Origin of the sequence: Streptomyces sp. NPDC093252 (assembly GCF_040683675.1) — a bacterium.
Classification (GTDB): domain Bacteria; phylum Actinomycetota; class Actinomycetes; order Streptomycetales; family Streptomycetaceae; genus Streptomyces.
Window position 1 is genome coordinate 747,704 of record NZ_JBFBEM010000001.1, and the last position, 55,975, is coordinate 803,678.

The 55,975-nt window shown below is 74.0% G+C and carries 48 protein-coding genes and 3 pseudogenes (2 of these 51 cut by a window edge); 28 read left to right on the forward strand and 23 right to left on the reverse strand.

Annotated features, from left to right (window positions below):
• A protein-coding gene (locus AB0O01_RS02940) for an AAA family ATPase (protein WP_365310343.1) crosses the window boundary here: on the forward strand, positions 1-1,207 show its 3' portion. Its footprint begins 29 nt before the window's first position; only the last 1,207 of its 1,236 coding nucleotides appear in the window; its start codon lies off the left edge, out of view; the stop codon is at positions 1,205-1,207.
• A 20-nt stretch (positions 1,208-1,227) separates the two neighbouring features.
• Positions 1,228-2,523 (forward strand): VWA-like domain-containing protein, encoded by a 1,296-nt coding sequence (locus AB0O01_RS02945; protein WP_365310346.1) that lies wholly within the window; start codon positions 1,228-1,230, stop codon positions 2,521-2,523.
• A gap of 46 nt (positions 2,524-2,569) precedes the next feature.
• Here the strand turns inward: AB0O01_RS02945 and AB0O01_RS02950 are convergent, their stop codons facing one another.
• Positions 2,570-3,103, reverse strand: coding sequence for a DUF2269 domain-containing protein (locus tag AB0O01_RS02950; protein ID WP_365310349.1), 534 nt, complete (start codon positions 3,101-3,103; stop codon positions 2,570-2,572).
• A gap of 351 nt (positions 3,104-3,454) precedes the next feature.
• Here AB0O01_RS02950 and AB0O01_RS02955 point away from each other — a divergent pair, with 351 nt between their 5' ends.
• From AB0O01_RS02955 to AB0O01_RS02965, 3 genes are all read left to right on the forward strand, one after another.
• Positions 3,455-3,874, forward strand: a complete 420-nt coding sequence (locus AB0O01_RS02955; protein ID WP_365310351.1) for a hypothetical protein — start codon at positions 3,455-3,457, stop codon at positions 3,872-3,874.
• Positions 3,875-3,964: 90 nt separating this feature from the next.
• On the forward strand, positions 3,965-4,651 hold the full coding sequence (locus AB0O01_RS02960; RefSeq protein ID WP_365310353.1) for a DUF3105 domain-containing protein: 687 nt from the start codon (positions 3,965-3,967) through the stop codon (positions 4,649-4,651).
• A gap of 183 nt (positions 4,652-4,834) precedes the next feature.
• The gene (locus AB0O01_RS02965; protein ID WP_365310355.1) at positions 4,835-5,710 is read left to right on the forward strand and encodes a F510_1955 family glycosylhydrolase; all 876 of its coding nucleotides are present in this window, start codon (positions 4,835-4,837) and stop codon (positions 5,708-5,710) included.
• Between the two features lie 158 nt (positions 5,711-5,868).
• On the opposite strand, the gene AB0O01_RS02970 is transcribed toward AB0O01_RS02965, so the two are convergent.
• On the reverse strand, positions 5,869-7,068 hold the full coding sequence (locus tag AB0O01_RS02970; protein WP_365310357.1) for a GDSL-type esterase/lipase family protein: 1,200 nt from the start codon (positions 7,066-7,068) through the stop codon (positions 5,869-5,871).
• Positions 7,065-7,661 carry a WHG domain-containing protein gene (locus AB0O01_RS02975; protein ID WP_365310493.1) on the reverse strand — a complete coding sequence of 199 codons (597 nt, stop codon included), beginning with the start codon at positions 7,659-7,661 and terminating at the stop codon, positions 7,065-7,067. The genes AB0O01_RS02970 and AB0O01_RS02975 overlap by 4 nt, the downstream gene beginning before the upstream one ends.
• 273 nt (positions 7,662-7,934) lie before the next feature.
• On the opposite strand from AB0O01_RS02975, the gene AB0O01_RS02980 reads away from it, so the two are divergent.
• Positions 7,935-9,290, forward strand: coding sequence for a hypothetical protein (locus AB0O01_RS02980; protein ID WP_365310359.1), 1,356 nt, complete (start codon positions 7,935-7,937; stop codon positions 9,288-9,290).
• A 7-nt stretch (positions 9,291-9,297) separates the two neighbouring features.
• Here AB0O01_RS02980 and AB0O01_RS02985 read toward each other — a convergent pair whose 3' ends face one another.
• From AB0O01_RS02985 to AB0O01_RS03005, 5 genes and pseudogenes are all read right to left on the reverse strand, one after another.
• Positions 9,298-9,516 carry a hypothetical protein gene (locus AB0O01_RS02985; protein WP_365310361.1) on the reverse strand — a complete coding sequence of 73 codons (219 nt, stop codon included), beginning with the start codon at positions 9,514-9,516 and terminating at the stop codon, positions 9,298-9,300.
• A gap of 41 nt (positions 9,517-9,557) precedes the next feature.
• A pseudogene (locus AB0O01_RS02990) lies at positions 9,558-10,046 on the reverse strand (MFS transporter); the annotation flags it as partial.
• Positions 9,997-11,439: a glyceraldehyde-3-phosphate dehydrogenase gene (locus AB0O01_RS02995; protein WP_365310495.1), complete on the reverse strand. Its 1,443-nt coding sequence runs from the start codon at positions 11,437-11,439 to the stop codon at positions 9,997-9,999. The pseudogene AB0O01_RS02990 and the gene AB0O01_RS02995, both read right to left, overlap by 50 nt.
• A 140-nt stretch (positions 11,440-11,579) precedes the next feature.
• Positions 11,580-12,725 carry an alpha/beta hydrolase gene (locus tag AB0O01_RS03000; RefSeq protein WP_365310363.1) on the reverse strand — a complete coding sequence of 382 codons (1,146 nt, stop codon included), beginning with the start codon at positions 12,723-12,725 and terminating at the stop codon, positions 11,580-11,582.
• A 127-nt stretch (positions 12,726-12,852) separates the two neighbouring features.
• Positions 12,853-13,266, reverse strand: coding sequence for a VOC family protein (locus AB0O01_RS03005; protein ID WP_365310365.1), 414 nt, complete (start codon positions 13,264-13,266; stop codon positions 12,853-12,855).
• Positions 13,267-13,384: 118 nt separating this feature from the next.
• Here AB0O01_RS03005 and AB0O01_RS03010 point away from each other — a divergent pair, with 118 nt between their 5' ends.
• Together AB0O01_RS03010 and AB0O01_RS03015 are read left to right on the forward strand one after the other, a co-directional pair.
• Positions 13,385-13,951 carry a TetR/AcrR family transcriptional regulator gene (locus AB0O01_RS03010; protein ID WP_365310367.1) on the forward strand — a complete coding sequence of 189 codons (567 nt, stop codon included), beginning with the start codon at positions 13,385-13,387 and terminating at the stop codon, positions 13,949-13,951.
• Between the two features lie 161 nt (positions 13,952-14,112).
• Positions 14,113-15,171 (forward strand): medium chain dehydrogenase/reductase family protein, encoded by a 1,059-nt coding sequence (locus AB0O01_RS03015; RefSeq protein WP_365310369.1) that lies wholly within the window; start codon positions 14,113-14,115, stop codon positions 15,169-15,171.
• Positions 15,172-15,407: 236 nt separating this feature from the next.
• On the opposite strand, the gene AB0O01_RS03020 is transcribed toward AB0O01_RS03015, so the two are convergent.
• The 3 genes from AB0O01_RS03020 to AB0O01_RS03030 form a co-directional block, all read right to left on the reverse strand.
• On the reverse strand, positions 15,408-16,673 hold the full coding sequence (locus AB0O01_RS03020; RefSeq protein WP_365310497.1) for a phytase: 1,266 nt from the start codon (positions 16,671-16,673) through the stop codon (positions 15,408-15,410).
• Positions 16,674-16,889: 216 nt separating this feature from the next.
• On the reverse strand, positions 16,890-18,461 hold the full coding sequence (locus AB0O01_RS03025; RefSeq protein ID WP_365310371.1) for an amidohydrolase: 1,572 nt from the start codon (positions 18,459-18,461) through the stop codon (positions 16,890-16,892).
• Between the two features lie 290 nt (positions 18,462-18,751).
• Positions 18,752-20,980, reverse strand: a complete 2,229-nt coding sequence (locus tag AB0O01_RS03030; RefSeq protein WP_365310373.1) for a discoidin domain-containing protein — start codon at positions 20,978-20,980, stop codon at positions 18,752-18,754.
• A gap of 518 nt (positions 20,981-21,498) precedes the next feature.
• On the opposite strand from AB0O01_RS03030, the gene AB0O01_RS03035 reads away from it, so the two are divergent.
• The 10 genes and pseudogenes from AB0O01_RS03035 (at position 21,499) to AB0O01_RS03080 (ending at position 34,587) form a co-directional block, all read left to right on the forward strand.
• Positions 21,499-22,365, forward strand: coding sequence for a fructosamine kinase family protein (locus AB0O01_RS03035; RefSeq protein WP_365310375.1), 867 nt, complete (start codon positions 21,499-21,501; stop codon positions 22,363-22,365).
• Between the two features lie 305 nt (positions 22,366-22,670).
• Positions 22,671-25,224: pseudogene (locus tag AB0O01_RS03040) on the forward strand (SpoIIE family protein phosphatase).
• Between the two features lie 332 nt (positions 25,225-25,556).
• Entirely contained in the window at positions 25,557-28,358 is a 2,802-nt protein-coding gene (locus AB0O01_RS03045; RefSeq protein ID WP_365310377.1) for a SpoIIE family protein phosphatase, read from the forward strand.
• A gap of 52 nt (positions 28,359-28,410) precedes the next feature.
• Positions 28,411-29,001 carry a TetR/AcrR family transcriptional regulator C-terminal domain-containing protein gene (locus AB0O01_RS03050; protein WP_365310379.1) on the forward strand — a complete coding sequence of 197 codons (591 nt, stop codon included), beginning with the start codon at positions 28,411-28,413 and terminating at the stop codon, positions 28,999-29,001.
• A gap of 303 nt (positions 29,002-29,304) precedes the next feature.
• Positions 29,305-30,747, forward strand: coding sequence for an ATP-binding protein (locus AB0O01_RS03055; RefSeq protein WP_365310381.1), 1,443 nt, complete (start codon positions 29,305-29,307; stop codon positions 30,745-30,747).
• Positions 30,744-31,166 carry a roadblock/LC7 domain-containing protein gene (locus tag AB0O01_RS03060; protein WP_355733891.1) on the forward strand — a complete coding sequence of 141 codons (423 nt, stop codon included), beginning with the start codon at positions 30,744-30,746 and terminating at the stop codon, positions 31,164-31,166. Before AB0O01_RS03055 ends, AB0O01_RS03060 begins: the two co-directional genes overlap by 4 nt.
• Positions 31,163-31,522 (forward strand): DUF742 domain-containing protein, encoded by a 360-nt coding sequence (locus AB0O01_RS03065; protein ID WP_365310383.1) that lies wholly within the window; start codon positions 31,163-31,165, stop codon positions 31,520-31,522. Before AB0O01_RS03060 ends, AB0O01_RS03065 begins: the two co-directional genes overlap by 4 nt.
• Entirely contained in the window at positions 31,497-32,120 is a 624-nt protein-coding gene (locus AB0O01_RS03070) for an ATP/GTP-binding protein (RefSeq protein ID WP_365310385.1), read from the forward strand. Before AB0O01_RS03065 ends, AB0O01_RS03070 begins: the two co-directional genes overlap by 26 nt.
• The gene (locus tag AB0O01_RS03075; protein ID WP_365310387.1) at positions 32,117-33,355 is read left to right on the forward strand and encodes a cytochrome P450; all 1,239 of its coding nucleotides are present in this window, start codon (positions 32,117-32,119) and stop codon (positions 33,353-33,355) included. Before AB0O01_RS03070 ends, AB0O01_RS03075 begins: the two co-directional genes overlap by 4 nt.
• On the forward strand, positions 33,352-34,587 hold the full coding sequence (locus AB0O01_RS03080) for a cytochrome P450 (RefSeq protein ID WP_365310389.1): 1,236 nt from the start codon (positions 33,352-33,354) through the stop codon (positions 34,585-34,587). Before AB0O01_RS03075 ends, AB0O01_RS03080 begins: the two co-directional genes overlap by 4 nt.
• 213 nt (positions 34,588-34,800) lie before the next feature.
• On the opposite strand, the gene AB0O01_RS03085 is transcribed toward AB0O01_RS03080, so the two are convergent.
• Positions 34,801-36,501, reverse strand: coding sequence for a helix-turn-helix domain-containing protein (locus AB0O01_RS03085; protein ID WP_365310391.1), 1,701 nt, complete (start codon positions 36,499-36,501; stop codon positions 34,801-34,803).
• Between the two features lie 172 nt (positions 36,502-36,673).
• Between AB0O01_RS03085 and AB0O01_RS03090 the strand changes: the two genes are divergently transcribed.
• The 5 genes from AB0O01_RS03090 (at position 36,674) to AB0O01_RS03110 (ending at position 41,693) form a co-directional block, all read left to right on the forward strand.
• Complete coding sequence (locus AB0O01_RS03090) at positions 36,674-37,294, forward strand: L-threonylcarbamoyladenylate synthase (protein WP_365310393.1); 621 nt, start codon at positions 36,674-36,676, stop codon at positions 37,292-37,294.
• Between the two features lie 95 nt (positions 37,295-37,389).
• Positions 37,390-38,145, forward strand: a complete 756-nt coding sequence (locus AB0O01_RS03095) for a dienelactone hydrolase family protein (RefSeq protein ID WP_365310395.1) — start codon at positions 37,390-37,392, stop codon at positions 38,143-38,145.
• A gap of 185 nt (positions 38,146-38,330) precedes the next feature.
• Positions 38,331-39,557, forward strand: a complete 1,227-nt coding sequence (locus tag AB0O01_RS03100) for a glycoside hydrolase family 64 protein (RefSeq protein WP_365310397.1) — start codon at positions 38,331-38,333, stop codon at positions 39,555-39,557.
• Positions 39,558-39,707: 150 nt separating this feature from the next.
• Complete coding sequence (locus tag AB0O01_RS03105) at positions 39,708-40,562, forward strand: MHYT domain-containing protein (RefSeq protein WP_365310399.1); 855 nt, start codon at positions 39,708-39,710, stop codon at positions 40,560-40,562.
• 84 nt (positions 40,563-40,646) lie between these two features.
• The gene (locus AB0O01_RS03110) at positions 40,647-41,693 is read left to right on the forward strand and encodes an LLM class flavin-dependent oxidoreductase (RefSeq protein ID WP_365310402.1); all 1,047 of its coding nucleotides are present in this window, start codon (positions 40,647-40,649) and stop codon (positions 41,691-41,693) included.
• A gap of 6 nt (positions 41,694-41,699) precedes the next feature.
• On the opposite strand, the gene AB0O01_RS03115 is transcribed toward AB0O01_RS03110, so the two are convergent.
• The 4 genes from AB0O01_RS03115 to AB0O01_RS03130 form a co-directional block, all read right to left on the reverse strand.
• On the reverse strand, positions 41,700-42,650 hold the full coding sequence (locus AB0O01_RS03115) for a TauD/TfdA family dioxygenase (protein WP_365310404.1): 951 nt from the start codon (positions 42,648-42,650) through the stop codon (positions 41,700-41,702).
• A gap of 105 nt (positions 42,651-42,755) precedes the next feature.
• Positions 42,756-43,790 carry a prolyl oligopeptidase family serine peptidase gene (locus AB0O01_RS03120; protein WP_365310407.1) on the reverse strand — a complete coding sequence of 345 codons (1,035 nt, stop codon included), beginning with the start codon at positions 43,788-43,790 and terminating at the stop codon, positions 42,756-42,758.
• Positions 43,791-43,899: 109 nt separating this feature from the next.
• On the reverse strand, positions 43,900-44,367 hold the full coding sequence (locus tag AB0O01_RS03125; RefSeq protein ID WP_365310410.1) for a peroxiredoxin: 468 nt from the start codon (positions 44,365-44,367) through the stop codon (positions 43,900-43,902).
• A 46-nt stretch (positions 44,368-44,413) separates the two neighbouring features.
• Positions 44,414-45,226: a helix-turn-helix transcriptional regulator gene (locus AB0O01_RS03130; protein ID WP_365310412.1), complete on the reverse strand. Its 813-nt coding sequence runs from the start codon at positions 45,224-45,226 to the stop codon at positions 44,414-44,416.
• A gap of 132 nt (positions 45,227-45,358) precedes the next feature.
• Between AB0O01_RS03130 and AB0O01_RS03135 the strand changes: the two genes are divergently transcribed.
• A complete protein-coding gene (locus AB0O01_RS03135; protein ID WP_365310499.1) occupies positions 45,359-46,504 on the forward strand; it encodes an MFS transporter in 1,146 nt (381 codons plus the stop codon).
• A gap of 113 nt (positions 46,505-46,617) precedes the next feature.
• Here the strand turns inward: AB0O01_RS03135 and AB0O01_RS03140 are convergent, their stop codons facing one another.
• The gene (locus AB0O01_RS03140; RefSeq protein WP_365310415.1) at positions 46,618-47,145 is read right to left on the reverse strand and encodes a MarR family transcriptional regulator; all 528 of its coding nucleotides are present in this window, start codon (positions 47,143-47,145) and stop codon (positions 46,618-46,620) included.
• A gap of 124 nt (positions 47,146-47,269) precedes the next feature.
• Between AB0O01_RS03140 and AB0O01_RS03145 the strand changes: the two genes are divergently transcribed.
• Entirely contained in the window at positions 47,270-48,535 is a 1,266-nt protein-coding gene (locus AB0O01_RS03145; RefSeq protein WP_365310417.1) for an alpha/beta hydrolase-fold protein, read from the forward strand.
• Here the strand turns inward: AB0O01_RS03145 and AB0O01_RS03150 are convergent.
• The 3 genes from AB0O01_RS03150 to AB0O01_RS03160 form a co-directional block, all read right to left on the reverse strand.
• On the reverse strand, positions 48,519-48,713 hold the full coding sequence (locus AB0O01_RS03150; protein ID WP_365310419.1) for a ferredoxin: 195 nt from the start codon (positions 48,711-48,713) through the stop codon (positions 48,519-48,521). The two genes, AB0O01_RS03145 and AB0O01_RS03150, sit on opposite strands and share 17 nt — an antisense overlap.
• A gap of 26 nt (positions 48,714-48,739) precedes the next feature.
• Entirely contained in the window at positions 48,740-49,972 is a 1,233-nt protein-coding gene (locus AB0O01_RS03155; RefSeq protein WP_365310421.1) for a cytochrome P450, read from the reverse strand.
• Between the two features lie 134 nt (positions 49,973-50,106).
• Positions 50,107-50,787 (reverse strand): response regulator transcription factor, encoded by a 681-nt coding sequence (locus tag AB0O01_RS03160; protein WP_365310423.1) that lies wholly within the window; start codon positions 50,785-50,787, stop codon positions 50,107-50,109.
• Between the two features lie 510 nt (positions 50,788-51,297).
• On the opposite strand from AB0O01_RS03160, the gene AB0O01_RS03165 reads away from it, so the two are divergent.
• The 3 genes and pseudogenes from AB0O01_RS03165 (at position 51,298) to hemC (ending at position 53,646) form a co-directional block, all read left to right on the forward strand.
• Complete coding sequence (locus AB0O01_RS03165) at positions 51,298-52,257, forward strand: ATP-dependent DNA ligase (RefSeq protein ID WP_365310501.1); 960 nt, start codon at positions 51,298-51,300, stop codon at positions 52,255-52,257.
• Positions 52,258-52,416: 159 nt separating this feature from the next.
• A pseudogene (locus AB0O01_RS03170) lies at positions 52,417-52,614 on the forward strand (NPP1 family protein); the annotation flags it as partial.
• A 96-nt stretch (positions 52,615-52,710) separates the two neighbouring features.
• Positions 52,711-53,646: a hydroxymethylbilane synthase gene (gene hemC, locus AB0O01_RS03175; protein WP_365310425.1), complete on the forward strand. Its 936-nt coding sequence runs from the start codon at positions 52,711-52,713 to the stop codon at positions 53,644-53,646.
• A gap of 16 nt (positions 53,647-53,662) precedes the next feature.
• Here the strand turns inward: hemC and AB0O01_RS03180 are convergent, their stop codons facing one another.
• From AB0O01_RS03180 to AB0O01_RS03190, 3 genes are all read right to left on the reverse strand, one after another.
• The gene (locus AB0O01_RS03180) at positions 53,663-54,178 is read right to left on the reverse strand and encodes a hypothetical protein (protein WP_365310427.1); all 516 of its coding nucleotides are present in this window, start codon (positions 54,176-54,178) and stop codon (positions 53,663-53,665) included.
• Between the two features lie 188 nt (positions 54,179-54,366).
• Positions 54,367-55,227, reverse strand: coding sequence for an ABC transporter permease (locus AB0O01_RS03185; RefSeq protein WP_365310429.1), 861 nt, complete (start codon positions 55,225-55,227; stop codon positions 54,367-54,369).
• Positions 55,187-55,975, reverse strand: partial view of an ATP-binding cassette domain-containing protein gene (locus AB0O01_RS03190; RefSeq protein ID WP_365310432.1) — the 3' portion only. It continues 45 nt past the right edge of the window; 789 of the gene's 834 nt are visible here — the last part of the coding sequence; the start codon falls outside the window, past its right edge; the stop codon is at positions 55,187-55,189. The genes AB0O01_RS03185 and AB0O01_RS03190 overlap by 41 nt, the downstream gene beginning before the upstream one ends.

The following is a 55,975-nucleotide window of genomic DNA, read 5'->3' on the forward strand; positions in this document are numbered from 1 at the left end:
CTCCACCGTCGCCCGGCTCGACGTGGCCCGCGACCTGCTGGCCCTGCTCGGCGCCACCACCACCGAACCCCGCCCCGATCTCCAACTGGAGGCCCTCACCCTGGCCGTGGCCGCCGATCTGCCGGTCCTGCTGTGGGGGGAGCCGGGGATCGGGAAGACCGCCGCCCTGCATCAGCTCGCCGCCTCCCTGGAGCTGCCCCTGACCAGCGTGATCGCGAGTGTGCACGAGCCGTCGGACTTCTCCGGGCTGCCCGTCGTCGGGGACGACCCGGCGGTGCAGGGGGTGCCGATGGCCCCGCCGGACTGGGCGGTCCGGCTGGTCCGGGAGGGCCGGGGGCTGCTCTTCCTGGACGAGCTGTCCACCGCGCCGCCCGCCGTGCAGGCCGCGCTGCTGCGCCTGGTGCTGGAACGGCGGGTGGGCGCGCTGCGGCTGCCGCCCGGCATCCGGATCGTGGCCGCCGCCAACCCGCGCGCCTCGGCCGCCGACGGCTGGGAACTGAGCCCCCCGCTGGCCAACCGGTTCGTGCACCTGCCCTGGGTCCACGACCACGAGGTCGTCGTCCGGGGCCTGGGCGGTGTCTGGCCCCGCGCGACCCTGCCCCGGCTCGATCCCGAACGGCTCTCCGACGCCGTCGGCTTCGCCCGGCGCGCGGTGTGCGGGCTGCTCGCCGCGCGGCCCGCGCTGGTGCACCGGCTGCCCGGCACCGAGACCCGCCGGGGCGGCGCCTGGCCCTCGCCGCGGAGCTGGGACATGACCGTGCGGCTGATCGCCTTCGCCACCGCCGCCGGTTCCTCCCGCGAGGTGCTCTCCCTGCTGGTCCGGGGCACGGTCGGGGACGGCCCCGGACTGGAACTGCTCGCCGCCGTCGACCGGATGGACCTCCCCGACCCCGAGACCCTCCTCGCCGACCCGGCCGGCGCCGACCTGCCCGAACGCGGCGATCTGCGGCAGGCCGCGCTGGACGCCGTCGTCCAGGCCGTGCGCAACCGGCCGACGCGCGAACGCTGGGACGCCGCCTGGGCGCTGCTGCTGCGCGCCCTGGAGACCGGCGCCCCGGACCTGCTGGTCGTACCGGCCTCCACGCTCGCCTCGCTGCGGGAGCAGGACTGGGACGTGCCACCGGAGATCGACCGCCTGGCGGGCGTGGTCACCCTGTCCCGCCGCGCGGACGAGGTCCGGGCACGGACCGGGGCGGCGGGGCGATGACGGGGGCCGCACCACACCCCATGGACCGCCAAGAAGCCGACGCCGATCCCGATCCCGAAGCCGCTGCCGATCCCCCTGCCGCCGGGATCGCGCTCGATCTCGACAAGCTCTACACCGCCCGGCTCCACGCCGCCCGTGTCCGCCCCTATCTCGCCACCGCGCTCTTCGCCCTGCACGTGGTCCCCTCCTGGGACGTGCCGACGATGGGCGTCGACCGCCACTGGCGCTGCTATGTGTCCCCGCGGTTCGTGGACCGGACGCCGGTGGAGGAGCTGGCCGGGGTGTGGGTGCACGAGGTGGCCCATCTGCTGCGCGACCACCACGGCCGCAGTGACCGCTGTGCCCGGCAGCGGGGGCTGACCGGTGACGGCGAGCGGCTGCGGATGAACATCGCGGCGGATCTGGAGATCAACGACGACATCTACGGCGACGGCCTGGCCGCTCCCGAGGGGGCCGTCCTGCCGAGGTCGCTGGCGCTCACCGAGGATCTGCTGATGGAGGACTATCTGCGGCTGTTCCAACTGGGTCCGATGGCGCGGGACTTCGTCTGGCTGGACTGCGGCAGCGGGGCCGACGGCCGGGTCCGGGACTGGGAACTCGGACCGGACGGGGCGCACGGGCTGAGCGCCCAGGAGCGGGACGCGGTGCGGTTCCGGGTGGCGCAGGGCATCACCGGCCGCCCCGGGCACGCCCCGAAGTCCTGGCGGCGCTGGGCCGAGGAGGCGTTCCAGCCGCCACAGCCCTGGCGGGAGTTGCTGGGAGCGGCGATCCGGTCGGCGTCCTCCGGCGGCGGCGCCGGGCACGACTACTCCTACGGGCGTCCCTCGCGGCGGTCGGCCGGGCTGCCCGGGGTGGTGCTGCCGAGTCTGCGGCGCACGCCGCCCCGGGTGTCCGTGGTGATCGACACCTCCGGGTCGGTCAGTGACGGCGAACTCGGCAGCGCGCTGCGCGAGGTGGCGGAGATCTGCCGGGCGGTGGGGGGCCGCCGGGACCTGGTGAGTGTGGTGCCGTGCGACGCGGCGGCGCGGGCGGTGCACCCGATGTGCGCGGCGGAGGGGATTGCGCTGGTGGGCGGCGGGGGGACCGATCTGCGGGCGGGGTTCGGCAGGGCGTTGCGGGCGCGGCCCCGACCGGAGGTGGTGGTGGTGCTGACCGACGGTCAGACCCGCTGGCCCGAGGTGCGCCCGCCGTGCCGCACGGTCGTCGGTCTGTTCCCCCGGCCCCGGCGGCGGCCCGTGGACGAGTCCGACCCGGACTATGTGCCGACGGGGCCGCCGGAGTGGGCGCGGGTGGTGGAGATCGCCTCGGCGGAGTAGCGGGGTTTCCGCCGACGGGGGCGGCACCGCTGCTTCCCGAGGGGCGTCACACCTTCTGCCCCGTCCGCCCCGCCGCGCGGCCCCCCGCCGCCGCCCGGAGTCGGCGCCCCCTGCGGGTCGGGCCCCAGGGCTTGAGGATCGAGACGCCGGTCATGAAGAGGTAGGCGGACAGGGAGACGACCGGCCCGATGAGGATCTCGCCGGTGTCGGGGAGGGCGTGCCCGGCCGCCACGGCGGCGACCGCGTCGTCCACACCGGGACGCAGCGCGAACGCGGTCGCCGTGAGGGTGGCGAGGGTCAGCCAGAACTTGGTGAGGACCCAGCGGTGCCGGGCCAGACCCCAGGGCGTGCCGAGCGCCAGCAGCAGTCCGCTGGACAGGGTGAGGAACGCGACGGGCAGCAGAAGCCGGTCGGCGAACAGCTTCATGGCCCGGACGGACGCCTCCACCATCGCCGCGTTCCCGCTGGTGGCCGCGGTGACGCCGAGGGCGAGCAGCCCGAGCGAGAGCCCGAGCCAGCCCGCGGAGGCGACGACATGGACGACGAGGGAGGCCCGGCGTGCGGGGCGGCTGAGTTTCACGGGCCCACCGTGCCCGCCGCCGGGGGCGCGGGGCATCCGACAGCGGGAGTAAGCGCCGGTACTGGCGTCGGCGTACCCGGCGGCGCGGGAGGAGACGGACCCGGCGGCACGGGAGGCGGCGTGGACACCGGCGGCGCGGGAGGCCGACCCGGAGTCGGACCCGGCCCCGAACCCGGAGGCGGACCCGGTCGCCCACCACGCGCCGCCGCCGCGCCGCCGCTTCGCCCGATCCGTCCACCCACAGCACAGTTGTTCCCCCAGCGGGTAACCACCAGCCCCCGCCTGCTCCTATGATGCCTGGGTGGTCAACCGTTCCTTCCGTCACTCCCGCCCCCGAGGGGCCGCCCGGCCATGAGCGCGCGGCGGCGATCCGGATCCGTGGTACTGGGCCTGCTCGTGGCCCTCGCCACGCTCTTCGGCGTGGCCTGTCTGTGCGCCAGCACGAGTGCCCCGAAGGGACCGCACGCCGGTACCGCCCAGATCCGGTCCGCCGACTTCACCGCCGTCACCGGCGGTCAGGGCCCGCAGGGTTTCGTGCTCGGGGCGAACGGCCAGGTGCTCGACCTGGCCTGTCTCTCCCCGGGGCACCAGCAGTGTGACGGAACGCCGGTGGCGGACACCCCGACCACGGGCCCGGTCCCCCAGCCGCAGCCGCTGGGGCTGCCCGCGCGCCCGGCGCCCGGCGAGGCCGGGGCGGCCCCGCCCGCCACCCGGTACGCGCCCCCGCCGCGCCCGCCCGATCTCCATGTCCTGCAAGTGCTGCGCACCTGATACCGGACACCGTCCTTCCACGGTTCCGACTGTTCGACCGGATCCCGCTCCGGCATCCGTCACCTTCCGCTGCACACAAAGGACTTCACCATGGCCTCGGCCAAATCCAAGAACACGAACGACGGCAGGAACCCGGGCCAGGGCAAGCCCGGCAGCAAGGCGGCCAAGGCCGCGTCGCGGCGCGCCCGAATAGAGGAGCAGCGCCGCGCCGAGAAGGCCCGCGAGCGGCGCGGACGCATCATCACCATCGCCGTGTCCACGGTGATCGTGCTGAGCCTGATCGGGGGTGGCTGGTATCTGCTGGACACCGCCAACCAGCAGGAGCAGGAGCAGGCCGCCCCGGTCGAGGGCGAGCGGACCTGGGACGACCTGAGCCAGAACCATGTGGAGAACGAGGTCGACTACGCGATGACCCCGCCGGTCGGCGGCGACCACAACGCGGTCTGGCAGAACTGCAACAGCGACGTCTACACCGAGGCCATCGCCGACGAGAACGCGGTGCACTCCCTGGAGCACGGCGCGGTCTGGATCACGTACAACGCCGATGTGGCGGACGCCGACGTGGAGTCGCTGACCGAGACGGTGCAGAACACCCCGTACACCATGATCAGCCCGTACGAGGGCACCGAGTCGCCGATCACGCTGTCCGCCTGGGGCATTCAGCTCGGGGTGACGGAGGCGTCGGACCCGCGGATTGACGAGTTCCTGGAGAAGTACGTCCAGGGCGCCCAGACCCCGGAGCCGGGCGCCGCCTGCACGGGCGGCATCGGCGCCTGATCCCGACGCCGGAGGCACCCCGTCAGGCCCCGGCAGCCAGGCCCCGCGCCCGGCTGCCGGGGCCTGCCCCGTCCACCCCGGCCCCTCCTTTCGCGCATACCCCCACCCCCCACCCCATCTCCTAATCAGCTTAGGACATACGATGTCGGGGTCCGGCCCGCCGTCCAGCGAAAGAACGCCCCCATGCGCACCCCGCTCCGCTCCCTCGCCGCCGCTGCCGCCACCGGGGTCGCCCTCGCGGTCACCCTCACCGCCTGCTCGTCCGGCTCCGGCACCGGCGCGGACGCGGACCCCGCCGAGGTCACCGTCAGCCATGTGCACGGCCTGGGCATCGACCCGGCCGACGGGCTGCTGTACGTGGCGACGCACGAGGGCGTGGTGGCCGTCGACGAGGGCGGCGAGGCCCGCCGGGTCAGCGACAAGGCCGACTACATGGGCTTCACGGTCGCCGGGCCCGGCACCTTCCTGGGCAGCGGCCATCCGGCGCCGGACGGCGACGGTCCCGCCAACCGGGGCCTGATCGAGTCCACCGACTCCGGCGAGACCTGGCGCACCCGCTCCCTCGCCGGCACCACCGACTTCCACGCCCTCGAATACGCCCACGACACCGTGTACGGCTACGACAGCACCAACGGTGTCCTGCGGGTCAGCGTCGACCGCACCACCTGGGACACCCGGGCCGAACTCACCGCCCTCGACATCGCGGTCAGCCCCGCCGACCCGGAACTCGTCCTGGCCACCACGGAGTCCGGGATCGCCCGCAGCACCGACGGCGGACGCACCTTCACCGGGGGCTCCGCCCCGGTCATGGGCTTCCTCTCCTGGCCCGACGACACCGTCCTGTACGGCCTCGACCAGTCCGGCGCCCTGCACCGCAGCACCGACGGCGGCGCGAACTGGACCGCGTCCGGCACGGTCCCCGGCGGCGCCCCGCAGGCACTGACCGCCGTGGACCCCGAACGGATCCTGGCCGCCACCCAGGACGGTGTCTACGAGTCGCGCGACGGCGGCCGGACCTTCACCGCCCGCCTCCCCATCTCCGGCACCACGGCCCACTGACCCGGCCACCTGCCACCCGGCCACCCGGCCCGCACAACCTCCCGCCACCCCACGCGTCCTGACTTCCCGGGAGAGGCCCCGGCGGGCAGCGCGGCGGAGGTGCGGGCGACGGGCCGGGGCGGCGCTGCGGGCGGTGGACGGCTGCCGGTGACGCGGGCTCAGGCGGGCCGGAACGGGCCGTCGGCCGCGAAGGCGAGGGCGGCGAAGCGCTCGCCCATCAGACGGTGGGTGGCGGCGTCCGGGTGGAGCCGGTCGGGGAGCGGGAGTTCGGCGGTGTCGGAGGGGCCGTAGAGGGCCCGGCCGTCCAGGTGGTGGAGGTGGGGGTCGTGGGCGGCGCGCCGGGCGACGATCCCGGCGAGGGCGTCGCGGACGACGGTCAGGGTGAGCTTGCCGAGCGGGACCTCGGCCGGGTCGCCCGCGGCGACGAAGCGGGCCCGACCGGCGGCGAGGGCGTCGAGGTCGGGGGCGGTGGGGCCGGGGGTGGTCTCGTGAAGCGGGCAGAGAATGGGGGAGATCACCAGCAGGGGCGCGGTGGGGTGGCCCTCGCGGACGGTGTCGAGAAATCCGTGCACCGCCGGGATGAACGCCCGCAGCCGCATCAGATCCAGATTGACCACATTGATACCGATCTTGACGCTGAGCAGATCGGCGGGGGTGTCCCGCAGGGCGCGGGCGGTGAAGGGGTCGAGGAGGGCGCTCCCGCTGAGCCCGAGATTGACGAGGTCCACCCCGGCCAGGGCGGCGGCGAGGGCGGGCCAGGTGGTGGTGGGGCTCGCGGCGTCCGAGCCGTGGCTGATCGAGCTGCCGTGGTGCAGCCACACCCGGCGGCCCCGGTCCGGCAGGGGTGCCACGGGCGCGTCGGAGCGCAGCGCGAGCAGCTCGGTGACCTCGTTGTACGGCAGCCAGATCTCGATGTCCTTGGGTCCGGCGGGCAGGCCGGAGAAGCGGACGGTGCCGGGCGGGCCGGGGGTCAGCTCGGTGGCGCCGGTGGTCATGTCGAGGGTGAGGGTGTTGCCGCCGGTGACGGTGGCCTGGGCGGTGAGGCGGCCGTCGACGACCAGGTCGTACCGGCCGTCGGGGCGGGGCGGGGCACCGGCGTAGGCGCGTTTGGTGGGGAGGGTGTCGAGTTCGAGGGCGGTGGCGGCGGTGCGCAGGGCGAGCCGTACGCCGGAGGGCTGGGACTCGGCCAGGGCGAGCTGGCCGTCGGGGCACTGGGCGCGGGCGGCGGCGGGCAGCCGGTGCGGCAGCAGACCGCCGCGCGGGGTCCGCTCCAGTTCGAGGGCACCGCGCACGAGGTCGGCGGTGAGGGGGGTGGAGATCCGGGCGGGGTCGGTGGGGCTGGTGGGGGTGGTGTTCATGGGCGGGTGCCTCGCTCGGTGGGGGTGGGGGCGGGCCAGGTGCGCAGCAGGGCGTCGAGGGCGTCGATGATCCGTTCCCAGGATTCCTGGGAGTCGGGGGCGCTGTGGCTGAAGCCACCGGCGAGTTCCAGGCTGACGTAGCCGTGGAAGACGCTGCCGAGCAGCCGGACGGCGTGGGTCTGGTCGGGGCCGGTGAGGTCGTAGCCGCGCAGGACGGCCCGGGTCATCCGGGCGTGCCGGCTCCCGGCGCTCGCGGCGGCGTCCTCGGGGCCGAGCCGGAGCCGGGCGGCGTCGTAGCGGCCGGGGTGGGCGCGGGCGTAGTCGCGGTGGACGTCGGCGAAGGCGGCGAGGGCGTCCTTGCCGGCCCGGCCCGCGAGGGCGTCGGCGCCCCGGTCGGCCAGCTCCTCCAGCGCGTACAGGGCGATCCTGACCTTGAGGTCCCGGGAGCTGCGGACATGCGAGTAGAGGCTGGCGACCTTCACGTCGAAGCGCCTGGCCAGCGCGGACAGGGTGACCTCGGCGAAGCCGACCTCGTCGGCCAGCTCCGCACCGGCCTCGGTCAGCCGTTCCACCGTGAGTCCCGCACGCGCCACGCCCCCTCCTCCCCAACAACAAAACCCGAAATCCACACACCACAAGCCAAAACCCGACCACCCACCCTCCATCTGCCTAACCCCTTTAGGCAAATACAAAAACCCCACCCCCCTCCCCCCTCCCGCCGAATACCCCGAACGGGGTACGGCATCCCCAAGTCGCCCGGGGCGCCCGCCCGTTGTGGTTAGCGTCGCCGCCATGGCCGGACCGTCACTCGTCATCTCTCTCACCACCCTCCCCGCATACGCGACCGAGCCCGGGGTGGGCGAGCCATGACCCCGCCGCCCCCGGGCCTGTTCACCACCGAGGTCCCGTCCGTGCTGGTGCGCGACCTCGCCGAGCACCTGTTCCGCGAGGTCCAGCTCCACGGCCGCCTCGGGGTGCCCCGGTCCGGCGGTGCCGCGGCGCTGGAGCCCCTCATCGGCCTCCATGCCTCGGTCGTCCTGAAGGTGCTCCAGGCGCTGGAGCACAGCCTCGGACTGCGCTTCTCGTCGCACGCGGACACGGCGTACCTCCGGGTCACCGATGCCGAGACGGGCACCGTCGGCCACTGCGGGGCCGACCGGGACGGGCCGCTGCCCAGTGAGGCGATGCGGTCCCTGTTGGTGAGCTGGCACATCCAGGCCGAGTCCGGCAAGCCGCCGGTCCAGGCCCTGACCGCGCTGCGCGCCCACGCGGCGGAGCACGGCCTCGCGGCGGCGGTGGACTGCCTCTTCGACCTCAACCAGTCGGGCTACCTGGGCATGAGCGCCCTCCACACCCTCGCGGACGACCTCACCCGCGACGCCGGACGGCCGGATGTCCTGATCCGGCGCGGCTGGCACGAGGTGGCGGCACTGCGGGACTGCGCCGACCTCGACGACTGGGCCGGGCGGATGCAGGCCGCCGGACCCGCGCTGGTCACCCTGTGCGCGCTGCTCGGGGCGGGCGAACCCGGCATCGGGGTCCGCGCGGCCCGCCATCGGCTGGAGGAGATCGCCTGCGATCTGCCGTGGGTGACCGCGCACGGCGACGGCATCGGTCTGCCGACGGTCCTGCGCAGTGTCCTGGTCGGCGCCACGGCCGGGCGGGCGGCGGCGGGCGAGGAGGGGGAGGCACGCGGGTTCGCCGAGCGGTCGGCGGTGCCGGAGGAGGTGTACCGCGCGATCACCGACCCCGACCCGGCCCGGAGGGGGACGGTCCGCGCCCGCTGGTCCGGGCTGACCTGGCGGACCGTCACCCCCTGGATCACCCGCTTCCACCCCGACAAGGTCCTCACCGAACTGCCCGGCAGCTACTTCGGGAGCGGCGCCGACAGCATCCACCCGAAGGACGGCCGCCCCGACCTCACCGCCGCCCTGGCACCGCTCGGCCCCCTCCTGGCCCAACACCGCTACGACGAGGCCCTGAGCAGCCTGCTCCCGCTGCGCGAGCACTTCCCCTACGCGGCCCCGGTGCACGCCCTGACCGCCATCGCCCACGACAGCTCCGGCCGCCACGCGGACGCCCTTGAAGCGATCATGCCCGCGCTGGTGCTGATGCCGGAGACCGCGCGGTTCTGGACGGTCGGGGCGCGCATCGCGTACACCAACGGCTGCGAGAGCGACGCGATCACGATGGAGGCGGTGGCGCGACTGCTGCGGGAGTGACCCCGGGTCACCCCTCGGGGACCGGTATCGGGGCGGGGGCCGGGGCGCGCAGGGTGCGGACCGCCGGGGAAAGCAGGGCGGCGCCGGTCGCGACGACCACCAGGATGGCACAGCCGACGAGGGCCGTCCCGGTGCCGTGGGCGTCGGCGGCGGGGCCCGCCGCGAGCAGCCCGAGCGGGGCGAAGGCCAGGGAATCGCGTACTGGGCGACGACCACCCACAGCCACCGCCGGGAGGCGAACTCGCGCCACTCCTCCCTCAGATCGGCCCATCCCGAGGTCCGCTTCGGCGGGCGCCCGGCGATCCGCAGCCGGGCGGTGAGCAGGGCGCTGACGGCGAACGAGACCGCGTTCAGGGCGAGCGCCCAGCCCGCGCCGACCAGGGCCACGACGACCCCGGAGAGGGCGAGGCCGAGCAGCAGCGAGCTGTTGGTGGCGACCCGCAGCAGCCCGTTGGCCTCCTGGAGCCACTCCCTCGGCACCACCAGGGGGACGACTCCGTCCATCGCCGGGGAGAACAGCGCGGTCGCGGTCCCGGCGACCACCGCCAGCGCGCACAGGGCGAGCAGCAGGAACTGCCCGTCGCGCCACAGGACCGTACGGTCCGCCGGGGTCGCGGTTGTCACGGACCGGGACTGTACGAGGCGGCCGGACCGGGCGGGTCGGTTGTCGGCCACCTCGTACGGGCGGCGGGCGGGGGGTCGGGAGCTAGGCGGTGACGGCCGCCGGGTACGTCGGATACTCCACGCCCGAGACATGCTGGACGACCCGGATGACCTGGCAGGAGTAGCCGAACTCGTTGTCGTACCAGAGGTAGAGGATCGCGTTGTCGCCCTCGACCTTGGTGGCGCCCGCGTCGACCACGGAGGCGTGGCGGGAGCCGATGAAGTCGCTGGAGACGGCGTCGGGGGCGGTGATGAAGTCGATCTGGCGCTTGAGCGGCGAGGTCAGGGAGATCTCGCGGAGGTGGTCGAGGACGTCCTCGCGGGTGGTCTCCCGGGCGAGCTGGAGATTGAGGATGGCGATGGAGACGTCCGGGACGGGCACACGGATCGAGCTGCCGGTGATACGGGCCTTGAGGTCGGGCAGCGCCTTGGAGACGGCGGAGGCGGCGCCGGTCTCGGTGATGACCATGTTGAGCGGCGCGGAACGGCCCCGGCGGTCCGACTTGTGGTAGTTGTCCAGCAGATTCTGGTCGTTGGTGAACGAGTGGACGGTCTCCACGTGCCCGCGCAGCACGCCGTACTCGTCGTCCATCGCCTTCAGCGGCGGCACGATCGCGTTGGTGGTGCAGGAGGCGCAGGACAGGATCCGCTCGTCCGGCTTGATCGTGTCGTGGTTGACGCCGTGCACGATGTTCGGGACGTCGCCCTTGCCGGGGGCGGTGAGGACGACCTTCTCGATGCCGGGGCGCAGATGGTTGGAGAGGCCCTCGCGGTCGCGCCACTTGCCGGTGTTGTCGATCAGGATGGCGTTCTTGATGCCGTACGCGGTGTAGTCCACCTCGGCCGGGCTGTTCGCGTAGATGACCTTGATCTCGTTGCCGTTGGCGACGATGGTGCTGCTCGCCTCGTCCACCGTGATGGTGCCGTGGAACGGGCCGTGGATGGAGTCGCGGCGCAGCAGTGAGGCGCGCTTCACCAGGTCCTGGCCGCCGCTGTCGCGGACGACGATGGCGCGCAGCCGCAGCCCGTTGCCGGAGCCGGTCTTCTCGATCAGCAGCCGGGCGACGAGCCGGCCGATCCGGCCGAAGCCGTACAGGACGACATCGCGGGGCTCACGGCACTCGATCTTGTGGGCGCCGGTCGCCCCGGCGACCTCCTCGGCGGTGAACTCCGCGACGCCCAGCCCCCGGCTGTCGGCGCGGTAGGTCGCGGCGAGCATGCCGAGGTCGATCTGGGAGGGACCGAGGTCGAGCGTGGTGAGCGCCTGGAGGAACGGCATGGTGTCGGTGACCGACAGTTCCTCACCGGCTATCTGACGGGCGAACCGATGGGTCTTGAGGATGCTCACCACCGACTTGTTCACCAGGGAACGGCTGTGCAGCAGCACGGTCACGTCCCGCTCGCGCTGGAGCTTCCCGATGATCGGGATCATCGACTCCGCGATCTCCTCGCGGGTCTTCCAGTTGGTGAACGTCTCGTCGTTGATCGGCGTCTCGTCGTTGGACGATTCGTCGTGGGCAGTCGCAGGCGCAGTCACAGGCGTATCTTTCGAGCTAGGAGGCGCTCATATGGTAGCCCGGCCGGTTTCGGCCGCCGTGGGGGGCCCGCTCCCGGCCCTCGGCCGCGTCAGTGCCCCAGCCCCGTCAGCCAGCTCACCAGCAGCCGGTTGACCTCGTCCGGCCGCTCCTGCTGGACGAAGTGTCCGGCGCCGTCCAGGATGTGCGACCCGGCCAGCGCGGGCAGGGTGTGCGGGTACGCCTCGATCGCGGGGGCGAGCCAGGTCAGGGAGGCGTCGAGGGCGCCGCCGAGGAAGAGGGACGGCCGGGTGATCGGGGCACCGGCGTACGGGGCGAGGTCGGCCCAGTCGCGGTCCATGTTCCGGTAGCGGTTGAGGGCGCCGGTGAGGCCGGTGCGCTCGAACTCGGCGGCGAAGGCATCCAGCTCCGCGTCACCGAGCCAGGCGGGCCGGACGCCGGGCGCCGGGAAGCGGTCGCGCAGGGTGCCGCCGGGGGTGACGAAGTACGGCGAGGGGGCCTGCGGGCCGGGCATGGTTCCGGCGGAGAGGGCGGCGTAGAAGCCGGCCAGCCAGCCCCGCACATCGGGTTCGATCTCGCGCTCGGCACGGCCGGGGGTCTGGAAGTAGGAGACGTAGAACTCCTCGCGCCCTTCCCCTTCCCGACCCTCGCGCCCCTCCCCTTCACGGCCTTCGCGGCTCTCCCCTTCCCGACCCTCACGCCCCTCCCCCTCACGGCCTTCGCGGCTCTCCTGGCTCTCCCCCTCCCGGCCCTCCCCCGCGCCGCCCATCGCCGCGAAGATCTCGCTGGGGCGGGGCCCGCCGGGCGGGCTGTAGGGGACGCTCAGCAGGGCGACCGCGTGGAAGACGTCCGGGTGCAGCAGCGCGGCGGTCGCGGCGATGTTCGCGCCCCAGTCGTGACCGACGATCACCGCCGACCGCTCACCGAGTCCCTCGACCACGGCGACGGCGTCCGCCACCAGGTCCAGCATCCGGTACGCGCCGGGATCGGCGGGGCGCGAGGAGCGGCCGTAGCCGCGGACGTCGAGGGCGGCTGCCCGGTATCCGGCCCCGGCCAGGGCGGGGAGTTGGTGACGCCAGGAGTACCAGCCCTCGGGGAAGCCGTGGACGAGCAGGACGAGGGGTCCGTCGCCCTGCTCCACCAGGTGGGTCCGGCCGGCGGGGGTGGGGAGGAGGCGGTGGGTGAGGGTGGAGGCGGGCGCGGGGACGGGCGTTGCGGGGACGGGTGCTGCGGGCATGGTGATCCTCCGGGGCCGTGGCCGGGCTCGGGCGGCTCGGGACGCGCCGCCGGGGTCGATCCTGCGGCGGGGGGCCGGGCCCACGCGAAGGGTGTTGCCGTTCCGGCAAGTCGCCCGGACGGCGGAGTCAGCGGGGCGCGGGGGGTTCGTGGAGGCCGAAGGCCGAGCCCTGGTCGTCGCGGCAGAGCTTGAAGCGCCCGAAGCGGGCGACGGAGTCGGGATCCTCCCCGCCCGCATCACCCTCGTCACCCTCATCGCCCTCGTCGCCCTCCCCGCCCTCATCGCCGAGTTCCTCGGTGGTGCCGCCGAGGGCCAGCACCCGGGCGACGGCCGCGTCCAGGTCGTCCACGCGGAAGAAGAGGTACGGCGAGGCGCCCCGGTCCCCGCCGTGCATCCCGCCGGGCAGCCCCGGAGTGCCGATCGTGTAACCGTGTCCGCTCGGGCCGCGCCCGAGGTCCCAGCCGAAGAGCGCCCCGTAGAAGGCCCGCCCCCGCTCGGGGTCGTCCACGCCGATCTCGAAGAAGCTCGGTTCACCCGTCATCGCATGCCTCCTGGCAAGGGTCGGGCCGGTGCTGCTCCCACCGTACGCAGCGCCCGGGGCGGTGTCCCGGGCGCGGCCGGCCGTTGACAGGGGCAAGTGTGAGTGATTGAGTACTCACATGGCCACCACGGAACAGCGTCGACTCTCCACCGCCGAGGAACGCCGGGAGACCGTGCTGCGGACCGCCATCGGGGCGTTCGCGGCCCGGGGCTACTTCGGCACCACGACCTCGGAGGTCGCGAAGGCGGCCGGCATCTCGCAGGCGTACGTCTACCGGCTCTTCCCGAACAAGGAGGCGCTGTTCACGGCGGTGGTCGAGCACTGCTTCGTCCGGGTGCGGGCGGCCTTCGAGGAGGGCGCGGCGCGGGCGACGAGCAGTGCGCCGGAGGCGGTGCTCGACTCGATGGGCGATTCCTACGCCCGGCTGATCAGCGACAAGGACCTGCTGATGGTCCAGTTGCACGCCCAGGCGGCGGCGGTCTCCGAGCCCGCGGTGCGCGCGGCGGTACGGGCCGGGTACGCGCGAGCGGTGGAGTATGTGCGGGGCGCGTCCGGCGGCAGCGCCGAGCAGGTCCAGCGGTTCTTCGCGACGGGCATGCTCTGCCATCTGATCGTGGCCCTCGACGCCGACGACCTCGACGGCCCGTGGATCCGCACCCTGGCGGCGGGCATCACGCACTACTGACGCCTCCCGCCCCGGGCGACCGGTCGGCCCTCCCGACCCGTCGCCCTTTTCCGGACCGAGAGAATGAGTGGTCAACCACTCTCATTCTCATATCAACCACTCTCACATCAATCGCTCGCACATCCATCCCTCTCACCTTGCGAGCCACGTCGGAGGACATCATGAACAACACCGTCATCCAGGCCACCGAGGTCGTCCTGCCGGGCGTCGGGGAGCCCGAGTCGCTCCTCACCCGGGTGCGGGAGCTGCCGCAGTCCGGCCCGGGGCAGGCGCTGGTGCGGATGGAGGCGAGCGGGGTCTCCTTCGCCGAACAGCAGATGCGCCGCGGCACGTACTACGACATGCCGGCGTTCCCCTTCGTCCCGGGCTACGACGTCGTCGGCGTGGTCGAGGAACTGGGCCCGCCGGTGCGCGAGTGGCCGGGGCGGCCCGGGGTCGCCGTGGGCGCGCGGGTCGCCGCGCTCACCAGGACCGGCGGCTGGGCGGACCGGATGCTGCTGGACACCTGCGATCTGGTGCCGGTGCCGGACGGGGTCGGCGCCGCCGACGCCGTGTCGCTGGTGACCAACGGGGCGACGGCCTGGCGGATGCTGTTCCGCACGGCCCGCGTCCGCTCCGGCGACACGGTGATGGTGCACGGGGCGAACGGCGGGGTGGGCAGCGTGCTGGTGCAACTGGCCCGCGCCCATGGCGTCCGGGTGATCGGCACCGCGTCCGCCCGCCATCAGGAGGCGGTGGCCGCGATGGGCGCCGAGCCGGTCGACTACCGGGGCGATGTCCTCGCCCGGGTGCGCGAGCTGGCCCCGCACGGAGTGGCCGCGGTCTTCGACCATGTGGGCGGCGAGGGCGTCAAGGACTCCTGGCGGATGCTGGCCCCGGGCGGCACCCTCGTCTCCTACGGCAGCGCCTCCACCCGGGACCGGGCGGGCAACGGCACGCTGACGGTGCTCCGGCTGGTGGCGAGGCTGGCGCTGTGGAACGCGCTGCCGAACGGGCGCGGGGCGCACTTCTTCAACCTGTGGGCCGGGAAGGCGCGCCGCCCCGAGCGCTACCGGGCCGGGCTGCGCGCGGACCTGGAGCGGGTGTTCGCGCTGCTGCGCTCCGGCGGGATCGAGGCGAAGGTGGACCGCGCGTTCCCCCTGACCGAGGCGCCCGAGGCCCTGCGGTACGCGGAGTCGGGGGCGGCGGTCGGGAAGGTGGTGATCAGGGGGGAGGCGTGACGCGGGGAGCGCCGGGGCGCCGGGTTGTCCGGGGTGGGTGTCACCCCGTGCGGGGTGGGTGTCACCCCGGACAACCCGGCGGGCAGCCGCGCCGTGCGCCGCCGGGCCACCGGGCGGTGGGGCGGAAGGCCGCGGCCCGGCCGTGCCGGTGGACCCACCGCACAGCCACGCCGGCGGACCGGCCGCCACCCGGTATCGGCGGCGCACCCCTCCTCCCCCGCCCCCAACCCCTGGCGTCAGCCGCCCACCACCCCCTTCACATCCCGCAGATCGACATACTTGAAGCCGGTGGACTCGCGGTCGCCCGCCGCCGGGGTCTCCTGGCCGTCCTGGACGACGAGGAGTCCCTTCGGGTAGCGCTTGCCGAGGGGGGCGTCCAGGACGGCGGCGCCGTCGCAGACCTCCGAGCCGTCCAGGGTGGCCGAGGCGGCGGTGATCCGGAAGGCGGCCCGGTAGGCGTTGCCGGTGCTGACCTCGCGGTCGTAGGCGACGAAGGTGTTGTCGCCCTGGCCGGAGGCGAGCAGCCGGGCGGGCCGGTCCAGGAGGGTGAGGCCCTCGACATCGGCGGCCAGATGCTCACCGCCGAAGCCCGGGTCGGCGCCCGGGACGCACTCCTCGGTCTCCTCGTCGTAGGTGCCGGGCACGCCGAACTCCCGGACCTTGTCCATGAGGACGGGACGGCCCTTCAGGTCGGCGCTCAGCCGCCAGATGCCGACGTCCTCCTGACCGGCGTAGAGCGTGCCGTTGGCGGGGTCGACGACCATGCCCTCGACCTGCGGGAGTTCGCCGGGCTCGCCGCAGGGGGTCCAGGTGGTGCCGTCGGGGAGGGGGAAGGCGGCGGGGAGGGTCAGGGTGCGGACGGTGCGGTAGCCGACCGTGCCGTCCCTGCCCGGGGTCAGTTCCAGGAGCGCGAGCCGGGTGTCACTGCGGCGGCTGACCAGCGCGTAGGAGCGGCCGGTGCGGGGGTCGGTCCAGGTGGCGAGGCCGTAGACGGTGCGCTGCTCGTTGATCTCGTCCTGGGTGGTGTTGAAGACGGGCCGGGCGGCCGGGTCGGTGACGTCCTTGAGGGGGGCGCCGGGGCGGTCGCCGTCGACGCGGTAGATCCGCAGCCGGTCGTGGCCCCGGTCGCTGACCACGGCCAGGTCGGCACGGGCGCCGGTCAGCCGGGTGCCGAGGACGAGGTCGACGTTGTTGAAGCGGCCGGGGGCGTCGTCCGCGCCGGGCGCGGGCGGGGCGGCGATGGACTGGACCTCGCGGGCGGCGAGGTCGTAGACGCGCAGACCGCCCTCCTTGGCGGTGGCGACGACCAGGCTGCGGTCCGGGTCGGCGGGGTTGCGCCAGATCGCCGGGTCGTCCGCGTTGGCGTTGCCGCCGGCCTCGTCGTCGTACAGGGCGGCCGTCTCGGCACGGGGCTGGACGGCGGGCGGGGCGGCGGCCCCGGCGGGCGTCGCCCCGGCGGCGGGCATCGCCCAGGCCGCGGTCACAGTCACAGTCACGGTCATGGCCGTGGCCGTGGCCGTGGCCGTGGCCAGCGCCGCGCCGAGGGCCGGCCAGGTGCCTCGCAGTGTCCGACGCATCGTCACAGTCGGTCCCTTCTGGGGTGGTTGACGGACGGCGACGACCCTCTCGGTGGGCGGCCGACGGACGCGAACCGGGTTCCCAACGGCCGGTGAACGCCCGGCGAAGCCTCCCCCAACGGGTGCGCCGCACGGCCCGGTTCACCCCGCCCGGTGGGTCACCCGTCCTCCGCTCACCGTCAGCCGGACCTCCGCCTCGGTGATCTCGTCGGCCGGGGCCTCGACCGGGTCGAGCCCGAGCGCGGTGAGGTCGGCGCGGAGGCCGACGGCGATCCGCCCGGCGACCGCCGACTCGCCCGCCGCGCGGGCCGCGTGGGTGGTGAGGCCCTCCAGCGCCTCCAGGCCGCTCAGCCCGGCGCTGCGGGCGGCGGCGCCCCGGGGGGCGCGGGCGGTGGCGAGGACCGCGCGGGGGTCGTGGGAGGCGATGGGCCAGTCCGAGCCGAGGGCGACGGTGGCGCCCGCGTCCCGCAGGTCCCGCAGCCGCCAGGCGCGCCCGGCGCGGGGCCCGCCGAGGCGGCGGGACCACTCGTCGGTGCCGTCGGCGCGGGTGTACGCGGCGTGCGGCGGCTGCATCGAGGCGGCCACGTCCAGCGCGGCGAAGCGCGGCAGCAGTTCGTCCGGCACGGTCTCGATGTGCTCGATCCGGTGGGCGCCGCGCCCGCCCGGCCCGAGCCCGGCCACCACGTCCAGGACGTTGCGCACCGCCGCGTCGCCGATGGCGTGGGTGGCGGTGCGCACTCCGGCCGCGTGCAGATGCCGTACGGCCGTGGCGTACGCCTCGGGGTCGGGCCAGAAGGCGTCGGTGCCCTCGCCGTGGCAGTCGGGGTGCTCCAGCCAGGCGGTACCGCCCTCGACGGTGCCGTCCATGAAGAACTTGACGCCGCCGACCGTCCAGTGGCGCCCGCCGCGGCCCTGGAGGGCGATCAGTTCCGCCAGGCCGTCCGGGTCGGTGCCGGGCATGCACCAGGGGGCGAACCGCAGCCGCAGCGGCAGGACGGTCTCCTCGGCGACGGCGGTGATCAGTTCGAGGTCGCCGCCGTCCATGACATGGGCGCCGGTCAGACCGGTCGCGGCCATCGCGGCCAGCAGATCGAGCAGGCGGGTGCGGCGCTCGGCGTAGGACGGGCGCGGCAGGACGGCGGTGACCAGGTCCATCGCGGCGTGCTCCACCAGATGGCCGGTGGGGCGTCCGGCGCTGTCGCAGACGACCTCGGAGCGCTGGGCGAAGTCACGGGGCCCGGTGACGCCCGCGGCGGCGAGGGCGGCGCCGGAGGCGAGTGCCGAGTGGGCGTCGTAGAGGCGCAGGAAGGCCGGGGTGTCGCCGAGCACGTCCTCGATCAGCTCGCGGTGGACGGGCCGCCCCTCGAAGGCGTTGTGGTCCAGGCCGTACCCGAGGACCCAGCCGTCGACGCGGACCGCCCCGGCGAGCGCGGCGCGCAGGGCGGCGAGGTCGGTGACCCGGGACAGATCGGTGCCGGTCGCCATCTCCAGGCCCCAGACGGGGTGGCTGTGCGCGTCGGTGAGGCCGGGGACGAGGTGGGCGCCGTCCAGCCGGATCACCTCGGTGCCGGGCCCGCGCAGCTCGCGTACGTCCGCCTCGTCGCCGACCCCGCTGATCAGACCGCCGGTGACGGCGACGGCGGTGGCGGCGGGCCGGGCGGGGTCGAGGGTGCGGACTCGGGCGCCGGCGAGGATCAGGTCGGCGGTGGGCATGCGGTGGGCTCCCTTGCGCGGTGCGGAGGTGCGGTGGTGCGGCTGACGCGTCGGTGCGGTTGGCGCGTCGGTGCGGCCGGTGCCGGCCTGTGCCGGCCGACGGTCCCAGCATGCCCGGTGTGCCGTCGCGCGGCGGAGCGGGGCCGTGCCCCGGACCCGTCACGCTGGGGCGGGTCCGGGGCACGGCGGCCGGCGCACTGAGCGCGCCAGGGGAAACCCGTCAAGGAGAGCCCGTCAGGGAAAGCCCCTCACCCAGAGCCCCTCAACCTGAGCCCCTCAACCAGAGGCCCTCAGGGAAAGCGCGTCACCTTCGAGGGGATGGTGCCGGTGCCCGAGGTCGGTGCCCCGGTGTCATTGATGACATGGGCGTACTGGCCCATGCCGCCCAGCGAGATAACCATCAGATGGTTCATCCGGACCCCGGGTCTCACCGGGACCTGGAAGCCGTGGTGCTGGACGATGCTCGGATCGGAGGTGTAGTTGGAGTAGCTGCCCAGGGCCCACGCCTCATGGGTGGTGACCGTGTCGGCGACCTTGTAGGCCGCGTAGCCGACGATGCCGTCATGGGTGATGGCGGCGGCGTTCGGGGCGTCGTAGGCCTTCTCGTTCTGGAAGAAGACGGTCCGCCCGCGTTCGCCGCTCCAGTAGACGTCGTACTTGTTGAAGTGTTCGACGAACAGGCCGGTGGCGAGGACGTCGTCGCCGTTGACCCGCAGGCCGTAGTCGGCGCGGTTGGTCTCCCAGCCGACGCCCGCGCCGTGGTCGGCGCGCCAGATCCAGGTGTGGTCGATCAGGACGTCGTCGCTGTTGATGACCATGGAGTCGGTGGCGAGGCCGGGTCCGGCGCCGCCGATCCGGATGAAGACGTCCTGGACGGTGGTGGGGTTGGCGGCGTGGTCGGCGGAGGAGCCGGGTTCGCCGACCCGCAGCAGGGTGTCGGACCTGACCGGCCCGGCGTCGATCAGGAACCCGGCGAGCCGGACGCCGTCCACGTCGGCGACATGCAGGGCGTCGATGCCGTTGTCCGGGACGAGGGTGGCGAGACCGAGGCCGAGGACCACGGTGTCGGCGCGGTTCACCTGGATGGTCCGGTCGAGGTGGTAGACGCCCGGGGTGAAGAGCAGGTGGAGGCCCTGGGCGAGGGCGGCGTTGATGGTGGTGGCGGTGGCGCCGGGCCTGACGACGTAGAAGCGGTCCAGCGGCAGTGACGTCCCGCCCGCGTTGGCGGGCCAGGAGACCCCGCGCGCGTTGGTGCGCTTGGCGGGCACGCGCACCTTGTACTCCCCGCCGTCCAGGTACAGGAACGGCTTCTCGCGGGAGATCGGGGTGGTGTCCATGGTGGTGTAGGGGCCGGTGTCGAAGTTGGTGGCCGGGGCGCCCTCGACGCCGGTGAAGGTGTGGTTCCAGACGCCGTTGGTCCAGCCGCCCACCGAGCTGTCGCGGGTGTACCACTGCTGCTGGGAGTACGGGCCCACGGTGCCGTCGATCTTCGAGTCCGCGATGTAGCCGCCGGAGGCCCAGCCGTAGCCGTTGGGGGCGAGGTTGAGGCCGCCCTTGACGTGCATCCGGCGGAACGGCGCGGCCTGGGCGACGGCCCAGCGGTCGGTGCCGTTGACCGGGGTGAGGGCGAGGTTCTCGGCGGAGCGCCAGAAGTTCTGGGTGGCGTTGCCGTTGAACCAGCCCGCGTCGACGGTGATGTCACCGTTGATCTGGGTGTCGTCGGGGTTGAGTCCGAGGCCGGAGACCGAGGTGTAGAAGCCGAGCTGGGCGTTGATGCCGTTGTAGGTGCCCGGCTTCAGCAGGAACTGGTAGCGGCCGGAGCCGAACTGGTCGGACTCCTGCCGGGCGAAGACCTCGTCGAACCTCTGCTGGATCCCCGGTGTGGAGGGGTCCATGACGATGACGTTCGGTCCGAGGTCGCCGCCGCCCTCGATGGGTCCGGTGCCGTCCGTGGTGGTGTGCACGGCCACGTCCCACAGGGAGTAGCCCCACTGGGTGGCGCGGGCGGTGCCGTGCACCCGGAGGTGGCGGCCCGATCCGGCCACGTCGTAGGACACCTGTCCGCCGGTCCCGCCGGTGACGGTCCGCAGGGTCGTCCAGCTCTGTCCGTCGGTGGAGGTCTGGAAGGTGAAGTCGCGGGCGTGGGCGGTCTCCCAGGTCAGGTCGATCCGGCACAGGTCCTTCACCGACCCCAGGTCGACCTGGACCCACTGCGGGTCACTGAACTGGCTGGACCAGCGGGTCCCGGCGTCCCCGTCGAACGCGGCGGACGCGGGGGTGCCCGCGTGCTCGACGGAGGAGGCGGTGGCGGGTCGGCCCCGGGCGGCGTCGGCGGTGTCACAGGCGACGGCCGCGTCGGCGGCGACCGCCGCGGTGGCGGCGGTGGGGGGCAGGGTGACGAGCCCGGCGGTGGCGGCGAGCACGGCACCCAGGCACCCGAGCCGCGTCCGCCTCCCCACCCGGCTGCCGATCGCGTTTCTCGTCCCGGTTCTCGTCTGCTGTCTCACCGTGCGTCTCATGCGGCTCCTCCGGTGGGGCGTGAGGTGACTTGGGGGTGTGCGGGTCCGGCCCCGCCGGGGCACGCGGGGTGCCCTGCGGGGCTCTGGTGCGCTGTGCGCCGATGGTGGTGGCGGCCCTGCGGCCGGGGCCGTGCGCGTAGGGAGCATGCGGGGCATGCGGGGCATGCGGCGGGGTTCGCGGCACGCCGGACAGCGGGCTGCGGCGTCCCGGCAGCGTCCGGACACCTCACCCACGCGGCTTACTTCAAGACATGATTTAAGTGATGACGCAACCATCCGGCAAGCCCCCGGGACGGATTCGGTGCGGATCGGTGCGGATCCGGGCCGGTTGCGGGCCGGACCCGGGACGGACCCGGGACGGACCCGGTGCGATCCGCGTGCGCCGGGCGCCTCCCGCGCACCACCCCGTCCCCGCCGCACCCCGATGCGCCAGGGCCGGGAGAACCGCTCATGGAACGCGGCCCCGGCGCTGCCTACGCTGGGCCGGACGGCGCCGAGCGGAGGAGGGTCCCGGGACCTTGAGCGGCACGGACGAGGAGGTCGCGGCAGCGGTCCGGCGGCTGACCGGACGGCGGGTCGAGCGGGTGCGCGCGGTGTCCGGGGCGGTCGCCGAGGCCGGTCTCGACGACGGCCGCCCGGTGATGGCCAAGCGGGGTACGGGCCCGGACGCGGTCCGCGCCGAGGCGGCGGGACTGCGCTGGCTGGCGGACGCCGGGACGGTACGGGTACCGGCGGTGCTGGGTCTTGACGGGGAGTGGCTGGTGACCGAGCGGGTCGACTCCGGCCCGCCCGGCGTCGCGGCGGCCCTGCGGTTCGGGCGGGACCTCGCGGCACTGCACGGAGCCGGGGCGCCCGCGTTCGGGGCTCCACCGCCGGGCGGGCCGCGCGAGGCGTACATCGGGCTGGCGCCGATGCGGAACAGCCCGGCCGGGGCGTGGCCGGAATGGTATGCCGCCGAGCGGGTGCTGCCCTATCTGCGGAGCGCGGTGGACCGGGGGACGCTCGGCGCGGCCGAGGGACGGGTGGTGGAACGGGTCTGCGCGCGGCTGCCGGAGCTGGCGGGCCCCGCCGAACCGCCCGCGCGGCTGCACGGCGACCTGTGGAACGGCAATGTGCTCTGGGGCACCGACGGCCACGCGTGGCTGATCGACCCGGCGGCGCACGGCGGCCACCGCGAGACGGATCTCGCGATGCTGGACCTGTTCGGCTGCCCGCATCTGGACGCCGTGCTGGAGGGCTACCAGGAGCGGGCCCCCCTGGCCGACGGCTGGCCCGGCCGCGTCCCCCTGCACCAGCTCTTCCCGCTGTTGGTCCATGTGGTGCTGTTCGGGCGGGCGTACGCGGGCCGGACGATGGCGGCGGCACGCGCGGCACTTGACGGCTGATCCGGCCGCCAAACCCGCCCCCGAACCGGCCGCCGATCCCGCTCCTCGCGTCCCAGGGGTTCCGGTGCCGGGCACCCGTGCTGGAGGATCCTGCCCGACCGCCCGCGCGACGGGCGGAGAACCGGTACGGTGCGTGCCTGCGCGGGGTCCCCCGGGGGATCGCGCGCCTGCACGGCATCCCCCGGCGGGGGAAGCGTGACGACAGGCCCGAGGGGGGCGTGGATGCGCGTCGGGGTGCGGAGGCGGCGGCGGGTGGCGCATTCTTGCGGTGTCGCCTGCGCGGCGCAGGGACGAGGTAGGGCCGGATGACTGCGAGCGCCGAGGACCCGCACAGGACACCTGACCGGCTGGCCGCGCTGCTGACGGAGGCCGCGGCGGAGGCGGCGGAGGTGGTGGGCGCGCGTGTCGTGGGCCTGTACCTGCGCTCCGCCGACCCGGAGATACTGCGGCTGGCCGCGCTGACCGGTGTCCCCGGTCCCCTGTTCCGCCCTTGGTGGCAGGTGCACGCCAATCGCCCGGTGCCGATCGCGGACACCTTCCGGCTCGGCGTCCAGATCGTGCTGCCGAACGCCACGGAGACGATGCGGCGCTATCCGCAGTTCGCGGCGGCCCTGCCGTTCCCCTTCGGGGTGCTCAGCGTTTCCCGTGCCGGGTCCGGGCGAGGTCTGCGGCGCCTTCACCGCCCTGCTGCCGCCCGTGACGGACGCGACGGGCCTGCTGGCCGAACGGGACCGGCTGTCCCGGCTGGCCGAGGAGCTGGGCGGACGCCTGCGCGCCCTGGCCCGCGCCGGGACACCCGCCGGAACAGCCCCCGCGACACCGCCCGTCTGGGACGCCCCGCCGCTGAGCACCCGCCCGCCGACCGCGCCGCCCCCCACCGCGCGGATCGGCCGGTTCACCTGGGACCCCGTCACCGGGGCGGTCGCGGTGGACGAGGCCGTACGCGCGCTGCTGGGGCCGGTGGCCGGGCCGCCGCCGGAGACGGAGGAGGCGCTGCTCCGCGGTCTCGCCGGGCCGGACGCGCGACGACTGGCCGCCGTGCTGCGGGACGCGGCACACGGCAAACCGCCCGCCGAGCCGCTGCCGGTCCGCGTGGCGGGCGGCTCCTTACGCCTGGTCGACCTCTGGCCCCCGGACGGCTCACGCCTGGTGCACGGCCTGATCGTGGACGGCGGCTCGATGGCCGGGCAGGCCGCCGACCCGCTGCCCCAGGGCGTCTTCTGCGTCGACCGCCTCGGGTACGTCGGCTACACCAACCCGCGCGCCGAGGAACTGCTCGGTGTCGCCCCCGGCGGGCTCACCGGCCGCTGTCTGTGGGAGGCGGTGCCCTGGCTCGCCCAGCCGGTCTGCGAGGACCATCTGCGCACCGCCCTGCTGTCGCCGGACCCGGTGCACTTCCACGCCGAACGGCCCCCGGCGCCGGACGGCGAGGGCACCGGCGGCGACTGGCTGGCCTTCTCCGTGCACCCCGGCCGGGAGGTGCTGACCTGCACCGTCGTACCGTCCAACCGGGTGGCCGGAAGCCCCGCCGGACCCGCCACAGCCGTACCCGACGCGCCGCCCGGCGCACCGGCCGCCGACCCGGCCCACTCGCCCGCCCCAGCCCCCGTCCCGGCCCCCGCCGCCCCCCTGTACCGGCCGATCGTGCTGGCCATCGCGCTGTCCGAGGCGGCGACCGCCCGGCAGGTGTCGGCGGTGGTGATGCAGGAGCTGCTGCCCGCGTTCGGCGGACGCCGCCTCGCGATCTACCTCCTCCAGGACCGGCATCTCTACCTGGCCTGGGAGGCGGGCTTCCCGGAGGGGTTCCTCGACCAGTTCGACGGGGTGGGCCTGGACGTCCGGCTGCCCGGCGTGGAGACCCTCACCACCGGCAAACCGATGTTCTTCGACTCGATGCGGGAACTGGCCGCCGCCTACCCCGGCATCCCCCTGGACACCATGGACGGCGCCCGCGCCTTCCTCCCGCTGATCGCCTCCGGCCGCCGGGTCGGCTCCTGCATCCTCGGCTTCGACCGCGAGCGCCGCTTCAGCACCGAGGAGCGCACGGTGCTCACCGCCCTAGCCGGACTGATCGCCCACGCCATGGAGAAGGCCCAGCGCTACGAGACCGAGGCCGCGCTCGCCCGGGGGCTCCAGCAGGCGCTGCTGCCCCGCCGGCTGTCCGCCCACCCCGAGGTGGAGACCGCGGGCCGCTATCTGCCGGGCACCCAGGGCATGGACGTGGGCGGCGACTGGTACGACGCGGTGGAGGCGGGCGACGGGGTCGCGCTGGTGATCGGCGACGTCCAGGGGCACGGGGTGCAGGCGGCGGCCACGATGGGGCAGTTGCGCAGCGCGGTGCGGGCGTTCGCGCTGGACGACCGCCCGCCCGACGAGGTGCTCCAGGGCACCAACCGGCTGCTCATCGACCTGGACCCGGGCCAGTTCGCCAGTTGCTGCTACGTACGGCTGGATCCGGCCACCGGGCGGGCCCGGATCGCCCGCGCGGGCCATCCGCCGCCCTTGCTGCGCCACCCGGACGGCCGCACCCGCCGGCTGGACACCCCGGCCGGGGTGGTCCTCGGGGTGCTCGGCGACGCGCGGTATCCGGTCGAGGAGGTGACGATGGAGCCCGGCGCGATCCTCGCGCTCTACACCGACGGGCTGGTGGAACGGCCCGGCCTGGACATCGACGACGGCATCGGGGCCCTGCGCATCGCCCTCGCCCGGGGCGGCACCCCCGCGAGCCGCCCGGGGACCCGCTGGCTGGCGGCGGTCGCCGACCGGCTCACCGCGGCGACCCGGCACACCGCCGACCGCCCCGACGACATCGCCCTCCTCCTGGCGGCCCGCCGCACGGAGGACCGGCCCCGCCCATGAACCCGGATGAGCCCGGACCGTACGGACCGCCCATGAGACCACTGACCCCTCTGCCACCACCCACCCCGGCGATACGACCGACACCACCGGAACCACCGCGACCACCGGTACTACCGGAACCACAGGAACCACCGCGACCACTGGTACTAGCGCTACCACCGGAACCACCGCCATCCCCCACCCCACCGATACCCCCGGCCCCACCCCGACATCAAGCCCCACAGCCACCACCCACACCCCCCACCCCACCCGGGCAACCGGAACCGGTGCCCGCGTGGTGACCTTGCGTGACACCTCTCGCCTCAGGAGGCGAGGGAGTGTAAACAGGGCACATGGTCCGGCTTTTGGGGCGTACCGCGAAGGCCCGGCCGCCCCGTCGGCCCGGCGCGGCGCATCCGCGGCGTGCGCGCGGCCCGGCCCCGGAAGCCGGTGATCCGCCCGTGGCCCGCACCCCCTCCCCACCGCCTCGGCGGACCGCCCCCGGCCGGAGCGCGCCGCCGGGTCCGCTGGCGGCGCTGCGCTCGGCGCTCGGTGGACGCAGCGTCGCCGGGCAGGTCTTTCTCTTCCAGGTCCTGATCGTGCTGGTGCTGGTGGCGGCGGCGGTGGTGGCGCTGCTGCTCCAGGGCCGGCTGGACAGCACCCGCGAGGCCACCGACCGCTCCCTGGCCGTGGCCCAGACCTTCGCCAACGCGCCCGGCACCCGCGCGGCGCTCGCCGCCCCGGACCCGACCGCGGTCCTCCAGCCGAGGGCGGAGGCGGCGCGCAAGGCGGCCAGGGTCGACTTCATCGTCGTCATGAACACCGACGGCATCCGCTACACCCACCCCAAGCCGGACCGGATCGGGAAGAAGTTCGTGGGCTCCCTCACCGAGCCGCTGGCCGGGCACCCGGTGACGGAGGAGATCAACGGGACGATCGGGCGGCTGGTGCAGGCCGTGGTGCCGGTGGAGGCGCCCGACGGCCGGGTCGTCGGCCTGGTCTCGGCCGGGATCACCACCGACCATGTCGGCGGCACCGCCAATCAGCAGCTCCCGCTGGTGCTGTTCGCCGCGGCGGTCGCGGTGGCGCTGGCGACCGGCGGGACCGCGCTGGTCAGCAGACGGCTGCTGCACCAGACGCACGGCCTGGGCCCGCGCGAGATGACCCGGATGTACGAACACCACGACGCGGTGCTGCACGCCGTGCGCGAGGGCGTCACCATCGTGGACGGCGAGGGCGAGCTGCTGCTCGCCAACGACGAGGCGCAGCGGCTCCTGGACCTGCCCGCCGACGCGGAGGGCCGCCATGTCAGCGCCCTGGGCCTGGACCCGGGCACGGCCGAGCTGCTGGCCTCGGGCCGGGTCGCGACGGACGAGGTGCATCTGGTCGGCGACCGGCTGCTCGCCATCAACCAGCGCCCCACCGATCTGCGCGGCGGCCCCGCCGGCAGCGTCGCCACCCTGCGCGACTCCACCGAGCTGCGCGCCCTGTCCGGCCGCGCCGACATCGCCCGCGAGCGCCTGGACATGCTCTACGACGCCGGGGTCGCCATCGGCACCGGCCTGGACGTCAGCCGCACCGCCGAGGAGCTGACCGAGGTCGCCGTGCCCCGGTTCGCCGACTTCGTCTCGGTGGACCTGTTCGACGCGGTGATCGGCGGGGACGCGCCCGACTCGGGCACCGAGCTGCGCCGGACCGCGTTCAACGGGGTGCGCGAGGACGTGCCGCTGTACCCGGTGGGCAGCACCATCCGGTTCGTGCCGTCGTCCCCGCAGGCGTACGCGCTGGCCACCGGGCTGGCGGTGGTGGAACCCCGGCTGGCGGACGCGCCCGGCTGGCGGGCCCAGGACCTGGAGCTGACCGCGCGGATCCTGGAGTACGGCATCCACTCGCTGATCACCGCGCCGCTGCGGGCCGGCGCGCTGATCCTGGGGCTGGTCAACTTCTGGCGGTCCTCGGCGCCCGAGCCGTTCGACGCGGAGGACCGGGCGCTGGCGGAGGAGCTGGTGGCGCGGGCGGCGGTGTCCATCGACAACGCCCGCCGCTACACCCGTGAGCACACCATGGCGGTCACCCTCCAGCGCAGTCTGCTGCCGCGCACCCTGCCCGAGCAGAACGCCCTGGACATCGCCTACCGCTATCTGCCGGCGCAGTCCGGCGTCGGCGGCGACTGGTTCGACGTACTGCCGCTGTCCGGCGCGCGGGTGGCGCTGGTCGTCGGGGACGTCGTCGGGCACGGGCTGCACGCGGCGGCCACCATGGGCCGGCTGCGGACGGCCGTGCACAACTTCTCGGCGCTGGACCTGGCCCCGGACGAACTGCTGCACCTCCTGGACGAGTCCGTCAGCCGGATCGACCAGGACGAGCGGGCCGACGGCTCGGCGGCGGTCACCGGGGCGACCTGTCTGTACGCGGTGTACGACCCGGTGTCGCGGATCTGCACGATGGCCCGCGCGGGGCATCCGCCGCCCGCGTTGATCCGCCCCGACGGCACGGTCGAGTTCGTGGAACTGCCGGCCGGGCCGCCGCTGGGGCTGGGCGGGCTGCCCTTCGAGACGGCGGACGTGGAACTGCCCGAGGGCGCCCGGCTGGTGCTGTACACCGACGGTCTGGTCGAGGACCGCTCCCGGGACATCGACGAGGGCCTGGAGATCCTGCGCACCACCCTGGAGCGGGCCGGTCCCACCCCGGAGGACACCTGCCGCACGGTGGTCGACGCCCGGCTGCCGGAGCGCCCCGGCGACGACATCGCCCTCATCGTGGCCCGTACCCGCGCGCTGGGCGCCGACCGGGTCGCGGAGTGGGTGGTGCGGGCCGACCCGGCGGCGGTCGGCGAGGTCCGCGCGGCGGTCCTGCGGCAACTGAGCGCCTGGGGCCTGGACGAGTCCGCGTTCACCACCGAACTGATCCTCAGCGAGCTGGTCACCAACGCCATCCGCTACGGCGGCGCCCCCATCCGGGTCCGGGTGCTGCGCGACCGCAGCCTGATCTGCGAGGTCTTCGACGCCAGCAGCACCGCCCCGCATCTGCGGTACGCGGCCATGACCGACGAGGGCGGCCGGGGCCTGTTCCTGGTGGCCCAGCTCGCCGACCGCTGGGGGACGCGCTACCTCCCGACGGGGAAGGTGATCTGGGCGGAGCAGCCCCTGCCGTGAGCCAAGATCGAAAGAAGCGGGCCGAAGGTGTCCGGGCTTGTAAAATGACCGGATGCGCTGGACCAAGGACGACGTCATCGCCGCCGCGTTCACCGTGCTGGAGCGGGAGGGGCTCGACAAGCTGACGCTCCGGGGGGTGGCCCGCGAGCTGGGGGCCCATCTCAACTCGGTGAGCTGGTACGTGAAGACCAAGCGGAGCCTGATCGAGACCATGGCGGACACCGTGGTGGGCACGGTCGGCACGGACCGCCTCCCGGCCGATCCGGTGGAGCGGGTGCGGGTGGTGGTCGGCCGCTACCGGGCGGCGATGCTCGCCCACCGGGACGGCGGCCGGCTGGTCGCCGGGACGTTCGCCGGAACCGGCCGCACCCTGCGGGTGGCCGAGGTGGTGGTGGCCGCGCTGCTGGAGGCGGGCTACTCGGAGGAGGACGCGGCGCGGCTGTGCTGGGCGCTGGTCTACTTCACGCTGGGTCTCACCCAGGAGGAGCAGAGCTTCCCGCCGGAGGGCACCCCGTTCCCGGCCGCCGACCTCCCCGCCGAGGACTATCCGGCGCTGGCGAAGGTGGGGGTCCGGCTGATGGCCCAGGATCCGTTCGACGCCCGCTTCGCGTTCGGCCTGACCAGGCTGCTGAGCGGCGGCTGACCCGCCCGGACCGGGGTCCCGCCCCAGCCGTCCCAGGGGGTCGTTCCCGGCCAACGCGCCCGTCAGTGAGCCGCTGTCACTTCAACGCACCCGTTCGCTCAACTTCCCCGCCATTCCCGACAGTTGCCGCAGACCGGCCCGGCGGCGGGGGGCCTTCCGGGGGAAGCCGCGTGCCGACGCGCCCTATCGGCCGATGACAATGTGTACTGTGCTGCGAGCATCACGTCACAGGGGTTGTGGATCTTCCCAACCCCCGGCCCGCTCCTGCCCGTTGTTCGCGCCGACCTCCCTGGAACGCCCTCGATGATCGAACTACCGGAGCTTGCCGTCGGCTCCCTCGCCGCCGGCACCCTGTCCGCCTTCGCCCTCGGCGGCGGCCTGCTGCGGTCCCGGAAGAGACAGGCCCGGCAGCGGGCGGAGATCGCCGCCTTACGGGGACGGCTCGACGACACCTTGGCCTCGTTCATCGCCGAACTCGAACAACTGGCCGACCATCGCATGCCGTCCGCCGCCCGGCAGCTCACCCACCCCCATATCGCCGTACCGGGCCCGGCCCGGCCCCAGACCGCCGGCACCCCGCTCGGCATCGCCCTGGAGGACGTCCTCAACGGGCTGCGGATCGAGTTGCAGGCCCAGCGCACCCGGATCGACGCCGCCGCCCAGGCCGGGATGCGCGGCGCGACCCGGGAGATCCAGGCGGCGCTGTACCGGCTCCAGGACGCGCTGCGCGGCCTCCAGCAGCGCTACGACGACCCCGAGCTGACCCAGACCCTCTTCGCCCTCGACCACGAGAACGAGCAGTCGCTGCGCCGGGCGCAGGTGGCGGCGGTGGTGTGCGGGGCGTGGGTGGGGCTGGCCCGCGAGGAGTCCCATGTGGTGGACGCGGTCACCGGCGGCCAGTCCCGGCTGGCGGGCTACCACCGGGTGCGGGTCAACAACCATCTGGAGGCGGGTACGGCTTTGGTGTCGCACGCCGTGGAGCCGGTCGCCATCATCGTCGCGGAGCTGCTCGACAACGCGCTGCGGCACTCCGCCCCCGACACCGAGGTCACCGTCAATCTGGAGCACGTCCACCACGGGGCCTGTATCACCGTGGACGACGCCGGGCTCGGGATGACCCAGGACGAGCGGGTCCGCGCCCAGCGGCTGGTGGCCGGTTCCGAGCCCATCCTGCTGACCGACCTCGGCGACCCGCCCCGGATGGGCCTGGCCGCGATCGGCCAGCTCACCCGGCAGTTCGACCTGGGTGTCGATCTGTCCTCCCCCTCCCCCTACGGCGGTGTCCGGGCGGTGCTGCGGGTGGACAGCCATCTGCTGACCCGCATCGACCCGGAGCAGAAGCCCCCGGCGGCCAGCGCCCCCCGCTCGACCCGCAACGGCACCGAACGGCCGCCGCTGGAGATCCGGGACACCGACCCGGTCGCCGGGGACAGCGCCCCGCACGGCTACGGCGGCGACCTGGACGTGTCCGCCGCAGGCCACGAGAGCGGGCCGGTCTCCGACGAACTGCCCCGCCGCAGGCGCCGGTCCCGGCCCGCCGTCCCCCCGCAGGGCTCACCGCGGCGCGGACCGGCCGCCCCGATACGGCCCGCGCCCCGTCCGGAGGACGCCGCCGCCGCGCTCGGCGCGTTGCAGTCCGGCACGGCGGCGGCGCGCGCCTCGGCCGAGGAACCGTCCGACGACACCGACCCGTCGGCCGGGCAGGACACCGATCATTCCGACCATGAAGGGGGAGCACCCCGATGACCAGTCGCGATGCGGGCGACACCGCTTGGGTGCTGGATCCGATCCTGGAAGTGCCGCATGTGGTGGCGGCCGTACTGCTCACCCGGGACGGACTGGTGACCGGCTACACGGACGCCCTGTCCCGGCCCTCGGCCGATCGCGTGGCCGCCATCATCAGTACCGTCCAGGGCGCGGCCCGGACGGCGGCGGCGGCGTTCGCCGACCGTGACCGGGCCGAGGTGCGGCAGATCGTGATCGAGTCGGAGCACGGCTATGTGCTGATCGTGCCGACCGACCACGGCACGGTCGTCGCCGGGTACGGGGACGCCGAGGTACGGCTCGACCTGCTCGCCCACCGGGTCCACTCGCAGGTGGCCCGGCTCGGCGAGAAGGCCATGGCCGCGGCGCCCCGAGGGACCGACGGCGGCACTCCGGCATGACGGGCCGCCCCGGCGGCCGTCCCCTGGTTCCCGCGTATCTGTCGACGGGAGGTGTGGCGCGGCCCAGCCGCCCGCATCTGGAGCGGCTGTCCGTGCTCACGGGCAGCGGAGCGGATCTTCCCGAGGATCTGCCCGCCGCCCAACTCGCCCTCATGGACGTCCTGGACGAGGGGTCCCTCACCGTGGTGGAGGCGGCGGCCCTGCTGCGGCTGCCGGTCTCCGCCGTACGGGTGCTGGCCGCCTGTCTGGTCGACCGGGGCCTGGTCCTGGCCCGTGCGCCGATCCCGCCCGCCGAACGGTTCGCCCCCGATCTGCTGAAGAGAGTGGCCGATGGCCTCCGCGCCCTCAAGCACTAGCGACACCGCCCACAGCGGCGGCATCCATCTCCCGGACACCGCACGCGACCTGGTGAAGATCCTGGTCACCGGTCCGTTCGGGGTGGGCAAGACGACCCTGATCGACTCCGTCTCGGAGATCCGCCCGCTGCACACCGAGGAGCAGCTCACCGAGGCGTCCGCGCAGGTCGACGATCTCGACGGGGTGCGGGAGAAGTCGACGACCACGGTCGCCATCGACTTCGGTCGGATCTCCCTGGCGGGCGGCATCGTGCTCTATCTGTTCGGCACCCCGGGCCAGGAGCGGTTCCGTTCGCTGTGGGACGACATCGCCTATGGGGCGCTGGGCGCGCTGGTCCTGGTGGACAGCCGCCGGATCGACGCCTCGTTCGATGTGCTCGGTCTGGTGGAGGAGAGCGGACTGCCGTACGCGGTGGCCTTCAACTCCTTCCCGGACGCGCCCCGGCACTACTCGGGGGACCAGTTGCGCGAGGCGCTGGACCTGGAGATCGACACACCGATGGTGATCTGCGACGCCCGGGACCAGAACTCCTCGGTCGACGCGCTGCTCTCCCTGGTCCAGCACCTCATCGACAGCAATCCCGCGGAGCACCGGTGACCACCTATCCCCCCGCCCAGGACGCCTTCTCCCGGTCCGCGCCGGTCCGGCTGTGGGAGGACGGCTTCGCCGTCGACCCGTACCGCTACTACGCGGCGCTGGCCAAGCAGGGTCCGGTGGGGTGGGCCGAGCTGGCGCCGGGGGTGCCGGCGTATGTGGTGACGGGGCGGCGGGCGGCGCTGGATCTGCTGCACGACACGGAGACGTTCTCGCACGATCCGCGGCCGTGGGAGTCGACGGTCGCCGACGACTCGCCCGTGCTGGGCATGATGCGCTGGCGGCCCAACACCCTGTTCGCGGACGGCGCCGAGCACCTCCGCTACCGCACGGCGCTGATCGACTCGTTCGATCTGGTGGAGCCGCACGATCTGCGGGAGCGGGTGCACCGGGCGGTGCATGTGCTGGTGAGCCGGTTCGGGCCGCGCGGTGAGGCCGATCTGGTGGGTGACTTCGCCCGGCCGCTGATGGCGCTGGTCTTCAACAGTCTGTTCGGGCTGCCGGAGAGCCAGAGCGAGCGGCTGAACGCGGCGCTCGGGAAGATGATAGAGGGGGGTGCGCAGGCGGCCGAGGGCGAGCAGGAGTTCGGCGGGTATGTGCTGGAGCTGATCGCCGGGAAGGTGCAGCGGCGCGGCGAGGACATGCCGAGCGCGCTGCTGGAGCATCCGGCGGGGCTGTCCCCGGAGGAGGTCACCCATCAGGTGTTCCTCACCCTGGGCGCCGGACACGAGCCGACCACCAATCTGATCTCCAACGCCCTGTCGCGGATCCTCGGCAACCCGCTGTACTACTCGACGCTCACCAATGGCGCCCGGCCGGTGATGGAGGCGGTGGTGGAGGTGCTGCACCACGAGACCCCGCTCGCCAACTACGGCATCCACTACGCCCGCAAGGCGCTCACCTTCCACGGCACCTGGATCCGCGCCGCGGTGCCGATCGTCATCTCGTACGGGGCGATGGCGCACTTCGCCGAGCAGACGGATCTCAAGGACGGCCGGCCCCGGGACGCCTCGCACATGTCCTGGTCGGCCGGGCCGCACGCCTGTCCGGTCAAGCAGCACGCCCTGCTGATCACCACGGAGGCGATCGAGCGGCTCACCCAGTGGCTGCCCGATCTCCGGCCGGTTCTGCCCCGCGAGCGGCTGACCTGGCGTCCCGGCCCGTTCGTCCGCTCGCTCACCGCGCTGCCCGTCCGGTTCAGCCCCCGCGCACCCGACCAGCCTGGAGAGTCGCCGTGACCGTGACCGACCGTATCGACCTCGACCCGTTCGGCGCCGACATAGCCGCCGAGAGCGCCAGGCTGCGCGCGCTGGGCCCGATCGTGCCGGTGAATCTGCCCGGTGGGATCCCCGCCTGGGCGCCGACCGGCTACGACACCCTCAAGGAGCTGATTCTCGACCCCCGGGTCAGCCGGGATCCGCGGCTGCACTGGAAGCTGTGGCCCGAGGTCGGTGAGCACCCGTCGTGGGGGTGGGTGCTCGGCTGGGTCGGCGTGGTCAACATGCTCTCGACGTACGGCACCGACCACGCACGGCTGCGGAAGCTGGTCTCGCCGAGTTTCACCCTGCGGCGCACCGAGGCGATGCGGCCCCGGGTGGAGGCGATCACCGCGGAGCTGCTGGACACGCTGGAGGCGCGGGCGGCGGAGGGCGCGGGGACGGTGGATCTGCGGGCGGCGCTGGCGCATCCGCTGCCGATGCGGCTGATCTGCGAGCTGTTCGGGGTCCCGGACGGGCTGCGGGACGCGACCGGCACCCTGATCGCCGCGATCATGGACACCTCCGACCCCAGCGCGGAGCACGCGGCGTTCGTGCAGCGGCAGATCGGTGAGGTGCTGCCCGCGCTGATCGGCTACCGCGCCGAGCATCCCGGTGACGATCTGACCAGCGAGCTGATCCGGGTCCACGACGAGGACGGCGATCGGCTCAGCGACGAGGAACTGCTGTACACCCTGCTGCTGGTGATAGGCGCGGGTTTCGAGACCACGGTGAATCTGATCGGCAACGCGGTGGTGGCGCTGCTGCGGGATCCGGCGCAGCTCGCGGCGGTGCGGTCGGGCGGGACGAGCTGGGACGCGGTGATCGACGAGACCCTGCGGGTGCATCCGTCGATCGCCTCGCTGCCGCTGCGGTTCGCGGTGGAGGACCTGGAGATCGGGGACGTGACGGTGCCCGCCGGGGACGCGATCATCACCACCTACGCCGCCGCCGGACTGGATCCGGCGCACTACGGGCCGGACGCGGGGGTGTTCGACGCGGGGCGCGGGGCGGAGGACCATCTGTCGTTCGGGATCGGCGTGCACCGCTGCATCGGGGCGCCGCTGGCCCGGCTGGAGGCGCTCACCGCGCTGCCGGCGCTGTTCGAGCGGTTCCCGGGGATGCGGCTGGCGGTGGACGCCGGGGAGCTGCGGCAGGTGCCGTCGTTCATAGCGTTCGGCTGGCGGGACGTGCCGGTCCGGCTGCACGGCTGAGCGCCGGGCCCGCCGCGAGGCCGCCGTATACGGGCCGTGGGCGCCCGACCGGTCCCCCGTGCCGGTCGTCGCGCCCACGGCTCGTTGAACTTACGTCGGCGACCGGCCGATTGTGAACCGTGCCGATGCCCGATCGGGGGGCCGGAACACTCAACCGTGCACAGGTGAGTCCGGTTTGTTTGAGTTTGCAGCGACCCGGGTTGTCACCGGCCTTCAGCTCGCCCGGTCGAGATCCGGCGGGGTCAGCTCACCGAGCGCCAGATGCGACAGCACCACCTCGTAGAGATCACTGCCCGAGGCCAGCAGTTGCCGTTCCAGTACGGGTTCGGCGCCCCGGACGCGTTCGCGCACGGTCTGGGCGTGCACGCCGAGGAGCTGGGCGGCGCGCTCGGCGTTGGCCCCGGCCGCCAGCCAGGTGCGGACGGTGCGGCGCAGATCGCGTCCGTCGGAGTCGAGCCGGGCCAGCAGATCCCTCGACCAGGAGCGCAGCGCGGGACCGGCGAGCAGTTCGCCGAGGTCCGGGCGGCCTGGCCGGGGGCCGGGCGCCGGGTCCTGCGGGTGTCCTTCGCGCCGGCCGTCCTGGGTGTTCAGCGCGAGATGGACGGCGGCCCGGACCGAGAGGCAGGAGAAGTCCGTGCCGAGGAGCTGCTCCACCCGGTCCATCCGGGCGCGCACGGTGTTGCGGCTGACGCCGAGCACCTTGGCGGCGCTGACGGCGGTGAACTCCAGGCCCAGCCGGGTGGTGGCGAGGAGTTCGGCGCGGGTGTGGTGGGGCAGGGTGTCCAGCGGCTTGAGGACCCGGGCGGACCAGGCGTGCAGGGCGGCCGGGTCCATCAGGCGTTCGGGGTGGGAGCGCTCGGCGTACACCGCGGCCTGTTCGGGGCGGAAGCGGGCGACGGCCAGCGCGCTGACGGCCTGGCCGTAGGCGGTGGCGGTGCGGGCGAGGTCCTGGCGGACGCTGCCGCCGAGGAAGGTGCCGGGGCGGGCGCCGACCAGGGTGCGCAGCTCCCGGACCTCGTCGTCGCCCGGGATGACGACGATCACATGTTCGTCGACGGCGGGGCAGCGCACCACCAGGGCCCGTTCGCCGGTGGCGTCCAGACATGCCTCGGCGAGCCGGTCGCGTTCCTCGGGGGTGCTCTCGGCGACGTAGACGAAGGCCGAGTCGGTGTCGAGGAGGCCGGGCCACAGACCGGCGGCGACCCGGCGGGCGGCGACGATGTCCTCCACCATCAGGAGCTGGAGGATCGCGAGCCGCAGATCGGCGGCGGCGCGCTGGAACCGGCGTCCGGCGGCGGTGGACTCCCTGGCCCGCAGGAGCAGTTCCAGGACGGACGCCGTGCGGGTGACGACCTCGGCGGCGCGCCGGTCGAAGGGGGCGGTGCGGGCGACGGCCAGGACGCCGCCGCCGAGGGGCGGGGGCAGGTCGACGCGGACCAGGCGCAGATGGCGTCCGGCGTCCTCCAGGGCCGCCGAGGCGATCCGGCCCTCGGCGATCGCCCCGGTCAGACCGGGTTCGAGCGGGATGCGGCGCCCCGCGAGCAGGGTGCCGGAGGCGTCCTGGACACAGACCGTGCCGTCCACCGCGTCCGCGAGCCAGGCGGCGACCCGCCGGGGGTCGCGGCCGGAGGGCCGCAGATGGTCGAGGAGTTCCCCGGCCCAGTCCCCCGCGCGGCCGTCCCCGGCGCGCCCGTCTCCGCCATGGCCGTGTCCGCCGTGCTCATCTCCGCCACGGTCGTCTCCGCCGGGGCCGTCTCCCCGGCGGTCGTCTCCACCGAGGCCGCCGCCACCGCGGCTCTCCCCGCCACGCCTGTCCCTGCCGCGGCCGTCCGCGCCGTGGCTGTCGCCGCCGCGGTCGTCTCTGTCGCCTCTGTCGCCTTCGGTGACGTCGCCGTCCGCCTCCTGGCCGGCCATGAATCCCATTCCTCGTCCCTGGTGTCGGCCCGGTCCTGCCCAGGGACGGTACCTCACCGTTCCGAGGCGGACGCGGTGGCGGGGACCACGGGTGCGCGGGCCGGAGCGGTGCCGCCGGGGCCACCGGCACGGCCCGTGCGGCCCGGCCCCCCGTACCGCATAAGCTCGGCCAATGGCGAAGTACTACGACGTGCACCCCGACAACCCCCAGCCGCGGACCATCGGCCAGATCGCCGACAGCATCCGCGCGGACGCCCTGATCGCGTACCCGACGGACTCCTGCTACGCCCTCGGGTGCCGGATCGGCAGCCGGGACGGCATCGACCGGATCCGTTCCATCCGGCATCTGGACGACCGGCACCACTTCACGCTGGTGTGCCAGGACTTCGCGCAGCTCGGCCAGTTCGTCCGGGTGGACAACGACGTCTTCCGGGCGATCAAGGCGTCCACGCCCGGCAGCTACACCTTCATCCTCCCGGCCACCAAGGAGGTGCCGAGGATGCTCCAGCACCCCAAGAAGAAGACCGTCGGGGTGCGCATCCCGGACCATGTGGTGACCCAGGCGCTGCTGCACGCGCTGGGTGAGCCGCTGCTGTCGAGCACGCTGCTGCTGCCCGACGAGGAGGAGCCGCTGACCCAGGGCTGGGAGATCAAGGACCGGCTCGACCATGTGCTGGACGGGGTGGTGGACTCCGGTGACTGCGGCACCGAGCCGACCACGGTGATCGACTTCTCGGACGGCGAGGCGGAGATCGTCCGCCGGGGAGCGGGCGACACCGCGCGCTTCGAGTGACGCCCCGGGCGACGGCTCGCCGTGCCGGGGCGGGGATGCCGTGACACGATGACCGGCGTCGCCGCCGTCGGCCGACCGCACAGGAGGCAGCCCCCATGACCGCCGTACACAGCGCCCTTGTCGAGGTCCCCACGGCGGACGGTGTCGCCGACGCCCATCTGGTCCGGCCCGCGGACGGCGGGCCGTACCCGGGGGTGCTGATGTTCATGGACGCCTTCGGGCTGCGGCCGAGGCTCACCGCCAAGGCCGACAGGCTGGCCGCGGCCGGGTACACGGTCCTGCTGCCCAATGTGTTCTACCGCCAGGGACCCGCGCCGGTCGTGGAGCTGCCGGAGTTCATCGATCCGGCGGCCCGGCCGGAGCTGTTCCAGCGGCTGATGCCGATGATCGAGGCGCTGACGCCGGAGCGGGCCATGCGGGACGCGGACGCCTATCTGGGCCGACTTGCCGAGGACCCGGCGGTCGCGGACGGGCCGGTGGGGGTGGTCGGCTACTGTCTGGGCGCCCGGCTGACCCTGCTCACGGCGGGCACCTGGCCGGACCGGGTGGCGGCGGCGGCCGGATTCCACGGCGCGAACCTGGCGACGCCGGACCCGGACAGCCCCCATCTGCTGGCCGACCGGATCACGGCCGAGCTGTACTTCGGACACGCCGACGGCGACCGGTCCAACCCGCCGGAGGCCATCGAGCGCCTGGAGAACGCGCTGACCGCGGCCGGGGTGCGGCACACCTGCGAGGTGTACGCGGGCGCCCGTCACGGCTTCACCCAGCAGGACACCTCGGCGTACGACGCGGCGGCCGACGAACGGCACCGGACCGCGACGCTCGCCCTGTTCGGGCGGAATCTGTAGCCCGCCCCGGAACACGGTCCGAGGAGACATCATCCTCACCGGCCCCACTCGCCCTGCATTGACATGTCCGCGTCGCAGCAGGAGTCTGAGAGCGCTCTCAGGTCCGGTCCGGACCCATCCCCCACCGCGCAGAACGCGCTTCGATCCCCCCACCCGCATCCCCCACACCCGCACGGAGGTGGAGAGTGCCCACCGTCCTCAGGCGCAGGATCCTGGCCGCCGGGGCGGCGACCGCGCTGGTCGCCACGCTGGTCTCGCTCGGCGGACCGGCCGGCGCGAGTCCGGCCGACGCGCGTACCGGCGCGCCCGCCGCAGCCGCCGTTCCCGCCACGATCCCGCTGTCGCTCACCAACAACTCGGGCCGCTCCGACGCGGTCCATGTCTATGTCCTCGGCACCGCCCCCGACGGCAGGCAGGGCTGGGCGGACGCCGCCGGCACCTTCCACGCCTGGCCGGCGGGCGGCAATCCGCCCACCCCGGCGCCGGACGCGTCGATCCCGGGACCGGCCGCCGGACAGTCCAGGACGATCCGGATCCCCAAGCTCTCCGGCCGGATCTACTTCTCCTACGGCCAGAAGCTCGACTTCCGGCTGACCACCGGCGGACTGGTGCAGCCCGCCGTCCAGAACCCGAGCGACCCCAACCGCAACATCCTCTTCAACTGGTCCGAGTACACCCTCAACGACGCCGGTATCTGGCTGAACAGCACCCAGGTCGACATGTTCTCCGCGCCCTACTCGGTCGGGGTGCAGCGGGCCGACGGGAGTGCCGTCAGCACCGGGAAGCTCAAGGCGGGGGGCTACAACGGGGTGTTCGCGGCGCTGCGGGCCCAGCCCGGCTGGTCGGGGCTGGTGCAGACCCGCCCGGACGGTACGGTGCTGCGGGCGCTGGCCCCGCTGTACGCCATGGAGACGGGCGGGCTGTCCCGGACCGTGCTGGACGACTACATCAACCGGGTCTGGCAGCGGTACGCCACGACGACCCTGACGGTCACCCCCTTCGGGGACCGGCCGGACGTCACGTACGTCGGCCGGGTCTCGGGCGATGTCATGAACTTCACCAACAGCGCGGGGGCGACGGTGACCAGCTTCCGCAAGCCCGACGCCGACAGCGTCTTCGGCTGCCACAAGCTGCTGGACGCCCCGAACGACCAGGTGCGCGGCCCGATCTCCCGGACCCTGTGCGCGGGCTTCAACCGCTCGACCCTGCTGGTCAACCCCCACCAGCCGGACACCTCGTCGGCGAACTTCTACCGGGACGCGGTGACCAACCACTACGCCCGGGTCATCCATGAGCGGATGGCGGACGGCAAGGCGTACGCGTTCGCCTTCGACGACGTCGGGGCGCACGAGTCGCTGGTGCACGACGGGAATCCGCAACAGGCCCGGCTGACGCTGGACCCCTTCAACTGACCGTGCCCACAACGCCTTACGGCCACCGGGAGGCATCGCCCGGTGGCCGTGTGGCAAAAGTTAACCGAGTGGGCACACCTCCGCATCACACGTACCCCACCTTCCCCATGGATAATCCACACAACATTTACATCTCTGGGGAGTAGGTCGATGGAAGGCACAGTGGACGGTTTCCGCTACGGGGTGATCACCCCGATAGCGGCGTATCTGATGGCATGCCTGGGCGGAGCGCTGGGACTGCGCTGCACCGTGCGGTCGCTGGTGGACGAACGGAAGTGGCGTCCGGGGTGGCTCGCGCTGGGGGCCGCGTCGATCGGCTGCGGCATCTGGACGATGCACTTCATCGCGATGATGGGCTTCCATGTCCAGGAGAGCTGGATCCGCTACGACACCGGCCTGACCCTGCTCAGCCTGCTGGTCGCGGTGGTCGTGGTCGGCATCGGGGTGTTCCTGGTCGGGGTGCGCGGCGCGGGCCGGGGCACCCTGCTGGTCGCCGGTGTCATCACCGGGCTGGGCGTCGCCGCGATGCACTACATCGGCATGGCCGCGCTGCACATGAACGGCGTGATCCACTACGACGCCCTCACCGTGGGCCTGTCCCTGGTGATCGCGATCGGCGCCGCCACCGCCGCGCTCTGGGCGGCCGTCACCATCCGCGGCTTCCTGGCCAGCCTCGGCGCCAGCCTGGTGATGGGCGTCGCCGTCTCCGGGATGCACTACACGGGCATGGCCGCGGTCAGCGTCGAACTGCACAGCACCCTCGCCACGTCCTGGAACGGCGCCTCGGCCTCGTCGCTGGCGCTGCCGATGCTGATGGGCCCGGTGGTGTTCCTGCTGCTGGCCGGGGTCGTGGTGATGTTCGATCCGCTGCTGGTGCTGGGCGACGGCGAATGGAACCAGTCGTCCGGCACGACCGGTGGTCAGCCCGCCGGGGTCACCGAGGCGACGGCCCCGGAGCCCGCGGGGAGTGTGTTCGGGGAACCGCCCGCTCCCCGGCAGGGGTGAGCGGGACCGCCCCCGGGAACAGCTCCGGCGCGGGCACGGTTGACGTCCAGCGGACACCTGTCCACCCCGCCGGATGGAGGACCCTTGCCGCCCACCTCTCGCCCCCTGCGCCAACTGGGCTTTCTGACCATCGGGTTGTTCGACGGCGTGGACCCGCGCCCCGGACACGAAACGACCCTGGAGATCATCGAACTGGGCGAACAGCTCGGCTTCGACAGCGCCTGGGTGCGCCACCGCCACCTCCAGTACGGCATCTCCTCCCCCGTCGCGGTGCTGGCCGCCGCCACCCAGCGCACCCGCCGGATCAGGCTCGGCACCGCGGTGATCCCGCTGGGCTGGGAGAATCCGCTGCGGCTCGCCGAGGACCTGGCCACCGTCGACATCCTGTCCGGCGGCCGGCTGAACCCGGGGGTGAGCGTCGGCCCGCCACAGCACTTCGACCGCGTCAAGGACGCCCTCTATCCGGACACCGCCGACGCCGAGGACTTCGGCTACGGGCGGGTGCAGCGGCTGCTGGACCTGGTGCGGGGCGCACCGGCCAGCGACTTCAGCGGCGTCGAGGGATTCGAGGTGTACGCGGACCGGGTGCAGCCGCACTCCCCCGGACTGGGCGGACGGCTGTGGTACGGCGGCGGCAGTCTGTCCTCCGCCCGCTGGGCCGGCGAGCACGGGATGAACTTCCTGACCAGCAATGTGGTCCGCGCCGAGGGCCCCGACGACCCCGGGCGGGCCCCCGGCACCCGGGACTTCGGCACGATCCAGCGCGACCAGATCCGCGCCTTCCGCGCCGCGCACCCCGACGGCGGGGCCGCCCGGGTCTCCCAGGGGCTGGTGGTGCTGCCCACCGACTCGGCGACCGCCGCCCAGCGCGCCAAGTACGCCGAGTACGTGGCCCGGCGCACCCCGCGGACCGCCGTCCCGCAGGGCCCGGCGCGGCTGATGTTCGCCCCGGACCTGGTCGGTACGTCGGAGGAACTCGCCGGGCACCTGCACGCCCACCCCGCGTTCCAGGAGGTCGACGAGGTGGCGTTCGCGCTGCCGTTCGACTTCGAGCCCGAGGACTACATCCAGATCCTCACCGATGTGGCGACCCGGCTCGGGCCCGCGCTGGGCTGGTCGGCGGCGAGCTGACGGGCCTCACCAGCGGCCGGGTGCGCTGCCCACCAGGGCCTCGGACGGTCTGCCGTCGACACCGGCCGGGACGTCCCCGGCGAGCATCACCCGGTGCATGGTGCGGGGGTGGCCGAGGTGGGCGTTGTCGGAGGGGGCGAGATGGATGGTGGCCCGGTTGTCCCAGAACGCCACGCTGCCGGGCTCCCAGTGGAAGCGGACCGTGTACTCGGGGCGGGTGGCCTGCTCCAGGAGCAGTTCCAGCAGCAGCCGGCTCTCGGCGCGCGAGACGTCCTCGATGTGCTCGACGTAGTAGCCGTTGACGAACAGCACCCGCTCGCCGGTCTCCGGATGGACCCGGACGAGCGGGTGGACGGTGGCGATCTGGTGGTCCAGGAGGTGGCGGACATAGGCGTCGTCGCCGGGGCGGGACTGGTAGCCGACGCCCAGCCGGTGTTCGGCGCGCAGTCCGTCGGCGAAGGCGCGGACCGGGGCGGAGAGTCCGGCGTAGGCGGCGGCCAGATTGGCCCAGGTGGTGTCACCGCCGTAGGGCGGTACGGTCTCGGCGCGCAGGATCGTCGCGGCGGGCGGGTCGACGCGGGCGCCGTGGTCGCAGTGCCAGCCGCGCAGCGGGATGTGGCGGCGGCGCCGGAGCCATTCGTCGTGCTCCATGCCGTACCGGCCGCCCAGTTCCAGCCGGTCGGCGGTGGTCTCGATCTCGGGGTGCCCGGCGGGTGAGGCCGAGCCGCGCCGCCGCAGCACCACCGGCTCCCCGAACCGCCGGGCGAACCGCACCTGCCCCTCGTGGTCCAGGCGCTGCCCCCGGAAGAACACCACCTTCCAGCGGAGCACCGCCGCCCGCACCACCGCGACCTGCGCCTCGTCCAGTCCGTCCGCCAGATCGACACCGGTGATCTCGGCCCCGATGTACCCGGCGACCGGCCGCACCTCGATGCCCCCGCCCTGCTTGGTCGTCATGCTGCCCACTCCGTCGGTCCTCGTCGTCGTCACGTTCCCGGGCCCCTGGGACGATCGTGGCAGGCGGGCATCCGGCGGGCGACAGGGACCCCCGGCCGACCGGGGTCAGGTCAGGTGCTCCTCGAAGAAGTCCATGGTGGCCTCCATGGAGTCGGGCCACTGGGAGTAGAAGGTGTGCGCCTCGCCCTCGTAGGTCAGCAGTTCCACGTCCTTGCCGGCCTCCTCGAACACCGAGACGGCGTCCCGTGACCATTCGATGAGGGCGTTGACGTCCTCGGTGCCGTGGTGGACGAGGAGCGGCTCGGTGACCCGGTCGACATAGGTGAGAGGGCTGGCCTCGCGCCAGAACTCGGGGTTCTCCTCGGGGGTGCCGTTCGCCTCCTCGATCTCCTCGACGACGGGCTGGCCCTCCTGGTAGAAGTCGATGTTCTCCTCGGGCCGGGCGCTGACCGGGGCGAACGCCACGGCCGCGTCGAACACCCCGGGGGCCACGGCCAGGGTGTTGTAGACGACCCCGCCGCCCAGGGAGCGGCCCAGCAGCCCGATGCGGTCGCCGTCGATCTCGGGGCGGCCGGAGCCGCGCATCGCGAGGGCGGCGCCGATGACGTCCTCGGTGTAGCCGAGGCGCAGACGGCGTTCGTTGCCGGGGTCGTCGTCGGAACCGGCGTGGTTGCGGTAGTCGGTGTGCAGGACGATGTAGCCGTTGCGGGCGAGGAGGTCCTGCTCCCGGGCGAGACCCCGGCCGGTGGTGTACACGTCCGGGTCGATGTACCCGTGGGCGAGGACGAGCGCCGGGAAGGGGCCGTCGCCGGTCGGGATGTTCATGATGCCGGAGATGGTCAGCCCGTTGGCCCGGTAGGTGACGGCGTACTGGGTGTAGGCGTCGGTTCTGCTGCGGACGTCGCCGAGGCGCAGATCGGTGCCGGTGTGCTCTCGGGCGATGAGGGCCGGGATGGAGACCGGGTTCGGTGGCTCCGTGCTCGGACTCGCGCTGGGTGGCGCGCTCGTGGGCGGACCGGAGGAGGTGGGGGGCGTGGAGGGCGACGGGGAGGGGGCCGCGTCGGTCCCGCCGTCGGTACAGCCGGCCGCGGTCGTCAGGAGGAAGGTGACGGCAAGGCAGGCTTTGCTCAGCAACCGCATACGGCTCAGTATCCCCAAGGGCCGCGCCGGGGACCAGGGTTGATATTTCAGGCACCGGCGTCGATGGATCGGGCACTGGCGTCGAGGATCGGGCACCGGCGTGGGTGGGTCAGGCCGGGCGGGCGCGGAGGGCGGCGAGGGCCTGGTCGGCGTGGCTGTTCATGCGCAGTTCGCTGCGGACGACCGCGAGGACGGTCCGGTCCCGGTCGATGACGAAGGTGGCCCGTTTGGTCGGGACGAGGGCGAATCCGCGCTTGACGCCGAACCGGGCGCGGACGGTGCCGTCCGGGTCGGAGAGCAGCGGCATCCCGAGTCCGTGCTTTCCGGCGAACTCCTGCTGCTTGTCGACCGCGTCGCCGCTGATGCCGACGGCACGGGCGCCCGCCTCGGCGAACTCGGCGGCCAGGTCGCGGAAGTGGCAGGCTTCGGCGGTGCAGCCGGGGCTGAGCGCGGCGGGGTAGAAGAACAGGACGACGGGGCCGTCGGCGAGGAGCGCGGTGAGCCGCCGGGCGGTGCCGGTCTCGTCCCGCAGCTCGAAGTCCTCGACCCGGTCACCGACATCCACTCGTCCTGCCATGGCTTCCTCCGAACGCGGTGCGGTGGTGGGGGATCTGCGGCGGATCCTACGGGACGATGGCCGGGGTGTCCGGGCCGGGCCCCGGGGTCTGGGGCCCGTTCCCGGCGGCGGGCCGGCCGCGGCGCTGATGGGCGCCGGGGGTGTGGCCGAAGGAGCGGCGGAAGACGTCGATGAAGGCGCTGGCGGTGGACCAGCCGCAGCGGTGGGCGACGGTCGTGACGGGCAGGTCCTCGGCGAGCATCCGCAGGGCGTGGTACAGCCGGGACTGGGTGCGCCACTGGGGGTAGGTCATCCCGAACTCGGTGCGGAAGAGCCTGCTGAGGGTGCGTTCGCCGGTGCCGGTGGCCGCGCCGAGGGCGGCCAGGGTGCGGGGGTCGGCGGGATCCTCGTGCACCAGTGCGCAGACGGCGGCCAGCCGGGGGTCGGTGGCGGTGGGCAGGCGCAGCGGCTGCTGGGGCGAGGCGCGCAGTTGGTCGCGCAGGACGGCGAGCAGCCGGGCGCGTTCGGGTCCGGGGTCCTCGGGGTCGCGGGTGTAGGCGAGGATCAGCTCGCGCAGCAGGGGGCTGACGACGAGGACGGTGGGGGTGTCGAGGCCGAGCGGGTTGTCGTCGGCGGGCAGTCCCACGGTGTGCAGGGCGAGGTGGCCGTGGGCGCGGTGGGCGTGCACGGCCCCGGCGGGCACCCACAGGGCCCGGGTGCCGGGCGCGAACCAGGTGCCGTGCGCGGTGGTGACGGCGAGCACTCCGGAGCCCGCGTAGACGATCTGGTGCTCGTCGTGGCGGTGGGCGTCGATCCGGGCGCCGGCCGTCAGGGTCTGGGCTCTGGTGGGGGCCCTGGGGTCGTGGCGGATGTTCGGCATAGTCAGGCAGTTTAATGAAAGCCCGACAGGGGTGCCCGGCGCGACGATCGGCCCATGCCGATGAAATCAACGACGCCGCCGGTCTCCGGGGCGCGGTCGCGGGGTGCTGTCGGGCGGCGGCCGATCGCCCTGATGTCCGTCGCCCATGCCTGTGTGGACGTCTACCAGGGGGCGGTGGCGGCGCTGGTGCCGTACTTCGTCGCCGAGCGCGCCTACTCCTATGCGGCGGCCTCCGGGATCGTGCTCGCCGCGTCGCTGCTGTCGTCGCTGGTGCAGCCGCTGTTCGGGGTGCTCACGGACCGGCGGCCGATGCCGTGGCTGCTGCCGGTGAGCGTGTGCGTGGCGGGGGCGGGGGTGGCGCTGAGCGGGGTGGGGGACGCGTACGCGGCGACGCTGGTGGCGGTGGCGGTCTCCGGCATCGGGGTGGCGGCCTACCACCCGGAGGCGGCGCGGGCCGCGCGGGCCGTGTCGGGGGGTGGGCAGTCGGCGATGGGGTGGTTCTCGCTCGGCGGGAGTGTCGGGTTCGCGCTGGCCCCGCTGCTGGTGTCGGCGGTGGTGGCGACGGGTTCGCTCGGGGCCACGCCGCTGCTGGTGGTCCCGGCGCTGCTGGGCAGCGTCCTGTGTCTGGTGACCCGGCGGGTTCCGGCGGTGGCGGTGTCGGCGGGCGAGGCGGGCGGACGGGACGACTGGCCGGCGTTTCTGCGGCTGTCGGGGGCGGTCGTGTGCCGGTCGGTCGTGTTCGTGGGGCTGAGCGCCTTTGTCTCGCTGTATGTGCGGGACCGGGCGGGCGGGGGTGCGGTGGCCGGGACGGCGGCGCTGTTCGTGCTGTACGCGGGCGGGGCGGTGGGGACGGTGGTGGGCGGCGGGCTCGCCGACCGGTACGGGCGGCTGGCGGTGGTGCGGCACTCGTACGCGGTGACGGTGGTGGCCGTGGCGGGGCTGCTGCTGGTGCCGGGGCCCGCGGTGTTCTTCTTCGTGGCACTGGTGTCGGCGGGGCTCTATGTGCCGTTCGCGCTGCACATCACGCTGGGCCAGGACTGTCTGCCCCGGCACATGGGCACCGCGAGCGGGGTCACCCTGGGGCTCGCGGTCAGCGCGGGCGGGCTGGCGGCCCCGGCGCTGGGCGTACTCGCGGACGCGACCACCCTGCGGACGGCGCTGGTCCCGCTGGTGGCGCTGCCCGCGGTGGCGTGGCTGCTGGTGCGGGGGTTGCGGGAGCCGGGGACACGGCGCGATACCGACGCCGGGGCGGAGGGGGGCGGGGTGGTCCGGGCCTGAGGTGCGGTCAATGCGGCGGGGGCGCCGGGGCGGGCCGGTCCTGACCCGTGGGGGGGCTGGTCCTGACGCGCGGTCAGCGCGAGGGGCGCCGGGGCGGGCCGGTCCTGAGGGGGTCAGCGTGGGGAGGTGTCCCCCTGCTCCCCGCTGTCCTGGTTCTCCTCCTCGTCCGTCATATGGGCGAGGAAGTCGTCCACCATGCGGTGGAAGAGGGTGGCGAGCTGGCGGAGTTCCTCGGGGGTCCAGTCGGCGAGGGCGACCTGCATGCCCCGGGCCCCGGCCTCGCGGATCCGGGCGAGGGCCTCGCGGCCCGCCCCGGTCAGCTCGATGCGCTGGGCGCGGCGGTCGTCGGGGTCGGGGACCCGGGTGACGTATCCGGCGCGCTCCAACTGCTGGACCGTGCGCGTGACATGGGAGGGCTCGACGCCGAGGCGGGCGGCCAGTTCGCCGGGGCGGGGCGGCTCGCCGTCGGCCATCCGGCGCAGGACGGCGGTGGCGGCGCGGTCCAGGGGGACGCCGGCCACGGCCATCAGCCTGTCGTGCTGCCGGGCGCGGGAGCTGAGGTAGGTGATCCGGGAGAGCGCGCGCTCGATCTCGGTCACCTCCGGGGAGGCGGGGGTGGCGGGCGGCGGCGTCGTGGACATGCGCCGACTTTACCATATCGTTGCGTAACGCAAGTAAACCCTGATCGGATGATATTTAGGTTAGGCTAACCTCACTTACTTGGCGTTCCCCGGGAATGGGAACTCGGGAGTGAGAAGAGGAGCGATGCCCGTTCTGACGACCCCGCCCCGCCCGGTACGGACGACCGGCCCCCGGGTGGCGCGGCTGGTGGCCCGGCTGGCCGTGACCGACGACCCCGGCCGGGCGGCGCTCACGGCGGAGTTCTGGAGCGAGGTGCGAAGGCTCGGCACACCGCTGGTCGAGGCGGCGCCGGACGCGCCGGACGAACGGGTGGTCACCTTTCTGTGGCGGGGTCACCGGGCCACCCGTCAGGTGCTGCTCTGCGGCGGACCGTCGGCCGACGGCGAGCGGCTCGCCGGGTCCCTGCTGGAGCACGTGCCCGGCACGGACGTCTGGCATCTCGGGCTGCGGCTGCGCGCCGACCACCGGGCGTCGTACCGGCTGGCGGCGGACATCTCCACCAAGGAGCCGCCGACGGACCCGGCGGAACTCCAGCTCCGGCTGCGGTCGTTGTCGGTGCACGCGGCGGCCGACCCGCTCAACCCCCGGACGATCCCCCGGCGCTGGCAGCGCGCCGACAGCTCGGTCTTCGCCCTGCCCGGGGCACCGGCCCTGCCGCCCGGGATCCCGGACCCGACCGTCCCGGACGCGGGGCGGACCGCGTGCCACGCGGTGCCGTCGGTGGCGCTGGGCGGGGCCCGGGACACCTGGGTGTACCTCCCGGTGGGCGGGGCGCCGGCCGGGGCGCCGCCGCTGCCGGTCCTGGTGCTGGCCGACGGGGACATGTGGTTCGGGCGGTTCGGGCTGGCGCACACCCTGGACGCCCTGATCGCGGCCGGTGCGCTGCCCCCGCTGGCCGTGCTGGCGCCGGACGCGGTCGACCGGCCCACCCGGCGTCGCGACCTCGCCGACCGGGACGCCTTCGTGACGTTCCTGGCCACCGAACTGCTCCCCTGGGCCGTCCGCCGCTGGCCCCTGACCCGCGACCCGGCCCGTACGGTCGTGGCCGGTCAGCGCCTCGGCGCCGCCACCGCGCTGTACGCCGCCCTGCGCCACCCCGCCCGGTTCGGCACCGTCCTGGCCCAGTCCGTCCTCCCCTCCCCCGAACCCCGCACCACCGCCGTCCCCCCGCTCCCGGTCCGCGTCCATCTGGACGTCGGCCTCCAGGAGGGCCCCTCGCTCCCGCACACCCGCGCCCTGTACACGTCCCTGCGCACCGCCGGGAACCGGGTCACCCTCACGGAGTTCAACGGGGGCCACGACCACGCGTGCTGGCGGGTGGCGCTGGTCCGGGGACTGGTGCGGCTGCTGGCCGGGGACGACCGGCCCGGGGTCACTCCAGGACCGTGACGGCCCCCGCCGGGCACAGGTCCTCCGCCTCGCGGACGGCGTCGTGGACCTCCTCCGGCGGGGTGGCGTCCAGGACCTGGGAGACGCCGTCCTCCTCGCGCTGGTCGAAGACGCCGGGGGCCGACAGCACGCACTGCCCCGCCGACACGCACCGGGTGCCGTCCACCTCCACGCGCACGGTCCGCTCCTTCCGGGTCGGGGCGGTCACCAGGTGACCGGGAGTTCATGGACGCCGTAGACCACGCTGTCCTGCTTGAAGGAGAGACCGGCGCGGGGGGTGGCCGGGCGCAGGGTCGGGATACGGCGGTAGAGGGTGCCGTAGGCGACCTGGAGCTCCATCCGGGCCAGCGGCTGGCCCAGGCACTGATGGACGCCGAAACCGAAGGCGAGGTGCCGGCGGTTGCCACGGGCCAGGTCCAGCCGGTCGGGGTCGGGGAAGGCCACGGGATCACGGTTGGCGAGATCGTTGGGCATGATGAGGCCCTCCCCGGCGCGCAGGGTCCGCCCGGCGAACTCGATGTCGGCGAGCACGGCCCGGCGGAGGCCCTGGTGGACGATGCTCAGATAGCGCAGCAACTCCTCCACCGCCGCCGCGATCAGCTTCGGGTCCTCGGTGGAGCGCAACAGGGCGAGCTGGTCCGGATGGTCGAGCAGCGCGGCCGTGCCGAGGGCGATCATGTTGGCGGTGGTCTCGTGCCCGGCGATCAGCAGCAGAACGCCCATCCGGGCGGCCTCGATCCGCGGGAGTTCACCGGCGGCGACCCGCTCGACCAGGTCCGAGAGCACATCGTCACCGGGCTCCCGGTCCGGGTCGGCGAGCAGGTCGTCCAGATAGCCGATGAGCCGCTCCAGCGCCGCCGTCCGCCCGCTCATCGGCACCGCCCCGTCCAGAAGGGTGCGGCTGTTCTCCTGGAAGAACGCGTGGTCGGCGTAGGGCACGCCGAGCAGATCGCAGATCACCAGCGAGGGCAGCGGCAGCGCGAACGCCTCGACCAGGTCGGCGTGGTTGGGGCCCGCCAGCATGCCGTCGATCAACTCGTCGACGATCCGCTGCACCCGGGGGCGCATGGCCTCCACCCGGCGCAGGGTGAACGACGCCGTCACCATCCGGCGCAGCCGGGCGTGTTCGGGATCGTCCATGAGGATGAAGCTGGTGCGGCTGCCGGGCTCGCCCGCCCGCTCGGCCTGGTGGGGATAGCCGGGGCGGTCGATGTCGGCGCTGACCCGGGGGTCGAGCAGCAGCGCCCGCTGGTCGGCGTGACGGGTGACCAGCCAGGGGGTGCTGCCGTCCCACAGGCGCACGCGGACCAGGCGTCCGTGCTCCTGCCGGTCCGTCAGGTCCGGTGCCGGGTCATAGGGGCAGCCCGCGGCCCGGGGCATCGGGTAGCCGGGGGCGGAGGAATCGGGTCGGGGCTCGCCGGTCAGGGTGTCGGCCATGTCTCTCCAGGTCGGCGGGGACGGGGTCGGGGCGCTCTCGGTGACACCAGGGAAACAGGGCGCGCTGACACCTTCCGGTCAGCCACCTGACAGAAGCCTGACGTGATGGTCATCACATCGGGATCGCGTCCGGTTCAGTACGCGGACCCGGCCGGACCCGCCCCGATCTCCGCCCCGCCCAGCCAGTAGCCGAACCCCCGCCGGGTGTGGATCAGCGCCGGGGCGTCCCGGTCGACCTTGCGGCGCAGCCGGGAGACGAGTTGTTCGATGGCGTTGTCGCCGCGGAAGTCGCCCCACACGGAGCGGCTGATCTGCTCCTTGGACAGCACCTGGTGGGCGTTGACGAGCAGATGCCGCAGCAGCCGGTACTCGGCGGGGGTGAGGTCGAGGGGGCGCGTTCCCCGGCTGGCCCGGCACAGGGTGCCGTCCAGCAGCAGATCGCCGTAGCGCAGGGCGTCGCCGGGGCGGCCGGTGCCGGAGCCGCCCAGCAGGACCTGGACCCGGGCGAGCACCTCGGCGACCCGGAACGGCTTGGTGACATAGTCGCGCCAGGTCTCCCGCGGCGCGGCGAGCAGCAGGCCGAGCGCGTCACGGGGCGCCAGCAGCAGCACCGGCGGGCGCGGTCCGGGGGTGACGCGGACCCGGTGGGCCACTTCCTCGGCGTCGGGCAGCGGTGCGTCGACCACGGCCAGGTCGAACGGCTGGACCCGGATCCGGTCCAGTGCCTCCAGGCCGGTGGCCGCCGCGCTGACCCGGTAGCCCGCCAGGGCGAGGGTGGTGGTGAGGAGTTCGGCGAACTGTGGTTCGGGGGCCACGACGAGGAGCCGCTGACCCGCCCCCCGGGCGAGGTCGTCCGGTCCCGCCGGACACAGCGGCCGGCCGGCCGCCGGAGGGGGAGCTGCCGAGCTGTCGGGGCACATGCGGATCACCCAATCTCGCTGCCTGCCTGACTCCGGTAGTCCACTAATCCACGCGGGCCGGGCCCGCTCAAGTAGGCGGCAGGCCAAGATCGGGGCCCGGGGCGGCGGAGGGGGGCCGGGCGGAGGGGGACCGGGCGGAAGGGGGACCGGGCGGACGAGGGCCAGGCGGAAGGGGGCCGGGCAGACGAGGGCCGGGCGGAAGGGGGCCGGGCGGACGAGGGCCAGGCGGAAGGGGGCCGGGCAGACGAGGGCCAGGCGGAAGGGGGCCGGGCAGACGGGGACCGGGCAGACGGGGACCGACTGCACAGCCGTTCGGGCGAAACCGGCGCGGCCCGCGCGTGACACCCCCGTGGGCCGTCCACATCTGAGGGCGTGGCCCTCCCCGACCTGCCCCTGATCGCCCCCATGCTCGCCACGCCCGGTGCGCTGCCGCCCGCGGCCCAGGACGCGCGCTGGGCGTACGAGACCAAGCAGGACGGGCAGCGGGCGGTGGTGTACCTCGCGGGCGACGGGAGCGCGGTGCTGCGGGCCCGCTCCGGGACGGACATCACCGCGGCCTACCCCGAACTCGCCGGGCTCGGCACGGCCCTGGGCGCCACCCCGGCCGTCCTGGACGGAGAGGTGCTCGCGCTGGACGCGGACGGACGGGCCGACTTCCAGCTCCTCCAGTCCCGGATGGGGCTGGCGCACGCGCCGGAGCGGGCGGCCCGGCGGGCCGCGGCGGCCCCGGTCCATCTGGCGCTCTTCGACGTCCTGCATCTGGCCGGGCGCCCGCTGCTCGGGGAGCCGTACCGGCGGCGGCGCGCGCTGCTGGAGTCGCTGGAGCTGGCCGGTCCCCACTGGTCGACGCCGGGCGCGCTGGTCGGGCACGGCGAGCGGGCGCTGCGGGCCACCCGGGAACACGCCCTCGAAGGGCTGGTGTGCAAACGGCTGGACTCGGTGTACGAGCCCGGGGTCCGCTCCCGCGCCTGGATCAAGATCCGCCACATGCGGGGCGTCGATGTGGTGGTCGGCGGCTGGCAGCCCGGCAAGGGACGGCTCACCGGCCTGCCCGGCTCCCTTCTCGTCGGCCAGTTCGACGGCGCGGGGCGGCTGCGGTACATCGGCAATGTGGGCACCGGCTGGAGCGAGGCCGAGCGCGCCGAACTGGCCGCGCTGCTGGCGGAGTACGCCGCCGGGACCGGCCCCTTCGATCCCGTGCCGCCCCTCACCGGCGTCCACTGGGTGCTGCCCCAACTGGTCGGCGAGGTCCGGTACAGCACCCGCACCCGGTCCGGGCTGCTGCGCCAGCCGTCCTGGCTGCGGCTGCGGCAGGACATCGCGCCCGAGGACTCGGCGGCGCTGCTCCCCGAGGTCGCCGGCTGACCGGGGCGGGCCGGGGCGACTGTTGGTCCGCGCTTCACCCGTGGGACGCCCGCGCCCTCTTGGCGCGCAGGGGGCGCGAACGGCACGCTGAACCCCGCTCCCCGAAGCCCCCCTCCCCGAGAACCCCTCCTCCCTCCACAGCCGTTGGGCTGCATCCAGTGCCGGGACTCCTGGGACCTGGACAACACCAACGGCTACTCCCGCTACACGTGCAACAACAGTTGGTGCGGCATCGTCTACGCGCTGTACTTCGAGAAGGACCAGGCCCTGCCCGGCTTCGGGCTGAAGGACAGCGCCTTCGCCTCGCATCTGTCCGCGGCGAAGCCCGCGGGCATCGCGTTCGACCCGAACGCCTGACCCCTTCCGCGTCCGAACACCTGACCCCTTCCGCGACCGGGGGCCGCGCACCGCCGCACGGCCGTGAGCGGTCCCTCGACGCACTATCGTGGCCCCATGCCGGTCCCCGAACTGATCCGCATCGTCTCCCGCGACTCGCCCATGGCGCTCGCCCAGGTGGAACGGGTCCGCGCCGAACTGCGCGCCCGCCATCCCGCTGTCCGTACCGAGGTCGTGCCGGTGAAGACCACCGGTGACAAGTGGCTCGGCGATCTGTCCCTGGTGGAGGGCAAGGGCGCCTTCACCAAGGAGGTCGACGCGGCGCTGGTCGCCGGGCGGGCCGATCTCGCCGTGCACTGCGTCAAGGACGTCCCCGCCGACCGGCCGCTGCCCGCGGGCACGGTCTTCGCCGCGTTCCTCAAGCGCGACGACATCCGGGACGCCCTGGTCCACCCGGGCGGGCTGACGCTGGACGAACTGCCCGCCGGGACCCGGATCGGCACCTCCTCGGTGCGCCGGGTCGCCCAGCTCGCCGCCACCCATCCGCACCTCGACTGCGTGCCCTTCCGCGGCAACGCCAACCGGCGGCTGGAGAAGCTCGCCGCCGGGGAGGCCGACGCGCTGCTGCTCGCGGCGGCCGGACTGGCGCGGATCGGGCGGACGGACGTGATCAGCGAGGTGCTCCCGGCGGAGACGATGATGCCGCCGATCGGCGCGGGGGTGCTGGCGCTCCAGTGCCGTGAGGGCGACACCGAGGTGATAGACGCGGTCAGCGTGCTCGGCGATCCGGACACCCACCGGGAGGCGACGGCGGAGCGGATGTTCCTGCATGTGCTCCAGGGGCACTGCAACAGCCCGATCGCCGGTTACGCCCGCGTCGACCGCGGCGGGGAACTCTCCCTGCGGGCCTGTGTCTTCACCCCGGACGGCAAGACCCGGCTGAACGCCCATGAATGGGCCGGGCGGCTGGACCCGGCGACGCTGGGGACGTCGGTGGCGGTGGCGCTGCTGCGGCAGGGCGCCCGCGAGATCATCGACGCGATCCCGCACTGACCCGGGGGCGTCCCGCTCAGGCGGTGCCCTCCTCGGCCTGGCCACGCAGGAAGTTGCTCACCTGGCAGGCCAGGCCCTCACGGGCGGGGTGCGCGCTCGGGGCGTCCTCCTGGACACCGAGGCCGCCGGACCACATCCGGCGGCCGGTCCACTCCTCGTCGATCCGCAGATGCACCTGGACGTCCACCTGGGCGAGCGCCGCCTCGGGTCCTGCGGCGAACAGGACGGCGGTGGCGCGGCGCAGCGGGTAGACGTCGTAGCCCTCGATGAACTGGGAGTTGCGCCAGTCGACGAAGGCGCTCTCGCCGTCGGGGCCGACGCGGATGTCGAGCTGGCCGTCCTCCAGATGGACGCCGAGGTGCCGGGGGCCGCGGTTCTCGACGGTCACCCGGAGACTGAAGTAGGTGAGCCCCTCGGCGGCGTCGTCACGTCCGCGCGGGGGTTCCTGGGCACACAGCCGGTGGACGCGGACCCGCAGACCGGCCCGCTCGTCGTACTCCTGCCAGTCCCCCACCACGTTCGGCTCGTACACCTCTCACGCCCCTCCCTCCGAGAGCTGCTTCCTATCCGTGGGTCCGGTGGGCTGTCAAATGGGTGGAATCCGCTGTGATCAGGGAAAATCCCGGGGCGTTCGGTGATCAAGCCGTGCCCAGGGAGAATTCCCGCGCGGGCCGGGAGGGCCCGGGCCCGCGCGTGCTGCACATCACGTCGGCGGTCCGCTCAGCGGGCGAGCCGGCCGAGCAGCGAGGAGGCGGCGGCGATGCCCACGGCGGCGGCCACGGCCAGCACCCCGAAGTCGAGCGCGAGATGCGAGGGGGTCCCGATCAGCAGGCCGCGCAGGGCGTCGACCTCGTAGCTCAGCGGGTTGACCTTGCTGATCGCCTGGAGCCAGCCCGGCATGATGTCGACCGGGTAGAGGGCGTTGGAGGCGAAGAAGAGGGGCATGGTGATCGCCTGCCCGAAGCCCATCAGACGGTCCCGGTTGAGGACGATCCCGGCGATGGTCATCGAAAGACAGGCGAAGAACGCCGAGCCGAGGATCACGATCAGGGCGACCCCGAGGAGCTTGAGCGGGTTCCAGGTCAGGGAGACGCCCAGCAGCGCGGCGATGATGATCACCACCACGGCCTGGATCAGCGCCTTGACGCCGGACGCGAACGCCTTGCCGGTGATCAGCGCGGCCCGGGGGGTCGGGGTGACCAGCAGCTTGTTGAGGATCCCGGCGTCGCGCTCCCAGATGATCTGGATGCCGTAGAAGATGGCGATGAACATCGCGGACTGGGCGATGATCCCGGGGGCCAGGAAGTCGGTGTAGGGGACGCCGCCGGTCGGGATGGCGTGGATGCGGGTGAAGGTCTGGCCGAAGATCAGCAGCCAGAGGGCGGGCTGGACGGCCCGGGTGTACAGCTCGGTGCGGTCGTGGCTGAGCTTCTGGAGTTCGACGGCGCACATCGCGACGACCCGGGCGGGCAGCAGCCGCCAGCCCGCGCGCGGTGAGGGCGGCTTGAGCAGCAGCCCGATGTCGCCGGTGCTCGGTGCGTCAGCCGACACGGCCGGCGGTGCGGCGGGTGCTTCGGACATCGCGGAAACCTCCTGGCTCGTCGTCCAGGCCGCCGCCGGCGACGTCCCGGAAGACGTCCTCCAGCGTCGGCAGCGGACCGGTGGCGGCGGTGGACCGGCGGTCGGCGAGGCCCCGGCGCAGTTCGTCGGGGGTGCCGAGGGCGCGGACCTTGCCGTGGTGCATCAGGCCGACCCGGTCGCAGTACTGGTCGGCCTCGTCCATGTAGTGGGTGGTGACCAGGACCGTCATCCCGGTGGCCCGGCGGACGGCGTCGATGTGCGCCCAGACGCCGGTGCGGGCGATCGGGTCGAGGCCGATGGTGGGCTCGTCCAGGATCAGCAGCCGGGGGGCGCTGACCAGGGCCTGGGCGAGTTCGAGGCGGCGGACCATACCGCCGGAGTAGGTGCTCGCGAGCCGGTCGGCGGCATCGGCGAGACCGACGGCGGTGAGGGCCTGGCGGACCCGCTCGGCGCGTTCGCGGCGAGGGACGTCGTAGACCCGGGCGAAGAGGGTGACGTTCTCGCGGCCGGTGAGTCCGGCGTCGGCGGAGAGCTGCTGCGGGACATAGCCGAGCATCCGGCGCACCCCCATCTTGTCGCCCGCGGCGTCCCGGCCGAAGACCCGCACCATCCCGGCCGGGACCGGCAGCAGGGTGGTGATGCAGCGGATCGCGGTGGTCTTGCCTGCGCCGTTGGGGCCGAGCAGACCGAAGACCTCGCCCTCGCGCACGGTCAGGTCCAGCCCGTCGACGGCCTTGGTGTGACCGAA

What these genes read in the sequence shown, in the direction of transcription:
- AB0O01_RS03030 (WP_365310373.1), bottom strand. Translation starts at nt 20,980, where the DNA reads ATGAGACGCACGGTGAGACAGCAGACGAGAACCGGGACGAGAAACGCG.
- AB0O01_RS03115 (WP_365310404.1), bottom strand. Translation starts at nt 42,650, where the DNA reads ATGACGACCAAGCAGGGCGGGGGCATCGAGGTGCGGCCGGTCGCCGGG.
- AB0O01_RS03015 (WP_365310369.1), top strand. Translation starts at nt 14,113, where the DNA reads ATGAACAACACCGTCATCCAGGCCACCGAGGTCGTCCTGCCGGGCGTC.
- AB0O01_RS03000 (WP_365310363.1), bottom strand. Translation starts at nt 12,725, where the DNA reads ATGCCCGCAGCACCCGTCCCCGCAACGCCCGTCCCCGCGCCCGCCTCC.
- AB0O01_RS03090 (WP_365310393.1), top strand. Translation starts at nt 36,674, where the DNA reads ATGGCGAAGTACTACGACGTGCACCCCGACAACCCCCAGCCGCGGACC.
- AB0O01_RS03135 (WP_365310499.1), top strand. Translation starts at nt 45,359, where the DNA reads ATGTCCGTCGCCCATGCCTGTGTGGACGTCTACCAGGGGGCGGTGGCG.
- AB0O01_RS03055 (WP_365310381.1), top strand. Translation starts at nt 29,305, where the DNA reads ATGATCGAACTACCGGAGCTTGCCGTCGGCTCCCTCGCCGCCGGCACC.
- AB0O01_RS03130 (WP_365310412.1), bottom strand. Translation starts at nt 45,226, where the DNA reads ATGCCGAACATCCGCCACGACCCCAGGGCCCCCACCAGAGCCCAGACC.
- AB0O01_RS03165 (WP_365310501.1), top strand. Translation starts at nt 51,298, where the DNA reads ATGCTCGCCACGCCCGGTGCGCTGCCGCCCGCGGCCCAGGACGCGCGC.
- AB0O01_RS03095 (WP_365310395.1), top strand. Translation starts at nt 37,390, where the DNA reads ATGACCGCCGTACACAGCGCCCTTGTCGAGGTCCCCACGGCGGACGGT.
- AB0O01_RS02945 (WP_365310346.1), top strand. Translation starts at nt 1,228, where the DNA reads ATGGACCGCCAAGAAGCCGACGCCGATCCCGATCCCGAAGCCGCTGCC.
- AB0O01_RS02965 (WP_365310355.1), top strand. Translation starts at nt 4,835, where the DNA reads ATGCGCACCCCGCTCCGCTCCCTCGCCGCCGCTGCCGCCACCGGGGTC.
- AB0O01_RS02960 (WP_365310353.1), top strand. Translation starts at nt 3,965, where the DNA reads ATGGCCTCGGCCAAATCCAAGAACACGAACGACGGCAGGAACCCGGGC.
- AB0O01_RS03120 (WP_365310407.1), bottom strand. Translation starts at nt 43,790, where the DNA reads ATGCGGTTGCTGAGCAAAGCCTGCCTTGCCGTCACCTTCCTCCTGACG.
- AB0O01_RS03060 (WP_355733891.1), top strand. Translation starts at nt 30,744, where the DNA reads ATGACCAGTCGCGATGCGGGCGACACCGCTTGGGTGCTGGATCCGATC.
- AB0O01_RS03085 (WP_365310391.1), bottom strand. Translation starts at nt 36,501, where the DNA reads ATGGCCGGCCAGGAGGCGGACGGCGACGTCACCGAAGGCGACAGAGGC.
- AB0O01_RS03105 (WP_365310399.1), top strand. Translation starts at nt 39,708, where the DNA reads ATGGAAGGCACAGTGGACGGTTTCCGCTACGGGGTGATCACCCCGATA.
- AB0O01_RS02980 (WP_365310359.1), top strand. Translation starts at nt 7,935, where the DNA reads ATGACCCCGCCGCCCCCGGGCCTGTTCACCACCGAGGTCCCGTCCGTG.
- AB0O01_RS03140 (WP_365310415.1), bottom strand. Translation starts at nt 47,145, where the DNA reads ATGTCCACGACGCCGCCGCCCGCCACCCCCGCCTCCCCGGAGGTGACC.
- AB0O01_RS03005 (WP_365310365.1), bottom strand. Translation starts at nt 13,266, where the DNA reads ATGACGGGTGAACCGAGCTTCTTCGAGATCGGCGTGGACGACCCCGAG.
- AB0O01_RS03050 (WP_365310379.1), top strand. Translation starts at nt 28,411, where the DNA reads ATGCGCTGGACCAAGGACGACGTCATCGCCGCCGCGTTCACCGTGCTG.
- hemC (WP_365310425.1), top strand. Translation starts at nt 52,711, where the DNA reads ATGCCGGTCCCCGAACTGATCCGCATCGTCTCCCGCGACTCGCCCATG.
- AB0O01_RS03125 (WP_365310410.1), bottom strand. Translation starts at nt 44,367, where the DNA reads ATGGCAGGACGAGTGGATGTCGGTGACCGGGTCGAGGACTTCGAGCTG.
- AB0O01_RS02970 (WP_365310357.1), bottom strand. Translation starts at nt 7,068, where the DNA reads ATGAACACCACCCCCACCAGCCCCACCGACCCCGCCCGGATCTCCACC.
- AB0O01_RS03065 (WP_365310383.1), top strand. Translation starts at nt 31,163, where the DNA reads ATGACGGGCCGCCCCGGCGGCCGTCCCCTGGTTCCCGCGTATCTGTCG.
- AB0O01_RS03185 (WP_365310429.1), bottom strand. Translation starts at nt 55,227, where the DNA reads ATGTCCGAAGCACCCGCCGCACCGCCGGCCGTGTCGGCTGACGCACCG.
- AB0O01_RS03010 (WP_365310367.1), top strand. Translation starts at nt 13,385, where the DNA reads ATGGCCACCACGGAACAGCGTCGACTCTCCACCGCCGAGGAACGCCGG.
- AB0O01_RS03045 (WP_365310377.1), top strand. Translation starts at nt 25,557, where the DNA reads ATGGTCCGGCTTTTGGGGCGTACCGCGAAGGCCCGGCCGCCCCGTCGG.
- AB0O01_RS03070 (WP_365310385.1), top strand. Translation starts at nt 31,497, where the DNA reads ATGGCCTCCGCGCCCTCAAGCACTAGCGACACCGCCCACAGCGGCGGC.
- AB0O01_RS03025 (WP_365310371.1), bottom strand. Translation starts at nt 18,461, where the DNA reads ATGCCCACCGCCGACCTGATCCTCGCCGGCGCCCGAGTCCGCACCCTC.
- AB0O01_RS03155 (WP_365310421.1), bottom strand. Translation starts at nt 49,972, where the DNA reads ATGGCCGACACCCTGACCGGCGAGCCCCGACCCGATTCCTCCGCCCCC.
- AB0O01_RS03145 (WP_365310417.1), top strand. Translation starts at nt 47,270, where the DNA reads ATGCCCGTTCTGACGACCCCGCCCCGCCCGGTACGGACGACCGGCCCC.
- AB0O01_RS02955 (WP_365310351.1), top strand. Translation starts at nt 3,455, where the DNA reads ATGAGCGCGCGGCGGCGATCCGGATCCGTGGTACTGGGCCTGCTCGTG.
- AB0O01_RS03020 (WP_365310497.1), bottom strand. Translation starts at nt 16,673, where the DNA reads ATGACCGTGACTGTGACTGTGACCGCGGCCTGGGCGATGCCCGCCGCC.